This window comes from uncultured Tissierella sp. (assembly GCF_902479755.1).
Lineage (GTDB): Bacteria > Bacillota > Clostridia > Tissierellales > Tissierellaceae > Tissierella > Tissierella carlieri.
Genome location: NZ_CABSQO010000001.1, coordinates 1 through 57,671, shown reverse-complemented (window position 1 = coordinate 57,671; position 57,671 = coordinate 1). Strand labels below are relative to the sequence as shown.

Sequence of the window (57,671 nt, the reverse complement as noted above, 5' to 3'; positions counted from 1 at the left end):
GTAGAGAGTCTTGATGAATTACCAAATTCTGAAATAGGTGAGATTAGGCTATTTGACACCATACCTCAAGACTTAACCTATCCATTGATTCAGCCATATTTATTTAATAGAATAGAGGAGTTTTGTAAGAAATAGGGAGAAGATAATGCAAAACTATAAACTGTATAATAGGTAAAAAATCAAGAAGTATAATGGTTTAATAGATAATAAGAGAATAAATTGATTTAGGGGATGTTGATCTATGAAGGTTGTTATAATATATGGAAATGGTAGAAAGGGTAGCACATATAACTGTGTTCAGATAATAAAAAGAACTATAGGGCAATATGAAGATGTTAAATTTGAAGAGATATGGCTACCAAAGGATTTCCCAGAACTTTGTTGTGGATGCTTTAATTGCATTCTTAAGGGAGAACTCTTCTGTCCCCATAGTGAGTATGTATATCCCATAGTTAACTCTATTATTGAAGCAGATGGGATTATTATGGCATCACCAGCATATGGACTAGATGTATCTGGAGCAATGAAAACTTTGATAGATCATTTATGTTTTATGTGGATGCCTCATAGACCTCATAATGAAGTGTTTTCAAAGATAGGGTTTGTAGTTTCAACTGCAGCAGGAAGTGGCATGAAAAGGACAAATAAAACTATGAAGCTAGCTTTGAACTACATGGGTTTTAAGCGTGTATATGACTTTGGTAGTGCTGTTGCTGCATCTAGATGGGAAGACGTAAAAGGAAGTAAGAAACTGATTATTGAAAAAAAGCTTATCAAAAAATCTCACAAATATTATCAATCTCTAGTTGATAGGAAGAAGTTGAAATCTAGATTATCTACTAGATTGACTTTTATAGTAATGAGGAAGATGATATCTGGATATCAAGATGGAAATATTGATAAAGAGTATTGGAAAAGTATGGGCTGGTTTGATAACATTAAGCCAGTGTAGTTAGTGTTAGTATTATAAATGGTACTTTTTAAGGATTTCAATAGGTTATATTTGAATTTATAGTAGTAAGATAATACGATATGAATAAAATAATTTACTGGAGGAATAAAATGCTTCAAGATGATTTTTTATTAAAGCCATCAAAATATGTTATTGATAATTGGATATTAAATTTATTACCTGAGTATGATATATATTTTTTAAAAGAGTTGCCTAGTGATTTAGATTTAAATTTATGCTTACCAATGCCGGTGAATGAGTATTTTGATCACCCTGTTTATTCTCAATTAGAATATGTAAATGCTTATGAACTTTGGAGGATATCAAATAAAGCTAATTATGCCATTATAGATTTCAGTAATTGGTTTGATGATTTATCAAGAGCTAATCAAAAGCAGGTGTTACTTAATCAATATGAATTAAATAGAGGATTAGTTGTTTCTTTAGATTGGTTTTATATAGATAATAAACTTTTAGAAAATAATCTAATTAAAAATAAGGTAGTTATGAACAGAAATTTATGGGAGAGCTTATCTTATCAAGATAAGGAACGATTTATATATCATTATGCACAGGATTGGGAAGACTGGAATTGCAAAACAGTTAGTAATGAAATAGATATGGATATAGATTTAATCAGCATAGTTAATACCTTTACAATTAAAGAAGGAATCAATTGTTTAAGCACTGTATTATATTGTTTAACTCATCAAGAAAATATATTAAAACAATGGGTTCATGAAAAAACATTTTTAATAGCTTTAGAACAACTGGGATATAAAGAAACCAGAGATAACAAAATTGAAAGAAATACAGTAATTGTTTTTAAGGATGATGAAAAGATAATTCATGCTGCTTATATAGTATCAGAAGGCTTAGCAATTAATAAAAGTGGTCAATCTAAATTTAATCCCATAAAACTAGTAGATATAGATATATTGATAAAAGAGTGGAATCCATTAGATTATGTAATCTATAGAAGATAAAAGGTATATTGAATACTGGAGGGAATTACATGAAGGAAATTGAACATTGGTATGACGAAAAGTATGATGAATGGGAAAGGCTTGAGCGACATAAAATTGAATTTGACATTACTAGAAGATATATGGATGAATATATAATTGGAGAGAATTTAGATATATTTGATATTGGCGGTGGTCCTGGTAGATATTCTATATATTTGGCAGAAAGAGGACATAGGGTATCATTACTTGATTTATCAAAGCATAATATTGAAGTTGCGAAAGAAAAATCAGCAGAAAGAGGTATTTCACTAGAAGCTTATATACATGGAAATGCGCTAGAGCTACATAAGCATGAAGGTGCATATGATATTGTGCTATTAATGGGACCTTTATATCATTTGATTGAAGAATCAGATAGAAAGGCTGTTGTTAAGGAAGCAGTAAGATTATTGAAATCAAATGGAATTATATTTGCATCATTTATATCTAATTATGCACCTATACAAGATTATCTTAAAGGATTATGTCCAATAGAAAATATAGACGACATATTGATATACTTGGATAATGGTGAAAACCAAGGAGATAAAGGGTTTACAATAGCTTACTTCACTGACTATAAAGAGGCGAGGGATTTGATGAATAGCTTTGGACTAAGAGAAATAACATTCGCTGGTGTAGAGAATATCCTAGGATCTAAAGAAAAAGAGATTAATATGTTAGAAGAAAGTGAGTATAGAAAGTGGTTGGAAATTTGTTATCAGTTGAGTCGGGATGAAAATCTTATGGGTACTAGTGAACATTTCTTATATATTGGAAGAAAAAATGGATAAAGAGAAAACTACCTTTTGTAGGTAGTTTTAAGTATGGGAGTTATTAAGTAAAGAGGAGTGTTGGAGGAACCTTTTTTATTTTTCTTTACAATGATTATTATATTCCATAAATGTAAAAACAAAGTTATTCTAATGTTAAATGTATATGAAGATTTTCATGTTTAAGGGGTATGAGAAAGCCACCATGGAACTTGGGTGACTTTCAATATGATTAACTCTCCGATAAAGAAAAGAGTTGGTTTATTTTGATGTGTTTTTTAATAAATCCAAAGCTGACTGTGGTACATAGAATTTTCCATCTATTAAAACAGCTATTTCACCATTTAGGCTTATATCTTTATCATTTAATTTTGCTATACTTTGATTTGCTTTTATAACTAAGGTTTTTCCATTTTCATTTAAAGTTAATACATTACCATCTAATTTAGCACCTGTTCTATTTGTTACATCTACGAACAACTTTTGTGTAGCCTTTTCTAAATCAAGATTCATAGCATTAGCTATAAACTTAGCAACATCTGTATTTTCATTGACTCCAATGAGTGGTGTTTTATCAACTTTTTTTGGTGCGTAGATATATACAGGTACGTCTTCGCCAGTATGACCGCCAGTCGTATAACCAATATAAGCTTTTTGATTCATTATTTTTATAAGATTGGAAGATGTTGGATCATTTTTGAACTGTGTAATTAAATCATTTACCTTTGCATTATTATAAGTATCTCTATCTTTTGAAGTAATATCAGCTGGCGTATAGCCATCGGGGTTAATTCCATAAGCCTTTAGAACCTCGGAAATATTAGATTTGTCTTCTTTAAGTAATGACATAGCTCCTTCAGCAGTTTTTGTTGCTCCCTTTAAAGGAGATAAAATACTAAATGGTGCAGAGTCATATCCAATTAAGTCATAACTGCCTATAGAAATACCGCTATTTCCATGATCTGTTACTGCGATAACTATTGTATTTCCATCTTTTTTAGCAAAGTCTAAAGCCACTTTAAAGGCTTCGTCAAATGCTAAAACATCAGAAATAATACCTATGGTATCATTAGCATGAGCTGCCCAGTCTATTTTACTACCTTCTACCATTAAAAAGAATCCGTTTTTATTTTTATTAAGAACATCAATTGCTTTTTCTGTCATTTCTGATAGAGAAGGTTCTTCATCTATTTTTCTATCAATATCATAAGATAGGTTACTTGTTCCTCCAGTAATACTAGAAAAATTTCCCCAAAGTTTTTTTGCGTTTGATTTTTGCATTTCAGTTTTGTTACTTGCTATCTCGAATCCATTTGACTTTGCTATTGCTAGAATATCTAATTCTTTAGTATCTACCTTAGATGCTCCTGTACCTAGTAATACATCAATATCTTGATTTAAAATCTGCTCTGCAATTGTAGCGTAATTACTACGCTTCATTTCGTGGGAGCTAAATGCTGCTGGAGTAGCATGCATAAACTCAGATGTTGCAATGAGTCCTACAGCTTTTCCTTCCAGTTGTGCTGCTTCAAGTATAGTAGCCTTTGGTGTTTTATTTGCATCAATGCCTAAGGAACCATTGAGTGATTTATGACCTATTGCGTAGGCTGTTCCAGCAGGAGCTGAATCAGTGATAGGACCATGAGCCCATGTAGTAGTTATAAGTCCCGTAGCATATTGATCCATAACTAATTTATTAGACCCATCTTCGTTTCCATTGAGCATGTATCTGGCAATGGCTGTAGCTGATACACTCATGCCGTCAGGTATAAGTAGAATTACATTCTTAACATTGCTAGAACTTGAGTTAATAGCTGCTGAACTTATATTGGATAAGTTCAAAGACAACAACATTGCAATTAGTATAAATACTGCAATAAATTTGATTTGTAACTTTTTCATTAATTATCTCCTCCTAAAATTTGATTTACCAAAGATAATTCAATTTAATCCTTATCCTCTTGGATTCTAACATGTATCATTATAATTTATAAATGTAAAGATAAGGTTAGTCTAGTGTTAAATATAGATAAATATTTTTATGTTATAAATAAATTTTTTTTGTATTAGAAAAGATTCTATAAAAAGAAGGAATCTGATAAATTTTGTAGAATAAGTATTATGATAAATATAATTCACTATGAGACAGTTCTATATGATTAGAGAGGGTGGATGAAATGAAGCATATGAATGATGTTTTAGCTTCAACATTAATACAGATTTCTTTTGTTTTTATATTATCGTGGATTTATTATTTTTTGTTTTGCAGAGAAAAAAATGGTTTTTTCAATTGGATAGGGTTATATATACCTCGAACTAAAGATTGGATTAAAAGTAGTATTATGGTTTTCGTAATATCTCTACTAATAATGGTTGGACCACTTATTTTATTCCAGTACTTAGGATATATTACGCCAGAAATGACTTATGACAAGACAATAAGTGGACAAGGGTTTAGTATAAATATTTTAATCATAATATTTCTAAAAGCTATAATCCAAACGGCATTATCGGAAGAGATTTTTTTTAGAGGCCTTATTGGTAAAAGAGTTGCTAACAAGTTTGGATATCGAGCAGGAAATATTATTCAATCTTTAGTATTTGGTCTGCCACATGGGTTGCCATTTATGATTATTTATAAACAGTATATTGTTGGAATAGTTCTTATTATAACTGCTGGAATAGTAGGATATCTGCAGTTTTGGTTAAATGAAAAGAAAGCCGATGGAAGTCTAATACCTAGTATAACTATACACAGTATAATGAACATTATGTCCTTTGCATCCAAGGTACTGGGCTAGATATATCAATTTAAATTTATAAATCAAATAGATAGGACTGTATAGCTAATTATTTAAAGAAATATAAAAATATAGGGGTCACAAATTAATATTGATATGAAAAAATTCTATGGAGTAGTTGTTTATGAAGTGAATAGGGGTATCTTCAGAGTTAATATATAAAGCTTACTTTTAATAAGGAAGGGAAAAAGAAATGGATAAAAATGATATTGAAATAAGATTACTACAGATAACAGATTTATATTTAGATGCCTTGCAAGATTTTAATAGATATCAGATAACAAATCGCGTGATGTATAAGAAGAATGATGAATATATGTATAAAGATAATTATTTTATTGAATATTGGGATGAACTAAAAAAGGAACAAGTCATTCAATCATTGATTAAATGCATATGTACAGGAGGTATAGTTGTAGGGGCATTCAAAAATAATAAACTAATTGGATTTGCAAATGTAGAAAATAAATTCTTCGGGAAATATAGAGAGTATCTTGAGTTGCCGTATATTCATGTGTCTTATGAATTTCGAAATTATGGGATAGGTAGACAATTATTTCATCTATGCTGTGAAAAGGCAAGAGAAAAAGGGGCCAAGAAATTATATATTGGAGCTCACCCATCAGAGCAAACACAAATTTTTTATAAATCGATAGGATGTACATTGGCGGTGGAAGTAAATAAGGAAATATATGAAAGAGAACCCTTAGATATACAACTAGAATTTGTTTTATAATATAAATAAGTCTAGGAGGAATTCCTATGTTATTTCAAGAAGATAAACTCAACCGAATACTAGAAAATACTGTAGATAATAAAAGTATATTTGGAATATCGGTTAATATCGAATCAGGTGACAATGATCTTTCGTGGATTAATTCTGTTGGCAACTTAGGAAAAAATAGTCAGTATGCTATTGCAAGTATATCAAAGATGTATACTACAGCAACTATTTTAAGATTAGCATCAGAGGGGAAATTAGCGTTACAAGATAAAATTGCTAAATATCTGCCTATGGACATTATATCCAAATTACATGTTTATAAGGGAATTGAATATTCCAATGACATTACAATAGAACACCTTTTATCTCATACATCAGGTTTGCCAGATTACTATGAGGAGAAAGACGAAAATGGAGAGTCTGTAGTTGATAATATAATCATGGAAGATAAATTTTTTAGTATTGATGATATTATTAGCAATACTAAAAAATTGAAGCCGCATTTTAAACCAGGAGAGAAAGGAAAAGCATTTTATTCTGATGCTAATTTTGATATCCTCGGTATGATAATAGAAAAAACAACAAATAAGAAACTAAAAGATGTATTTTTAGAGTATATATTTGAACCTCTAGAATTGAATAATACTTATTTATATGAGCAAAATTGTAACAAAGAATTTGCACCTATTTATTATAAATCAAAGCCACTTCATGTACCACTTGCAATGGCTTCATTTTCTGCATCAGGAGGAATTATTTCAAATGTAGAAGAGAATATGAAGTTTATCAAAGCATTTTTTAAAGGGGGGTTATTTCCTGAGAAATATCTAGAAAATTTATATAGCTGGAATAGAATACAATGGTTTCCTTTAGAATATGGACTTGGATTGATGAGATGCAAGATGTCAAGAATCATGTCTCCAATAATTCCAGCTCCAGAAATAATAGGACATTCAGGTTCTACAGGCACTTTTTCTTTTTATTGTCGAGATAAGAATTTGTTTATAACAGGAGTATTTAATCAAATGATTAGGCAGCCTTTTCCACTGATTTATAGGCTAATTAATTGTTTTAAATAGTAGTGGCGTATATAAAAAACTGTAAATTTTAAATGGAGGGTAGATTGAGGATATGTCTTAGAAAATTGATATTAATAGCTTAAAGTAATAAAGAATAAAGTGTTAGAGGAGGATGGGGATGTCAAGTTTTGAAAAAGTAGAAACTAATAGATTGATATTAAGAGAATTTATAGAAACTGATATTCAAGGAGTTTACCAATATGCATCAGATCCAGATGTATCGAAATACGAGCCATGGGGTCCAAATTCATTAAAACAAACAGAAGAATTTGTGAGAATCTGTATAGAATATCAACATCAAAAAGATAGAGTAGATTTTGAATTAGCAGTAATAGAAAAAAGTAGTAATAAATTAATAGGGGCTTGTGGAATTCATATCTCAGACAAAGGAAATAGAGAAGGCTGGATTGGATATGTTATCAATAAGCTATATTGGCGAAAAGGATATGGAACAGAAATTGCAGAAAAATTATTAGATATTGGGTTTAATGAGTTTAAATTACATAGAATTTATGCCACTTGTCATCCTAATAATCTTGGCTCTGAAAAAGTATTACAAAAAATTGGGATGAAAAAAGAAGGATGCTTAAGAAATAATATGTGGTGTAAAGATAGCTGGAGAGATTCGCTACTCTATGCTATTTTGGAAGATGAATATAATCAAGAATAAGAAAATATCAATATACTGCTGATGATCATAGTTCCAATATATAAAAAGCTAGGGGTGAGGCTTTGAAGGTAGCATTTTTAGATAGAGATGGAACAATTATAGAAGATTATGAAGATAATTTATGGAGTAGTATAACTGAACCTGTTTTTATAAATGGATCAATAGATGCCCTTAAAGCTATAATGCAAAAGGGATATGAAATCATTATTATAACAAATCAATATTTAATAAATGAGAAAATCATTACCTTACAGCAATACAAAGAGATTACAGATAAGTTTATAAAAAGATTATTAGATAGTGGAATTGAAATACTGGACATATTCTACTGTCCACATTCTAAAGAAGAAAACTGTAACTGTATGAAACCCAAAGATGGAATGATAAAAATGGCATTAGAAAAATATCCAGAAATAGATCTAGAAAATTCTTTTATAGTTGGAGATTCCTTGTGTGATGTTCAATTAGGAGAAAGGTTAGGGATAAAGACATTTGGTATAAGATTAGACAAGTCTAAAGGAAAAACAATAAAAATAGATTCTATAAAAGATATAGTTAAATATTTATAAATATATTTCACAATAAAGTGGTTAGGAGAAATGATTAAAGGGGGATTATATGAAAGCTATAGACCATTTAAACAGATATGTTTCAAATGTAGATAAATTTATTGATTTTTATAGGGATGTTCTTGACTATGAATTAATCGATAAAGGTATAAAAGGAAATGGGAAGAACTATGCAATTCTTAAGGGTGATGGACATGAACTATTTATTTCTGAAAAAGATAATTTTATAGTAGAAACAGAGCAAAATTTCAGACATATTGGTTATTTTATTGAAAATGTAGATGAACTTTTGCAAAAGTTAAAATTAAAAGGATATGTAGATCAAGAGCAGGAAATTATAGTGAAACCATTTTCAAGGCAGTTTTATATAAAAGATCCAGATGGCTTTGAAATAGACTTAATTCAATGGACAGATAAGAATAAATTCTATCATTATTTAAAAGATAAAAATATAAAATAAGTATTGGCAGAAATTACATACATAATAAAAATAAGAAGATATCAAGAATCTTCTTAAGGTAAATGGAGTGTTAAGTTTATGAAATTATTAAGAAAAACAGTAATAGTAGTTTTAATGATATCTATACTAATCATATTACTTTTACCAAATAGGACACCGAAGATTGAGGGTGAAAATAGTGTAGCAATTATAGAAAAAATTAAATTAGGCGGATTAGAACAAGCTATCTTAGTAAGAGGAAAGGATATCTCTAATCCAGTTCTACTCTTTTTGCATGGAGGACCTGGTTATCCTCAGATATCATTTGCTCGTAAATATGAAAAAAAGCTAGAAAATAACTTCGTCGTTGTCAACTGGGACCAAAGAGGTTCTGGTATGTCTTACTCATCTAATATTCCAAAAGAGTCTATGAATAGAGATCAGTTTATAGAAGATACAAAAGAGCTTATTGACTATCTATGTGAAAAGTATGAAAAAGAAAAGATATATCTAGTAGGACATTCTTGGGGAACAGAACTTGGTTTGTATGTAGTAGATAAATATCCAGAAAAAGTAGCTGCCTTTATAAGTATTGGCCAAGTTGTTAATGGAATAGAAAGTGAAGTGATTTCATATGATTATGTTCTAGAAATGGCTAATAAGAATAAGGATCAAAAAGCCCTAGATGATTTAATGAGAATTGGAGAGCCGCCTTATAAGAATACTGTTAATGATACTGCAGCACAGAGAAAATGGCTATCTAAATATGGAGGAGTGGAAAGAAAAGTAGATACATTAAGAGATATTATTTTAGGCAGCATATTCTCATCTGAATATACTGGAATAGATGGAATAAAATTTACTTTAGGTAATAAATTTTCTGCGGATACAATGTGGGGTCATAATAAGGATTTAGATTTCATTAGAGATATCCCAGAAGTAAAAGTACCTATTTACTTTTGTGCAGGTAGATACGATTATAACACCCCCTCTGTGCTGATTGAAGAATACTATAATGAGATAATAGCACCTAAAAAAGAATTGATATGGTTTGAAGAGTCAGCACATTTTCCAAATTTTGAGGAATATGAAAAGTTTAATGAGCTAGTTATACGAATAAAAGATGAGACAGAAAAAGGAAGTTGATTATGGAAATGAAGATTATTTTTAGAGAATTAAAAGACAGTGATATGAATGAAGTATAATATAAAGGGGTGTTTATGAGTGAATAAAGAATTTACATTTGCACGTATCGGCTATGTTTATATACCAACTTCAAATATTGATGAATCTATAGAGTGGTATACTCGTAATTTAAGCTTTAAATTGATGGACAAGTTTATAGATCGTGGATCATTTTTAGCTGTGTTACATCATCCCTATAAGAATTCTATAGCATTATTATTAATAGAGACTGAAGATGATAAAAGAATGGAAATATTACGTAATGGGAAGCCGTTTCCTATTATGGCTATAAATTGTCCAGATATTGAATATACTTATAATTATTTGAAAGGTAATGGAGTTGTAGTTGAAGATATACAGATACTTGGGGATGGAGAGGCAAAATATTTTTATTTCAGAGATAACCAAAATAATTTCTTAGAAGCAGCATGGTCTATTTGGGATCCAAAAGATGAAATAAAAGAAGATTTGTCAAGTGAAGCAAATGAATACATATTTGAATCCCCTAGATTAGGATTTAGGATGTGGAATGAATCAGATAGAGCATTATTTGCGAAAATGAATGATAGTAAGGAAGTAATGAGATACTTTCCAAAGACTTTAGATTCTAAAGAAACAGATGACTTTCTTAATAGGGTACAAGAACATTTCAAGGAAAATGGATATGGATTATGGGCAGTAGAATTAAAAGATACTAAGGACTTTATAGGATTTATAGGATTATTAACTGCAACTTTTGAGGCAGATTTTACACCATGTGTTGAGATAGGTTGGAGACTAGATAATAAATACTGGAATAAGGGGTATGCAACAGAAGGAGCTAAGGCATGTTTAGAGTATGGATTTAATAAATTGAATTTAGATACCATATATTCTTTTACAGCACAAATAAACAAACCCTCTGAAAATGTTATGAAGAAAATAGGTCTAAAGAAAGTTGGAGAATTTAAGCATCCAAGGGTAGAAGACAGTAGCTTATTGAAACCTCATGTTCTATATAAAATAGACAAGGATGAATATGAAGGAATTTAAAGATAAAAACTTATAATAAAAGGGAGAGGTTTTATATGAATATTAAAAAGATACTATTGACAGGCATTATTAGTTTGACAAAACGATAAAATGAATGATGTTGTCATATTAAATGATATTCCTAATGCAACAGGGAGTTCACTATATAGATATAGGATTGGCAAATAAAGTGTATGACTGGAGGAGATACTAATAAATGGTTGATAAGGTATCTTTAAAAGATAGAGCTATTTATATTATATGTATAGTATTTTTAACTTTGGATTTAACCAGTTCTAATGTGATTTGGGCTAGCGAGATAGGCTATTACATACAAATAGTAGCTAGAATAATTGCATGTATTGGTTTTGCTATTATAGTTATATTGGATTTAGTAGATTCAAGTAGAAAATTAAAGAATAGGGAAAATTTATATAGTAAAAAACAAATTTTTAAAATAGTATCTTCGGTACTAATAGACTTTATAATACTTATTATTTTTGTCATGACCACTTATAAAAGAGCTGTCTCAAAATAAAATTTTGGACAGCTCTTTGTTAAAGATGACCATCCGTGTATATAAATAGTATTTACCCAAATAAAAAGAGTGAAACCTTGTAGAAAAGATATTAAATCTATGTGACTCTATATGGATATACTGACTTATTACAATATAATTATCAATAAGTTTTAATTATGGTTTTATATTTTAATAATGGGAAATGATATGTGTTTAATTAAATAGATATTATAATTTGGCTATCAAGAAGAAATTATAGAAGATATAATAAGATTATTAATGGTAAGCATTATACAAATAGGTATTATGTTACATTATTTATTTTACATACTGTTATAAAGGTGATAAGGTAAAAAAGATATATTTCTATATTATGACTACAAAATAAAATTAATAGGATACAGATAACATATTCTTGAGTTTTTAAAAAGGGAGAGAAATAGCAATGGAAAACATATTATTAGTTGAAGATGATTTGAATTTAATTGATGGTTTAGAGTATTCTTTTAGAAAAAATGGGTTTAATATTGATGTTGCAAGAACTGTAAAGGAAGCCCTTTTTCTATACGAAGATCAGAAATATGATCTTCTAGTTTTGGATTTAACTTTGCCAGATGGTACAGGATTCGAAATTTGTAAAAAAGTACGTCTTACCTCAACTGTTCCAATTATTTTTTTAACTGCTTCTGACGAAGAAGTGAATATTGTCATGGGATTAGATATAGGCGGAGACGATTATATCATAAAGCCGTTTAAATTAAACGAACTAATTTCTAGAATAAAAGCATTGTTACGTAGAGCGAACTCATTTCAAGGGGAGGCTAGTATAGTATCTTCTAATGATATTACTATTGAGTTTTTGAACAATCGTGCTTTGAAAAATGGGGAAGTATTGGATCTAACTGTAGCTGAATACAAACTACTTAGCTTACTTATGAAAAATTCAAATATAACTTTAACACGAGAGACCATACTTAATAAATTGTGGGATGGAGATGGTGATTTTATAGATGATAATACACTTTCTGTCTATATCCGTAGGCTACGCTGTAAAATTGAGAAGGATCCAAACTATCCTAAAATGATTCTCACTGTACGAGGTATTGGCTATAAATGGAATGTAGTCAGATAAGGAGGGTTTTGTATATGAAGTTACTCACGAATAAAGATATCCGCCAGCTCTTTCATCATATTATGGTTATTATAATATTAGCTTTATTTTTTTGTTTACTTCTTTCACAAATGGTTATTCATGATTTTAAAACAGAAGTGTTTACTTATAATTATAAGGTTGCAGGATATCTATTGAAACATGGAATAAATCCCTCCTATATTTCTTCTGCATTTGTAGGTTCAAAAACAGAAGAAGAAATTTTAGCAGGCAAAGATTTCTTGGACACATTAGGGTATGGAGTAGATATGAATAATAGGTTATTTTCAGATGGAAATATGCTTCTTCGGAAATATAAGATATATTTTATTTCATTTGTAGCAATGTTTGGAGCACTGATTATAAGTGTTTTTTTTCTATACTTTAAACGCCAGCATAATACTATTGAAAAAGCTAATACTGCAATGAATGCTTTTATGGCTGGTGATGCAACAATACGTATTGACAGCAATGAAGAGGGGAGTTTATATAAATTGTTTGCTTCTATCAATTCAATGACTACTTCTCTAAATGCACATTTTGAAAGGGAAAAAAATACTAAGAATTTTTTAAAAAATATGATTACAGATATATCTCATCAATTAAAAACACCTCTTGCTGCTTTGAAAATGTATAATGAAATTATTAAGGATGAAAGTGGAAATGAGGAAACCGTAAAAAAATTTATTACTAAAACAGAAAATGCTTTAGAACGGATGGAAATTTTAATTCAAAATCTTTTAAAAATTGCAAAACTGGATACAGGAGCTATTATACTTGATAAAAGGAAAGCAGATGTTTCCTTGCTTGTGCAAAAATTAGCTTATAGTTTTGAGACCAGAGGAAGTCAGGAACAAAAAAGTATTATATTGAATGGTCCTAATCATGTTGCTCTTTACTGCGATGTGAATTGGATAATGGAGGCAATAGGAAACATTGTCAAAAATGCACTGGATCATATGGAAGAAGGAGGAAAAGTTGAAATATCATGGGAGGAAACTCCTGTTCTTATAAAAATTACTATAAAAGATAATGGTAAGGGTATTCATCCTGAGGACATTCATCATATTTTTAAGCGTTTTTATCGAAGTCGTTTTTCACAGGATATTCAGGGTATTGGATTAGGATTATCTTTAGCAAAATCAATTGTAGAAGCTCACAATGGTACTATTACTGTAGATAGTACATTAGGGAAAGGTAGTCTTTTTACACTTGATTTTTTGAAACTTACAAATATGTAAGTTGGAATTCACCTTAAAGTAAGATATATATGATATTTTGGTGTTAGCAACTAGAAAGGTGGTATAAAGATGAATTTATTAGAGGTACAAAATTTATGTAAAACTTTCGGGAGTGGAGATACCAAAGTAGAAGCACTTAAAAATGTATCTTTTTCAGTATCAAAAGGTGAATTTGTTGCGGTAGTTGGAGAATCAGGCTCAGGTAAAAGTACACTTTTAAATGCAATTGGTGCACTAGATACACCAACTTCAGGAAAGGTGTTTATTGATGGAAAAGATATCTTCTCTATGAAAGAGGAAAAATTAACAATTTTTCGTCGTCGTAATATTGGCTTTATTTTTCAGGCTTATAATTTGATTCCAGAACTTAATGTGGAGCAGAATATTATTTTCCCTTTACTTTTGGACTATCAAAAACCAGATAATGCATATGTTGAAGAAATTTTAGATGTGCTGGGTTTACAGAGTAGAAGGAAACATTTACCTAGACAGCTTTCTGGTGGACAGCAGCAACGAGTTGCAATCGGAAGAGCATTGATTACTCATCCGATGTTGATTTTAGCAGATGAGCCTACTGGAAATCTAGATAGCAAAAACAGCAAAGATGTTATTTCACTGCTAAAAGCTGCTGCTTTACGATATCAGCAGACTATTTTGATGATTACTCATAATCAAAATATAGCTTCTGCTGCTGATCGAGTATTGAAGGTTTCAGACGGTGTGCTAACTGATCTGGGGGTGCAGAGAGAATGAAAAGCTATCTTAATTTAGTGGGAGAATACGCAAAGGTCCATAAGAAAAAGAATCGCATTACGATTACATGTATTGTAATTGCTGTATGTTTGGTTACAGCAATCTTTGGTATGGCTGATATGGAAGTTCGAACTAGAAAGATAAGTGCTATAAAAGAGTATGGTAATTTTCATATTAGTATTAAGAACATAGATGACGAAACTGCAAAATTGATTGATAATCGTGCAGATGTAGGGAATTCTGGATGGGTACAGAGAGTTCATGATGGTACGTTGAAAGGAAAGTCATTAGCGGTGATGGGGGGTGAAGAATCAATTTCCCGTGAGATGGGAATTGATATTGAGGAGGGGCGATTTCCCCAAAATATTAATGAAGCTTTATTTGATAGACAGGCTATGGAGCAGTTTGATTTCTCTTTAGGAGACACTGTTTCTGTAACTTTGTCAGATGAAAAAGTTAATAAATATATCATTGTTGGCGTTTATGGAGACTTTGCACAACTTAAGAGTCAAGATAGTCATGGGCTTTATTTATCAAATGAAGGAATACGAAAAATTGCGGATAATACAGACGGAAGTCGCTATTATGTTCAATTCAAAAAAGGTGTCAATATACGAAGAGCAATTGATGAAATTAAGGCAAACTTTCATTTAGTAGATGAACAGGTTTCTGAAAATACTGTTCTCCTTGCGTTAGTTGGGCAGAGTCATGATAGTTATATGATGAAACTTTATATGGTTGCAGCTGTGTTGTTTGTACTAGTGCTAACTGCAGGAGTTTTTATGATTGCAAGTAGTTTCAACATGAGCATTCTTGAACGTATTCAGTTCTTCGGAGTGTTACGATGTCTTGGAGCATCTAAAGCACAGATAAAAAGATTTGTATTGCTAGAGGGAATTAATTTTAGTCTCAAAGGGATTCCAATAGGATTGCTGTTAGGAATAGTCATTGTCTGGACGTCTTCAGGATTCTTAAAATATGTAAATCCTGTCTACTTTAAAGAGATGCCCTTATTTGCCATTAGTTGGCCTAGTTTGATTGCAGGCGTTATAGTGGGTTTTGTGACAGTGATACTCGCATCTCTTGCTCCATGTAAAAAGGCGGCTAAAGTTTCTCCGCTTAGTGCAGTAAGTGGAAACATTAATCAAAACAATGTATCACAGTCCAAAACAGCAGCCAAAACTAATCGTATATCTGTGGACATCGCTATGGGAATTCATCATGCTTTTGCTAGTAAAAAAAATATTTTATTAATGACGGGTTCTTTTGCTATAAGTATTATTTTATTTTTATCCTTTAGTGTAATGGTCAACTTTATGCATCAGGCTCTAAAATCTCTTAGACCTTATACTCCCGATATTTCTATTATTAGCATAGATAACACCCCATCATTGGATACAGGTTTGTTTGAACAGCTAAAGAAAGATTCTAATATAAAGCGCGTTTATGGTCGTATGTTTGCGTATGATATACCTACAGCAAGTAAGCATGGCAATGATAAAATTAATCTGATTTCCTATGAAGAAAATCAATTCAATTGGGCAAAAAAACAGCTAGTACAGGGAAGTATTGATGAGGTGGTAAAAGGAACAGATAGTGTGCTCATTGTTTATTCAGAAGATTTGACTTGGAAACTAGGAGATTCAATTACCTTAAAATTTTCTTCAGGAGAGAAAGAGATTAAGATTGGTGGGATATTATCTGATAGTCCATTTGATAGTAATCAGGGAACACAAAACATAATCTGCTCAGAAAAGCTATTTCAAGAGCTGACTGGGGAAGAAGGATATACAATTATTGATATGCAGCTTAAAAAGGGTGTAGATAATAATGCAGTCTCCCAGATACGTAGTCTAGCAACAGCGTCTCAAATGAAGTTCTCAGATATGAGACAAAGTAATGAAGAAACTAAGGCGATGTTTTATTCTTTTGCAATCTTTATTTATGGATTTTTACTCCTTATTGCCTCCATCACAATATTTAATATCATAAACAGTATAAATATGAGTGTTGCAGGAAGAATGAATCAGTATGGCGTAATGCGAGCAGTAGGAATGTCTGGAAAACAACTGAATCGTTTGGTACTTGCCGAAGCCAGCACTTATGCAGTTTGTGGAAGTATGACAGGATGTATTCTGGGGTTACCTTTACATCAACTTATTTTTCATTCTATGATTACATCACGTTGGGGTATTGAGTGGCAAATTCCTTTTGCTGTACTTGGTGTAATCATTATGATTACTGTTTTATCTACAATTTTGTCTGTTATTAAACCAGTAAAGAAAATTAGAAAAATGGATATTGTAAATGTTGTAAATGCACAATAAAATGATTTTTTCAAAAGAGTTTAATATTAATAGACAATTATAATTGTCTATTAATATTAAATCATTGAAAAAACCCCATGTTTTATATAAAATAAATAAGAAAGAATATCAAAGAATCTAGTGATAAAAATTTATAATAAAGGGGAGAGATTTTATGGCAACATGGGGGGCGCATATTAGAATAGCTGAAACTATTCTAAATGTGGATAGGAGTTTAGATGAAAAATATTTTCTTGTAGGTAATGTAGGACCAGATTGTGGTGAGCCTAATGAGGATTGGAGTGAATTTTTCCCTTCTAAATCAGTTAGCCATTGGATTAATAAAGATGAAGTTATTGAAGCAGAAAAATTTTACGATGAATATCTAAACAAAGAAATAGAAGATAATAAGTTATATTCCTTTTTATTAGGCTACTATGTACACTTATTAACGGATATTGAGTGGGGAAACATGGTAGATGAAAAGAAAAAAATAGATGCCGAGTATAAGAAATTAGAAACGGATAAAAAATTTATATGGACCATTAAGAAAGATTGGTATGATTTAGACCATCTATATTTTAGGAAAAACCCTAATAGCATATTTCATAGGATATTTAAAAACATAGAATCATTCCCTGATTATCTTGATTATTATCCTGCTGGAGCAATAGAGAGACAATTAAGATATATTAGTGGATTTTATACTAAGTATAATGGTAATCCAGAAAGAGAATATATATACTTGACGGAAAAGGAAATGGATGATTTTGTAAGTGGAAAATCCAATTGTATTATAGAATTGTTAAAAGAAAATAGGAAATAATCTTATAAACCTCTTACTGAATTTAAAATCTTAGGTCAGTAAGAGGCTATTTTTATGCTGTAAAAGATTATATAAAAAGAAGGGATTTAGCAAACTTTGTAGAATAAGTATAATATAGACTTTGTAAGGAGGAAATTTACAATATGAAGGAATATATAGTTAAAAAATTTTGGGCTCTAATGAGTGATGGAATGTTTGATGAAGTGGGAGAATTAATGGAAGAAGATGCATATGTATGGTTACCAAATACTAGAGAAGTTTTTAAAGGTAAGGATAAATATATCAATTTCAATAAAAAATATCCAGGTCGTTGGATAATAACCTTAGATAAAATTTTCTCTAAAGATGAGATAGTTGTTTCTGCTGTAAAAGTAGAAGCAGAAGATAAATCAAGCAGCTTTTATGCCACTTCTTTTTTTACTGTTAAAGATAGCTTAATTAGTGAAATAGTAGAATATTGGGGAGATAATGGTGAGCCACCACAATGGAGAGTTGAAGAAACGTTATCAGAAAGATATTAATAATTTTAGGTTTTACTAATTATGGAGGAAGTCATATGGAAAAATTAATAGATTTATCATGCATAATTGAGGATAATATGCCTGTTTATCCAGGAGATAGCATGACAGGATTAAAACAAGTAAAAAATTTACAAGAGGATTTCTATAACAATCATAGGCTAGATATTAGTATGCATTCAGGTACGCACATAGATTCACCAATGCATTTAACTGAAAGCAAAGAATACATATATGAAATGCCATTAGAATCATTTATTGGTATAGGATGCATTATTGATGTAAGAAATCAACCTATTATAAAAGAAAAACTAGAGTATAAGGAATTGATAGAAGAAAATAGTATTGTTTTGCTTTACACAGGTTGGGATCAAGAATATGGAAAGAACTCCTATTATGAAAGTCATCCAGCTATAGATATTAGCTTTGCCAAGTTATTGATAGATAAGAATATTAAGATGCTAGGGATAGATATGCCTTCTCCAGACAGATATCCTTTTGAAACACACAAATTGCTTTTTAAAAATAAGATATGTATAATGGAGAATCTAAGAAATCTCGATAAATTACTTGGTATTCCAAGCTTTGAAGTTATAGCTTTTCCATTAAAGATTAGGACAGATAGCTCGATGACGAGAGCTGTTGCAAGAGTATTGTAGAGTAAATTTATAAGATTTAAAGCGATATAGATAAAGTTGTATTTGTTTTTGTAAAAAGGGAAGGTGTTTATGCTATGAAAAAGAAGAAGTATAGAATATTGAAGGAATTAGTTGGTGGAGGAATAATTGGATTTATACTGGGATTTTCAATTCTATTCATAAGAGATTATATTCATATTCCAGAAGGTTTCGTCAAGCTGCCTTTTTATATAAATATATTAATATTTATTTTTACATTTTTTTTAGCGGTAACCTTACATGAATTTGGACATGCATTAAGCTTTATTAGCAATGGAATTAAAATGAGAGCAATATTTTTTACAATATTTGCATTAATTAAAGAGGATAATAAATGGAAATTTAAACTAACATCTATGAAAACTGTTGGTGGTATTGCAATCCCTGATATTATATCAGTAAAGGATGAAAAAGATTTCCAGTCAAAACAAAAAGCTTTTGCGAAAGCAGTAATAATGGGACCTATAAGTTCTTTAATAGTTTGGATTGTACTAACATTTATTAGTATAGTAATGATTAAATTTACATCAAGTATATATATTCGGGCAGGATTGCTAAGTTTAATTTTATCCTTAAGTGGTATCACCATATTCCTATTAGCCACTAGCTTTATAAAAAAAGACTTGGTAATAGGTGACTTTCCTGCATATAAAATTATTAAGAGTGATAGTTTTTTTTGTGGAATTCAATTTTATGGCTATGGATATTTATCTTCACAGCCAGAAAAGTCTAGAGATGAAAATACATATCTAAGAGAATACATTCTAGAGGAATTAGAAGAAAAATATAAAAATAAAGATAGTCATTGGTTTACACTTAGTATTATAGACACAATAATTGTAGAATATCTTGCAGGATATTTAGAGAAATTACCCATGATTATAGAAAATTATATTAGTTTTATTTTAGAAAATCCTGATATACTTTCGAAAATACGTTCATCTGTAATGCTTGAGATATTATATTTTCACATTATTATGTTGCTTCATAGAGATGAATATACTAGAGAAAAATCCTTTGAGTTATATAAAAATTTAAAGAATACCATAGAACCTAATACGCCTAAGAGAAAATATTTATTTAAGCAAATAGAGCAAATTTTAGGGATTAGAGATAATAAGGATTATCTAATGGATAGAAAAAATATTATAACATCAGATGTGCATCAGATATATAAATATTTCCATGGCTATTATATAGATGAAATAAGGATTAATGAAATGATATAGATAAATTGAATTTATAGAGGAAATTTAGAATAATGAGTTATATAGGATTATCAAATAAAAATATATAATTTATGAAAAGTAGCAGTTCAGCTATGTGTCCAACAATTGAGGAGGTATAAAATATGAGAAAACTTTTTAACTTGAGGAATATAATAGCATTTATATTAGGGATAATTAGTTACTTCATAATATCTTCGCTATTCCATAAATGAAATAAATAATTGATTAAAGGAGAGATATTATGAACTCAAATTTGACAAAGACTAAGAGTGAAATTATAACATTCTTATTGATTAACTTTGCAATTACATTCATTATGGGGATAATAATGTTCTTGGTCTATAATCGTATTGATAATGATATTAAATCGGGGTTTGCTGGAGCTCAGATGATGTATCCAGCCTTAGCTGTCATTGCCGTTAAAGTTTATTATGGAAAGGATAAAATTTCTAGTGGATTAATGGAGTTCTTTATATCTTATATCATTATTAGTATTTTATATATTATTATTTTACTCATAGGAATTTTTGCTTTTCCCAGCCATGTAAGCGGAACTTTAGATATAATCATAATAATATATAGTATAATGGCTTTAATTCTAATTGGAAATAATGAGAATAATTGCTTTGAAGAAATTAATATGAGCTCTACAGGCAGTTTTAAGAAGGTCATACTATTTTGTTTACTATTTCTTGGACTAAAATTAACTAGAGTTTTGCTAGTAGCATTTTTTTATAGACAATTATTAGAAGCATTAAAAATAATTTTTAGTGCTAAATATATATTTAAACTTATTATTGGTATACCAATGACTATAGTTTTAAGTTTTATACCATTCTTTGGAGAAGAATTGGGATGGAGACAATTTTTGCAACCAAGACTTCAAGCTTTACTTGGTAGAAGACTTGGAGTTATTATACTTGGATTTATTTGGGGGATATGGCATTTACCTCTTTGTATTATGCTTTATAGCCCAAGCACTCCTATTTACTGCATAATAGCTCATGTTTTGTTTTGTATATTGAGTGGAATCTTCATTGGATTTGTTTATATGAAAACAGGGAATTTATGGTCAGCTATAATTATCCATTTGATTAACAATAGCATGGGCTTTAGTGATGGTGCTAGTTATGAAACGACAATTAAGTTAACAGAGTTAATAATAGTTTTTATTTCTAATGTTATTATATTCTTACCATTTCTATTTACGAAAGAGTATAAAGATGAATCTATTTTAGAAAATACAAATGATAAAGTAATATAGTTGAGCATCCTAATTATTTAGATTAAGAGACTAAGTTGTTAATAACGGAAAATGTTAAAAAATCTAGATACTACTAAAATACATACTTATAATATGAATATCTTAAAGACTAATTGTATAATTCTAATTGGAGGAAATTATGAGAAAAATATTAAAGTTCATAGGAATAATCATTGGGTTAGTTATTATATTTATAATAATTAGCTATATTAATCATAGAATTCAATTATCCAAAGAAGATGAGTTATTCGTCCCAAATGGAGAGATGGTGGAAGTAAACGGACATCAGATGCATGTGTATACAGAAGGGCAAGGAGATATGACATTAGTATTTATGCCTGGTGGTGGTACATGCTCTCCTGTTTTAGATTTTAAATCACTATATTCTTTGCTGGATGATAAATATAGAATCGTAGTAGTAGAAAAAGCAGGATATGGATTTAGTGATGTAGTGGATATAGATAGAGATATTAATAATATTTTATCTGAAACGAGAGAGGCACTTTTGAAAGCTGAAATAAGTGGACCATATATCTTGTGTGCACATTCAATGTCAGGAATTGAAGCTCTATACTGGGCTCAGACATATCCAGCTGAAGTATCAGCAATTATAGGACTTGATATGGCAGTCCCAGAATCTTATAAAGAATATAATATCAATATGCCTATAATAAAATTATCTGCTTTTGCAGCTAATGCAGGAATTACAAGATGGATTCCTAGAGTATGGCAAAGTGATGCTATAAAATATGGATCATTGACAGATGAAGAAAAAGAATTATATAAAGCTATTTTTTATCGAAGAACAGCAACAAAAACAATGTTAAATGAAGTGCAAGAAATCAAGGCAAGTGCAGGTATAGTAGGAGAAAATGGAGTTCTCGATGTTCCTATACTAATGTTTTCATCCAATGGAGAAGGAACTGGTTGGAATGAGGATGAATGGAGAACCTTTCAGAAAAATTATATAGAAAATATTCAAGATGGGAAGATAGTTAACTTAGACTGTTCTCATTATGTTCATGATATTGAGTATGAAAAAATAGCAGATGAAATTGAAAAATTTATTGAGAATTTGAATTAAAATAAATTATTTCAAAGGAGAAAATCATGTATGCAAATCGGCATAAATAAGTTATTATTAACTATACTTTTAATCATTATTATATATCTTATTGCAGTAATATATTTATCTAGAAAAAGGCAAAGCTACTTAGGAATAATTTTACCTGGATTTTTTGCATGTGTGGCAGTATATAATTATTTAAAACCTATATTAGTACCTAATCCTAGACCAACAATGAAAGAGGCTATGTTTATGACCTTCTTTGGTACTTTGTCTATACTTGGATTTATTGTGTTTTTAGTAGTTAAATATATCTATAGAGGAAATAGAACTTAAAATTGATATAGATTTATATTAATAGAATGTTAGATTATGTTGATTCAGTAGAGAAGCTGATGCCTATAATTAAGAGCTTACTTACTCATGAATATTCACATGCATGTCTTCATAGTGATTATCCAACTCCAGATGGGAAGTCTAGTTTTATATCTAAACTGCAATATATATGTTTTGATGAAGGATTTGCTCATTTTTTATCTTTTCATGAGAATGTTAAAAAGATTGATTGGTTGGATAATGAGAAGTTGCAAAAAAAGGGAGATGCATATAATATTTTAAGACAAGCTGTTTCTTCAAGTATTGATGAACATTCAGAATTACTAATGAAATCTAATTCTGGAGCATACTGGGATAAGTTTGGAGCCATATCAGGAATGTTTGCTATTGCAGGGACCTTTGCACAAAGCGATTATAGCTATGATAATATAATCAAAATTTATGAAGATGGATATAAAAATTTTTTAAAAGAAATTTTTGACAAATAAAATGTATAGAAACTATATTTGATGAATGATTAGTAATTGAAGTATAAACTAGAAGATAGATAGAGGAGAATACAAAAATGGATATTCAACAGTACCCTAAAGATTTAAGATTACTTCTCGATGGAATGTTGTATGAAGCAGATAATATTGGTCGTTCAACTGCTGGAGTCTATAGATATTACAATGATAAATTATCATATTATCTAAAAGTTCAACCTACCTTTAATGAACTTGAGAAAGAGCATGAGATTATGGAGTGGCTGCAACATAAGCTACCAGTTCCTAGAAAGATATACTTTAAATCATATGGTGGTTTTGACTATTTACTTATGACAGAAATAGAAGGGGAAATGATTTGTTCAGATTACTTTCTTAATAATCCAGAGGAAGCAGTTAGGTTGTTAGCTGATGGAATAAAGATGTTACAATCTATTTCAATTGAAGACTGTCCATTTGATAATAGTCTAGAAACAAAGTTAAAGGAAGCATTATATAATATAGAAAATAATTTAGTTGATATATCTGATTGGGAAGAAAATAATAGATTCGATACTCCAATGGAACTACTTGAATATTTAAGGAATAATCAACCTAAAGAATTTACACCAGCATTTACTCATGGAGACTATTGTCTTCCTAATATTTTCTCTAAAGATAATAAAATAAGTGGTTTTATCGATTTAGGCAGAAGTGGGATAGCTGATATATATCAAGATATAGCTTTATGTGTTAGATCACTAAAACATAATTTTGGAACAGATGATTACATCGATTTATTTTTTAAGCATCTAGGCATACAACCTGATTGGGAAAAAGTTGAATACTATATTCTTCTTGATGAGCTCTTTTAATATTTGAGAATAAGTTAAATCAATTACACTATACCTATGGTTACTGATATTAAGATATGTTAAAACAGAAAAAGTAGTGAAAATTTCACTGCTTTTTTTAGCTTGTTTTGCAAAGTGTACTTGACATAATTTGCAAAGCATACTATACTAAAATTGCAAAGTAAACATTGCGGAGAGGTGATTTTTTGAAGACAAGAATTCAAGAACTACGAAAGCAGCATAGACTATCGCAGGAAGAATTAGCTAATGCAGTCGGTGTAACAAGGCAAACAATTACTTCCTTAGAGTGTGAAAAATATACAGCATCCTTAGTTCTTGCTTATAAAATCGCAAAATATTTTGGACTGACCATTGAGGAAGTATTTGATTTTTCAGAAGTGGAGGAAATATAATATGGAAAAATTTAAGGATAAAATTCGTATTAGAGCATTATGGATGTCAGCGATTGTGATCGGTTTAGCAGTTAGCTATCTTGTGTTGTTTTTAAACCAAGATAAATTACCTAAAATGCCTAATTTCATCATGAGTTTCCATGCAGGAGCTTTATGCGGACTTGAACTTCTGCTAATGTTAGATATATTTAAAAATGTAAGAGCTATGAGGGATGAGAGAGCATTAAAAAAATTATATATCGAGGAAAATGATGAACGTGCAATTATGATAATGCAAAAGACAGGTGCTATGGGAATTACAATATGTATTATAGGGCTAGGGGTTGGAACTATAATATCTGGTTTTTTCAATGAGATTGTATTTTTTTCATTATTGGGAGCTACATTATTTACAGCATTAGTTAAAGGATTCTTTAAAATTTATTTTCATTATAAATTCTGAGTGAGGTGATTAAAAATGAAGAATAATCAAATGAATGGGTATATAATTTGGGGATTACTAATTAATAGTATTGTATTAGGGTCAAAACAATTCATAGAAATGCCAGAAGGTATTTATTGTTTTGGAATGGGAGTAGGCATTGCATTAGTACTATTTGGTCTATATTCGATGAATCATGATACAACAAAAATAAAAAGTTTCAAAAGAAACTTAATAAAAAAGTTTATAAAATCAATATAATTATTAATTATGTAGTAATATGGGCTTCAATATACTCAAATGAGAAAATATAATATTTTGAGAGGACATTATGAATAGAGATAAAATAAAGATACTAAAGTTAGTTTGTTACTTGTTTGGATTCTTTTGGATATATAATGCTATGACTGGTTTTTATAGTTTTTATATTACTGAATTGCAAATGTGTGATAAAGAAATTTTCCTAATCAAAATAGCAGCTTTTGTTATAGGAGTTATCCTTTCATTAGTTGCATCAGGAGGTTTCACAATATTGTTTTGGTATTCATATAGATTGAAATACATGGATGAAAGGATATGTGATAATATTGCAAAGAAAATCATCGCATTTCTTTTCTCCACAGGTGTATTTAAAGCCGCATTTGGCTTTTCAATATTTATATTATCATTATTCTTTACAATTATTGTTTTGATTAGATATTTAGAAAAGGAATCCAGTGCTATAAATTATTCTCATTGATAAGAAATCTAGTAACATTATAAGAATAAATTCAAAATAAAAATTAATTAGCAGGCTCTATTGTTTGAGTCTTAAAGGAGGATTAAAATGGAATTTAGAAAAACCGTCGAATCAGATATTGACAGTATTATGAATATTTTTAATCAAGCAAAGGCATATATGAAGGAACAAGGAATTGAACAATGGAATAATAATTATCCTAATTATGAAGTAGTAAAAAATGATATAAAAAATGGAGTAAGCTATGTATTAGTAAAAGATAATAATATTGTTGGTACTGTAGTAGCTATTTTTGGAGAAGAAAAAAACTACAAGAATATTTATGATGGCAAATGGATAAGCAATGAAGAGTATGTAGTTATTCATAGAATAGCTATTGATTCTGATTATAAAGGATTAGGAATAGCATCCATTATTTTCAAGAACATAGAGGAGCTTTGCTTAAATAGAAGCATAAATAGCATTAGGGTGGATACCCATGAAGATAATTTATCAATGCAAAGGTTACTGTCTAAAAATGGTTTCCAGTATTGTGGTGTGATTTACTTAGAGGATAAAAGTAAGAGAATTGCATTTGAAAAAATATTATAATAAACAACTCTTGACAGATATAAATCATACTGTTAATATGTAATTGTAATAAATAATAATGAATATGTTGCTCATATAGGTCTCATAATATGGTTGAGACGTTTCTACAAAATGACCGAAAATCATTTAGCTATGGGCGAAAGTGTACCTAGGGTTCCGAAGACTTTGTCTTGCTGGACCGAGCGGTACAGATACTGTATGGACAGTATTACACCGAAGGGATAAAAGCCCAGTCGGGTAGGTTTCGCTTTGCCTACCCGGCTGGGCTTAATTTAATTTTTTGAGGAGGGTTAAATTTGGATTTTAAAAGAATTTTTATCGAGAAGAAGGAAGAGTTTAATACTGAAGGTCAGTTATTACTAAAAGATTTTAGAGATTATTTGGAAGTACAAGGGTTGTCAAAGGTAAGGACGGTAAATGTATATGATTTAATCAATGTAACCGAAGAAGAAAAAGAGCTTATAGTAAAAGAAATCCTCTTTGAAGAAATTTTAGATAACAAATATGAAAATAACCTTCCAATCAAAGCGAACGAAAGATTATTTAGAATTGAATATCTAAAGGGTCAATATAATCAAAGAGAAGATTCAGCTAACCAAATGATTAGAATCTTAACTAAAAATGAAGAAATAATTGCACAAAATTCAAAAATAATAATTTTAGAAAATGTAACAGAAGAAGAATTAGCTAAAATAAAGAAATATTATATAAATCCAATAGAGATGAAGGAAATTGCATTTAATAGCTTTATCTTTGAAAAAGAAACTGAAGCAACAGAAGAAATAGAAATAATAGATGATTTTATAAAGATGACAGAAAATCAACTTATATCTTTTAAATCAAAATATGGAATAGGTATGGATATAGAAGACATTTTATTCTGCCAAAAGTATTTTAAAGATGAAGATAGGAATCCAACTATTACTGAGTTAAAGCTAATAGACACTTATTGGTCAGATCACTGTAGACATACTACCTTCATGACAGAGATTACAGATATATCTATGGATGCAGGAAAGTATAAAGAAGTATTCCAAAAATCATTAGATGAATATATAAAATCTAGAGAATTTGTTTATGAAAACAAAGAAAGACCAATTTGCTTAATGGATTTGGCTACTATCAATATGAAGGAAACTAAGAAAAAGGGCTTACTAGATGATAAGGAAGAATCAGATGAGGTTAATGCAGCCAGCATTGAAATAGATGTAGACGTTAATGGTACAACTGAGAGATGGTTGCTGATGTTTAAAAATGAAACTCATAATCATCCTACAGAGATGGAACCATTTGGTGGTGCATCAACTTGCCTCGGTGGAGCAATAAGAGACCCATTATCAGGCAGAGCTTACGTATATCAGGCTATGAGGATCACAGGGGCAGCAGATCCAAGACAAAAATATGAAGATACTTTGTCTGGAAAATTACCTCAAAGGAAGATTACTCAGACTGCGAAGACAGGATATAGTTCCTATGGATATCAAATAGGTGCTGCAACAGGATATGTTAAAGAAATATATGACAAGGGTTATATGGCCAAGAGAATGGAATTAGGAGCATTAGTTGCAGCTGCTCCAAAGGAAGCTGTATATAGAGGAAATTCTGAGCCGGGAGATTTGATTGTCCTAGTAGGTGGTAAAACAGGTAGAGATGGATTAGGTGGAGCAGTTGGTTCATCTAAGGAACATACAGAGGAATCCCTACACACATCAGGTGCAGAAGTGCAGAAGGGAAATCCAGCAGTAGAAAGGAAAATAGTTCGTTTATTTAGGAATGAAGAAGTATCTAAGATGATTAAAAAATGTAATGATTTTGGTGCTGGGGGAGTTTCAGTAGCAATAGGAGAATTGGCAGATGGACTTTTTATTGAATTAGATAAAGTACCACTAAAATATCCTGGTCTTGATGGCACAGAGATTGCATTATCTGAGTCACAAGAGAGGATGGCCGTAGTTATTGCACCTGAAAATCTAGATAGATTTATGTCCTTTGTTAAAGCGGAGGATTCAGAAGGCACAGTAGTAGCTAAGGTTACAGAAGAAAAAACTCTTAAAATGGTATGGAGAGGAAAAACTATTGTCGATATCAAGAGGAGTTTCTTAGACACCAATGGTATAAGAAAGAAGAATAAAGTTAATATAGAACAACCTATTGGAGAATTATATTTAGATAAAATGCCATCTCATGTAGAAGGAAAAAATACCATAGATGCATTTGTAGAAAATATAAAGGATTTAAACATCTGTAGCCAAAAAGGCTTAGTAGAAGGATTTGATCATACTGTAGGGTCAAGTACGGTATTGATGCCTTTAGGTGGGAAATATGGACTTACTCCGGCAGAAGGAATGGTTGCGAAGATTCCTGTACAGGAAGGAGAGACAAATACTTGCTCTTTAATGAGCTATGGTTATGAACCAAAACTTTCAAAATGGAGTCCATTCCATGGAGGCTATTATGCTGTTATAGAATCCGTAGCAAAGATTGTAGCTATGGGTGGAGATTATAAAAAAATAAGATTAACCTTCCAAGAATACTTTGAAAGAATCGGAAATGATCCAACTAAATGGGGTAAACCATTTTCTGCACTACTTGGCGCATTTTTAGTACAAAAAGAATTAGATACTCCAAGCATAGGCGGAAAGGATAGTATGAGTGGTACTTTTGAAGATATTCATGTTCCGCCAACCCTAGTTAGTTTTGCAGTAACTACAGATAAAGTAGAGAATATTATATCTCCAGAATTTAAAAATACTGGTTCAACTGTGGCTTTAATAAAATTGGATATAGATGAAGATGGTATGATTGATTTCAGCCAACTAAAGTCAAATTACTCCACAATTAAAAAATTAATAGATAAAGGTGAAATAATTTCAGCTTCCACAGTTAAATTTGGCGGAGTTGCAAGATCTATTGCTGAAATGGCTATGGGCAATAAAATAGGATTTAGATTTAATGAAGTAAGCAAAGAAGATTTGTTTAAGCCACTATACGGCTCAATAATAATTGAATTGAAGGATGAAGCAGTATTAGGAAACATTAATTATAGAGTCCTTGGAACTACAATAGAAGCAGAGCATATAGGAATAGATAAAGAAATCATTCAATTAGATTCTTTGATCAAATCCTTCCAAGAGCCATTGGAAGAAGTATTTCCAATATATAGAGACAAAGAAAATGAAGAAGATATTAAATTTGAAAAAGGAAATATAATTACAAGAAAAGCTAGTATAGCAAAACCAAGAGTTTTAATACCAATATTTGCAGGAACCCATGGAGAATATACTATGGCTAGATGCTTTGAACAAGCTGGTGGTGAAGTAGATACCTTTGTGTTTAAGACTTTAACTTTCAGAGACATAGAAGAATCATACAAGGAATTAGCAGAGAAAATCAAAGGATGTCAAATAATAGGATTACCAAATGGTTCATTATTAGGTGATGAACCAGAAACTGGTGGAAAGCTAATGAAATTGATACTAAGTAATTCCTATGTAATGGAAGAAATCAATAATCATATATACAAGAGAGATGGATTAATCCTTGGAGTAGGTGCTGGATTCTTAGGATTGATGAAACTAGGACTTATAGCTCCTTCAACAAATATTACCTATAACAAGAATGGAGAATTTATCTCAAGATTAGCCAATATTAAGGTAAGTTCAAATTTATCACCTTGGTTTAATGATATGACAGTGGGAGATGTATATACTTTACCAGTAGCTACAAAAGAAGGAAGAGTAATAGGGGAGAATATAGATGATCTAATAGCTAAGGGACAAATTTCAACTCAATTTATAGATGAGAATCCAACAGGATCTGTATATTGTATAGAATCTATGACCAGTTCTGATGGAAGGATACTTGGTACTATTTCCTCTATAGATAGAGTAGGAAATGGATTATATAAGAATTCAAACATAATAGGAGAACATAAGATATTTGAATCAGGTATAAAATACTTTAAATAGGGGGAGTAGAAAATGAAAGTTAGTATATTAATGGGAAGCATATCAGATAAACCTATATCAGAGAAAGTAACTAAAATTTTTGATAAATTTGGAGTGGATTATGAGGTCAGAGTAATATCAGCTCATAGAACTCCATATAAGGCTGTCGAATTTGCTGAAAATGCTGAGAAAAACAATACAGAAGTTATTATTGCCATAGCTGGAAAAGCAGCCCATCTAGCTGGAGTATTAGCAGGAGTAACCCCTCTTCCTGTAATAGGAATCCCTGCTAAATCCTCCACTATGGATGGATTGGATTCACTTCTTTCTGTGGTACAAATGCCAAAGGGTGTTCCAGTAGCTACTGTAGCCATAGATGGAGGAGAAAACGGAGGACTTCTAGCTGTTCAGATGCTTTCTATAAAATATCCTGAATTAAGGGAAAAATTCAAGGAATATAAAAAAGAGATGGCAGAAGAAGTAGAAAAAATTGATTATGACCTAACCCAACAAGCGTAGCGAGTTGTAGGTAGGTCAAACGCAATGAGCACCAAATTCATGCGACCGTTAGAGAGCAAATGAATTTGAGTTGCGAAACTGTGGCAAATGACCTAACACAGCGAAAGTAGTGAGCTGATGTAGGTCAAACGCAACGAACGCCAAATTCATGCGAATGACAATGAGCAAATGAATTTGTGCAGTGAGACTGCGGGAAATGACCTAACCCAACAAGCGTAGCGAGCAAATAAATTTGAGTTGCGAAACTGCGCATAGAAACTAACTAGAGAGAAGGTGCAATCTTGAGTGGAGTTGTAGGAATTTATAGCAAAAAAAGAAATGATGTATCAAAAATAATATACTATGGTTTATATGCACTACAACATAGAGGTCAAGTAAGTACAGGTATTGCAGTAAATAACAATGGCTTTGTTGATTATTTTAAGGATTTAGGATTAGTACATGAAGTCTTTCCAAGGGAAACTATGGAAAGACTTCGAGGAAATATTGGCATAGGACATGTTAGATATGCTGCAGTAGGGGATACAACTACTGTAAATGCACAGCCCTTAGTTGTAGGATATAAGAGAGGTGCACTAGCATTGGCTCATGACGGAGCTGTAGTAAACTTTGAAAAGTTACGAGATGAGTTAGAAGATAATGGTACAATTTTTCAATCTCAATTAGATACAGAAGTCATAGCCAACCTAATAGCAAGATATCACAAGGACAATGTGGAAGATGCTATAATAAAGGCCTTAGATGCAATAAGGGGAACCTATGGGCTTGTTATGATGACAACGGATAAATTAATAGGTGCAAGGGACCCTTATGGAGTGAAATCTCTTTCTTTGGGTAAGTTTGGAGAAGATTATATATTAGCATCAGAAACTTGCGCCTTTGATACTATAGGAGCTGAATTTATAAGAGATATAGAGCCAGGAGAGATTGTTGTTATAGATGAAAGCGGATTAAAGTCCATAAGGAAGGAGCCTAAAGGTAAGAACCCATGTTTATTCGAGATAATATATTTTGCGAGACCAGACAGTAAATTAGACGGAAAGAGTATTTACCTATCAAGGATAGAGGCTGGAAAACAGTTAGCCAGAGAAGCAGCCGTAGATGCGGATATTGTTATAGGTGCTCCCGACTCTGGTACGATATCAGCCATAGGATATGCAGAGGAATCAGGAATTCCTTATGCTGAAGGCTTAATAAAAAATAGATATGTAGGTAGAACCTTTATAGAACCAACTCAAGATTTAAGGGAACAGGGAGTTAGAATTAAGCTTAACGTATTAAAGGAAAATGTTGAAGGCAAAAGGGTAATATTGGTAGATGACTCTATAGTGAGAGGAACTACCATAAAAAGAACTATCGAAATGATAAGGAATGCAGGAGCTAAAGAAATACATGTTAGAATATCTTCGCCGCCAGTTCTTTATTCATGTCATTTATGGATGGATTCGCCAAATAGAAAAAATTTAATAGCAGCCCAAATGTCAAAGGAAGAAATAAAGGAATTAGTAGGGGTAGATTCATTAGAATATTTATCTCTCAAAGGATTGTTAAAAGCAGCAGATGGAGAAGAGTTTTGTACAGGATGCTTGAATAACAGCTATCCTATATCTAATGATATTGAATAGTTGGATATAGAGGATTAGAACAAATGCACAGTTCACAATGCACAATGCACAATTAGAGAAACGACCGCTGGTCGCCAGAAAAAGACCCCATAGCTAGACCGCGACAATTGTGAACTTAAGTAGGGAACCAAAATCATGGTTTTTGATTTTGTGTTCATCACTTAGCTACTGATATTTGCCCCGCAGGGTATAATTCAGTAGTCCTTTAGGGTTTGTTTATCTAGTGAATTGTGAATCGTGAATTGAAAATAGGAGGGTGTAAAGTGAGCTTAACTTATAAGGATGCAGGTGTAGATAAAGAAGCAGGATATAAAGAGGTACAGCTTATAAAGGGAATGATAAAGAAAACTCATATCCCAGGGGTTTTATCAGATATAGGTGGATTTGCAGGCTTGTTTCAATTAGATACTAAGTCCTATGAAGAACCAGTTTTAGTATCAGGAACGGATGGAGTAGGTACTAAGCTAAGACTTGCTTTTATGATGGATAAACATAATACCATAGGAGAAGATTGTGTAGCTATGTGTGCTAATGATATTCTTTGTCAAGGAGCTAAGCCCTTATTTTTCTTAGATTATATAGCCACAGGAAAACTTATTCCTGAAAAGATGGCAAATATTGTAGAAGGTGTATCTAATGGTTGCATCAAAGCAGGTTGTGCCCTAATTGGTGGAGAAACTGCTGAAATGCCTGGATTTTATAAAGAAGATGAATATGATGTTGCGGGATTTTGTGTAGGAGTAGTAGACAAGAAGAAGATAATAAACGGATCTGCAATAGAAGAAGGCGACTATATCATAGGATTACCATCTAGTGGAGTTCATAGCAATGGTTTTTCTTTAGTTAGAAAAATAATATTTGAAAAAGAAAAGATGGATGTAAACCAATATATAGAAGAACTAGGATGCACCATAGGTGAGGAACTTATAAGACCAACTAGAATATATACAAATCCAGTATATAGCTTGGTACAGAAATTTAATATTAAAGGTCTTAGCCATATAACTGGTGGAGGATTTTATGAAAATATTCCAAGAATGCTGCCAGAAGGACTAACAGCTCATATAGACACTGCTAAAATAAATACTCCAACTATATTTAACCTTTTACAAAAATGGGGTGGTATAGCTAAGGATGAGATGTACGGTACTTTTAATATGGGAATAGGTATGGTTCTTGCGGTAGATAAAAATGAACTAGATGATATTACAAAATATTTAAAAGAGCAGAAAGAAGAATTTATATTACTTGGTGAAGTTAAAAAAGGTACTGAGGGAGTAGTATTATGTCACCAGTAAAGATAGGTGCTTTAATTTCTGGTGGAGGTACTAATCTACAATCTATAATAGATAATATTAAAAATGGAAATATAGATGGAGAAATAAAATTAATTATTTCCAACAGAAAAGAAGCTTATGGCTTAACTAGGGGAAAAGATGCAGGAATAGAGAGCATTTATTTAGATAGAAAGTTATTTAATAGTGAAGAAGAATATAATCTAGAATTAATAAAAGAGTTTAAAGCAAAAAATGTAGAATTAATTGTCTTAGCAGGATATTTAAAGGTACTATCTCAAGAATTTATAGAGGAATTTAATCGAAGAATAATAAATATCCATCCTTCCTTAATACCTAGTTTTTGCGGAAAAGGATATTATGGTGAAAAGGTACATCAAGAGGTTTTAGACTATGGTGTAAAGATAACAGGGGCTACAGTTCATTTTGTAGATGAGGGAACAGATACGGGCCCTATAATACTTCAGGAAATTGTATATGTTAATAGTGAAGATACGGTGGATACCTTAAAAGAAAAAGTACTAGAGATAGAACATAAGCTTTTGGTACAGGCAGTGAAATTATATTGTGAAGGTAGTTTAATCATTGAAGGAAGAAAAGTGATTATAAAACAGAGGTGAGATGATGAAAAGGGCATTAATCAGTGTTTTTTATAAAGAAGGTATTGTTGAATTTGCCTCAGAAATAGAGAAACTAGGCTGGGAAATAATATCGACTGGAGGAACCTATAGAATTTTAAAAGAAGCTGGAATAAAAGTAATGGAAGTTGAAGATGTAACTAATTTCCCCGAAATACTAGATGGAAGGGTAAAGACTTTAAACCCTTATATTCATGGCGGACTTTTGTACAGAAGAGATGATGATAATCATGTAAAAACAATTGAAGATATGAAAATAAATCCTATTGATATAGTAATTAATAATCTCTATCCTTTTGAAGAGACAATAAATAAATCAGGTGTAACTCACGAGGAGATCATTGAAAATATAGATATTGGTGGTCCATCTATGATTAGAGCGGCAGCTAAAAACTATAAAGATGTAACAGTAATAGTAGATCCTTCCGATTATGAAATTGTACTAAGAGAGCTAAAGGAGAATAATGAAACTACCTTCAAAACAAGGCAATATTTAGCAAGAAAGGTTTTCAACTATACAGCTTATTATGACACATTAATATCAAATTATTTTAATGAAATAGAAGAGGTTATATTCCCAGAGAGATTAACTTTGGCCTATAAATCCAAGGAAGAGTTAAGGTATGGAGAAAATCCGCATCAAAGAGCAGCATTTTACAGGGAAGTAGGGAAGAAAGAAGGAACTCTAGCAGGAGCAATACAGCTTCATGGAAAGGAACTTTCCTTCAACAATATTAATGATGGAAATGGTTGTATTGAAGCACTAAAAGAATTTGATGAACCTACTGTAGTGGCTGTAAAGCATGCTAATCCTTGTGGTATTGGAAGTGGAGAAGACATACTAGAAGCTTATGAAAAAGCATATGAATGTGATAAGGTATCTATATTCGGAGGAATAATAGCAGCTAATAGAGAAATAAATGAGAAGGTTGCAGAAAAAATAAATGAAATTTTTATAGAAATAGTAATGGCTCCATCTTTCACTGAAAAAGCATTAGAAATACTCACTCAAAAGAAAAATATAAGAATCCTACAGATAAACAATATTACAGACAGGGAATATAAAGAATTAGATATAAAGAAAGTATTAGGTGGACTACTAATACAAGATAAAGATAATATTTTATTAAATGAAGAATTAAAGGTAGTAACCAGGAATCAGCCTACTAAGGAAGAGATGGAAGATTTATTATTTGCTTGGAAAGCTGCAAAGAGTGTAAAATCCAACGGAGTAGTCATAGTTAAGGATAAAGCAACCATAGGTATTGGTCTTGGGGAAGTAAATAGGGTATGGGCAGTGCAGAATGCAATAGAAAGAGCAGGGGAAAAGGTCAAAGGAGCAGTCTTAGCATCTGATGGATTCTTTCCATTTAAAGACTCCATAGAATTATTAGCTAAGGCAGGAATTACAGCAATAATTCAACCGGGGGGTTCACTAAAGGATAATGAAGTAATAGAAGAAGCAGATAAGAATGGTATTGCTATGATAATCACTGGTATAAGACATTTCAAACATTAATGCCTAGGAGGTAAGAAAATGAAAGTATTAGTTATAGGCAGTGGTGGTAGAGAACATGCATTATGTTGGAAAATAGCTAAGAGTCAGAAAGTAAGTAAGATTTATTGTGCACCTGGAAATGGTGGAACTGCTGATATAGCTGAAAATATAGCTATAAATGTTGATGAAATAGATAAGTTAGTTCAATTCGCTATGGAAAATCATATAGATTTAACTGTAGTAGGGCCGGAATTACCCTTAGTACTAGGTATAGTAGATAAATTCCAAGAAAAAGGATTGAAAATTTTTGGAGTTAACAAGGAATGTGCTGAGCTTGAAGGTAGTAAGGATTTTTCTAAAGGATTTATGGAGAAATATAATATTTCTACTGCTAAATATAAGACATATACTAATTTAAATGAAGCAATAGAAGGACTTAGGGAATTCACTTATCCATTAGTTATAAAGGCAGATGGACTATGTGCCGGGAAAGGTGTAGTTATTTGCCAGAGTGAAGATGAAGCAATGAATACATTAAAAGATATTTTAGGAGAAAAAGTATTTGGATCTGAGGGAGAAAAGGTTGTTATAGAAGAATTTTTAGATGGTATAGAAGCTTCTCTTCTTTGTATAGTTACTAAGGATAAAATAATTCCAATGGAATCTGCTAAAGACTATAAAAAAATATATGAGAACGATGAAGGACCAAATACAGGAGGAGTTGGTTGTTTCTCTCCTAGTCCGCTTTTTGATGATGAGTTAAATAAAAAAATTGAAAAAAATATACTTAATAACATAAGAGTCGGATTAGATTCAGAAAAAATGGATTTTAGAGGAATATTATTTATTGGTCTGATGATAGTAGGTGATGAGCCTAAGGTTTTAGAATTTAATGTAAGATTTGGTGATCCTGAAACAGAAGTATTAATCCCAAGGCTTGAATCAGATATAATAGATATATTTCAAAATACAATAGATGGAACATTAGAAAAATCAGATTTAATATGGAAAGAGAAGGCTTGTGTTACTGTAGTCATTACATCTAAGGGGTATCCTAATGAATATGAAAAAGGATTTATAATTACTGGAGTAGATGAGCTAGATAAGGATATTATACTTTTTCATAATGGAACAAAGAAAATAGATAGAAGTTTAATTACAAATGGAGGAAGAGTTTTATCTGTTACTAGTTTAGGACATACTATTGAAGAAGCTAGAAAAAAAATCTATTCAAATGTAGATAAAATTAAATTTAATGGTATGAATTATAGGAAGGATATTGGGAAAACTACAATTGTCAATTAATTAACTCATAGAGCAGGATAAAACCTGCTTTTTTTGTTGAAAAAGATTTCCAAAATCTTATTGTTCTGTTATAATACTATATAGTAATTGTAGTTTAAGTATTCATTAGTAATAGGCTAAAAAATTAGAAAATTGGAATAAAAGTGATTGACCATATTAAAAAGGGTATATATTAATTCGGGTATAATTTACTTAGGTAATTTAAATAATAGTTAGTACAAAAATAAACACAAGGAGGATTAAGTATGAAAACAGATGTTCAAATTGCTCAAGAGGCAACAATGTTACCTATATCTGAGGTAGCAGCGAAGTTAGGGATAGACGAAGAAAAACTTATACATTATGGAAAGTATAAGGCAAAGGTATCTTTAGGACTTTTAGAGGAATTAAAAGACAAGCCAGACGGAAAACTAGTTTTAGTTACAGCAATTAATCCTACTCCAGCAGGCGAAGGTAAGACTACTACAAATATAGGTCTTTCAATGGGATTAAATAAAATAGGTAAAACTGCAATAACAGCACTTAGAGAACCTTCACTTGGACCTAGCTTTGGAGTTAAAGGCGGTGCTGCTGGTGGTGGATATTCTCAAGTAGTACCTATGGAAGATATCAATCTTCATTTTACAGGTGACTTCCACGCAATAACTACAGCTCACAATTTAATTTCAGCTTTATTAGATAACCACATTCATCAAGGAAACGTATTAAACATTGACCCAAGAAGAGTAGTTTGGAAAAGAGTTCTTGATATGAATGACAGAGCATTAAGAGATATTGTAATCGGATTAGGCGGAAAACCAAATGGAATGCCAAGAGAAGATGGATTTGATATAACAGTTGCTTCAGAGATAATGGCAATCTTCTGTTTATCAAAAGACTTAGAAGACTTCAAGGCTAGAGTTGGAGAAATTATCGTAGCATATAAATATGACGGAAGTCCAGTATTTGCAAAAGACTTACAAGCTCAAGGTGCTGTAGCATTACTTATGAAAGATGCAGTTAATCCTAACCTTGTTCAAACATTAGAAAACACACCAGCATTAATTCATGGTGGACCATTTGCAAATATAGCTCATGGATGTAACTCAATGCTAGCTACAAAATTAGCTTTAAAAATGGCAGAATACACAGTAACAGAAGCAGGCTTTGGTGCAGACTTAGGTGCAGAAAAATTCTTCGATATCAAATGTAGATTCGGTGGATTAAAACCAGATGCTGCCGTTATAGTAGCTACAGTAAGAGCGTTAAAATACAATGGTGGAGTTAAGAAAGATGAACTAGGTAATGAGAACTTAGAAGCATTAGCTAAAGGGTTTGAAAACTTAGAGAAACATATAGAAAATATCAATAAATTTGGAGTACCAGCGGTAGTAGCTATTAACAAATTCCCAACAGACACAGAAGCTGAGCTTAACTATGTACTTGAAAGATGTAAATCATTAGGTGCAGAAGCTGTTCTTTCAGAAGTTTGGGGTAAAGGTGGCGAAGGCGGAGTAGCAATGGCTGAAGCTGTAGTAAGAGTATGTGAAACAAAAGAGTCTAACTTTAAACCTTTATATGATGTAGAAGATTCAATCAAGACTAAGATTGAAAAGATAGCTAAGGAAGTTTATGGTGCAGATGGAGTTGACTTCACTAAGGCTTGCGAGAAAACAATAGCTAATATAGAAAAATTAGGATTTGACAAGATGCCAATCTGTATGGCAAAAACTCAATATTCACTTTCAGATGACCCGACTTTACTTGGCAGACCTAGAGGATTTAGCATTACTGTTAGAGACATAAAAGTATCTAGAGGTGCTGGTTTCTTAGTAGCCCTAACAGGAGAAATTATGACAATGCCAGGATTACCAAAAGTTCCAGCTGCAAATAATATTGATATATTACCAAGTGGAGAAATAGTAGGATTGTTCTAGATAATGGCTGGGCAAAGTCCCAGCTATTATTATCACTTTACACTTGAATACGTTAGTATGAAACTATAATTTATTAGGAGGGCAGGATATGGAATTTAATTCAAAGATAAAATCCAATCAGGTAGATGGATTTTTTGAAGCGATTTTACTTTTAGAAAATATGGAAGAGTGTTATAGGTTTTTTGAAGACATATGCACTATAAAGGAGATTCAAGCAATAGCACAAAGGCTCGAGGTTGCGAAATTACTTAAAGCTAATAAAACTTACAATGAAATAGAAGCTGAGACAGGTGCTAGTACTGCAACGATAAGTAGAATAAATAGGGCTTTGAACTATGGTTCAGAAGGATACAATATTGTATTAAAAAAATTAGGCATAATAGAAGAATAAGAAAAGCCTCTAAGGAAAAGTTAGAAACTTTTCTTGGCCACTGCATAAGCGACTTGCATGAAATCAAAGATTTCGATAATTTGCTTAAAACTCAATTAGGTCAAGTTCTTGATATTAGGTATTAAAGCAGAACTTTCCTATTGGTTATAAGAAACAGGGACTAAGAGTCCCTTATTCCTTTTAGAGTGTAAAAATAAATTAGATCAATAGTAATATATAATCTCAGTGGAGGTGTGTATATTGGGGAAACTCATTAATATTGATAAATTAGAAATAGGAATGCTCTTGGACAAGGACGTAGTAGATATAAAAACAGGTGCAGTATTGATACCAGAGAACACCGCTATAACAAAGGCTTTCATTGATAAACTAAATATTCATGGAATACATTTTGTATTTGTTAGAGAGGAAGAAATACCTGAAGGAATTCGCAATGATGGATTTGCTAGAGAATATTCCAAGGTAGAAAATAGACTGGATAATATATTCAATGAGATTAAAGAGGGTAAAGAATTAAAATCAGATAAGGTAATTTCTGAGATGAATAGCTTTGTTAAGGAAATAGCCTCAGAAAGAGATATACTTACTCAGATGAGATTGCTTCGAAAGACAGATGACTATACATTTAATCATAGTTTAGGTGTAAGCATATTAGCTATAACTTTGGGAAAATGGCTAAATTATCCTCAAGATAAAATTATGGATTTATCTATAGTTGGGCTTTTTCATGACATTGGAAAGTTGAAGATCTCGGATGAAATATTGAAGAAACCGGGTATATTGAGTGCAGAAGAGTATGAAGAAATGAAAAAACATCCTCTTTATAGTTATGAAATGCTATTAGAGACTAACAGATTTAATGAAGATATTTTACAGGGTATATTGCAGCATCACGAAAAAATCAATGGGACAGGCTATCCTTATGGTGCTAAAGGAGATAGTATACATGAATATGCAAAAATAATGGCTGTATGCGATATATATCATGCTATTACATCTAATAGAGTGTATAAAGATAAGGATTCGCCACTACGAGCCGCAGATTATCTTAGACGTGAAAGTTTCACCTCATTAGACCCTAATATTACTCAAGTCTTTTTAAAGAATATATCTAGATTTTATGTTGGAAATAAGGTCTTACTAAGTGATGGTTCAACAGGAATAATAGTCTATATACACCCTCAAAATGAAACTAAGCCTATAGTGCAGGTAGGTAATAAATTTATAGATTTTCTTCAGCCACAAGATACTGAGATACTAGATATTATAATATAATATTTAAGAGCATGAGCCACATCAAAGCTATTGATTTTTAACATTAAGTGTAAGCTATTGTTGTAATATATCAAATTATGGGGTATATAATTAAATATTATAATTATTATGAAGTTAGAAAGTAGGGATTAAAAATGATGTGGAAAGATAAATATAAAGTTGGTGTAGAATTAATTGATGAGCAGCACAAAGAACTCTTTAAACGTTTATCAGAATTTATACAAATTGTTCAAAGTAAAAGTGATTGGAATGAAAGATTAGATAAGGTAAAAGAAACAATGGAATTTATGCAAGAATACGTAATATTCCATTTTGATGATGAAGAAGCGTATCAAGAAAAAATTAATTATCCAGATATTGAAATACATAAAGAAGCACATAGAAAATTTAAAGAAGTAATCAATGATTATGTTAAAATCTTTGAACAAGGAGGATTTACTGAGGAAAAAATACAAGAATTCAGTGCTAAACTTATGACATGGCTAATCATGCATGTGGGAAAAATGGATCAAAAAATTGGAGAATATGCAAATGAAAAAGGAGGACAAGCACAATGAAGGCAGAATACTTAAACTCCTTTTATAAGGCAACTCAGGATGTATTTAGATTAATGCTTGACACAGATGTAGAGAAGGGACAGTTAAAGGCTATAGAGGGCATGGTTTGCAGCAAAGATGCCAATGTTATTCTTGGAGTCACAGGAGATTTGAAAGGCACGATTCTTTTTAGTTTTACTAGTGATATGACTTTAGAGATGGTTAGAATAATGTCAGGAATGGAAATGCATGAAATAGACAACTTTGTATCTTCAGCTTTGGGTGAAGTTGCAAATATTATTGGAGGCAATGCAGTAACAAATTTAACTGAATATAATTACATATGTGATATTGCTCCACCACAAATAATCATAGGCGAATATAAGTCTATTTCTATGGCAAATAAATTAGCACTTCTTCTACCATTAAAAACCCATATTGGTGAATTTGATATTAATGTGTTTTTAGCAGAAAATTAATTATAATATGAAAATAGCTAAGATTATAATCTTAGCTATTTTCTATTATCTTTAATTCAAAGGATTATCTGGTAAAAAATTTTCAAAAATAAACAAATCAAAATACTTAAGATAATTGTCTAATTCTATTTTTGAAGGAATAGTATAAGCAATAGTGGTGACTTTATAAAGTCTTTTACACAAAATAAAAGATAAGTTATCATGATATTTGTAGTTATATGAAATAAAGTGAGGCCTGGTAATAAAGTTAAACATTAAGTTCTGTAATAAAAAAGAAAATATTTTACTTTGTTTAATTTCGCTCTTTAAATAATTTGTAGAAAGCTGTCCTCTAACAACCTGTGGTCTATTCTTTTTATACCAAAGTACAGCTAAAGGATTGAAAGATTCCACACAATATCCCCCACTATAATTATCTAAATAAGATGCAACTATACTACAAATTGAAAGATAATTAAATCTGGATTTTATTTCCACTATTAGAGGTACTTGTCCATTAACCAAATCAATTACTTCCTTTAAATGAGGAATCTTTTCCTTTGAATCAAATAAGGTAAGTCCTCTTAATTCTTGAAAAGTCAATTCATTTACATTTTTATCTATGCCACAGACTCTTTTTAAATTAAAATCATGAAATACAACTGGAACACGATCTTTTGATAACTGTATATCAAACTCAATTCCAAATCCATGATTTATTGCCAGCTGAAATGCAGCCATAGAATTTTCAGGTGCAATAAACTTTTCTTTATGAAAGCCTCTATGAGCATAATATCTTTTATAAAATAAGCTTAAGTCAGGTCTATTTAGTGTTTCTGGCATAATAGCAAGAAGGTAAAGAATAATTACCATTAAAATGATACCAAGAATATAGAAAAACATTAAATAACCTCCTATAAACTAATCTTCTACATCAAAATGTTCCAATGTGCTTTTTCTCTTTGGTGGCTTAGAATCACCATGACGAACCATCAACATTGTGCCCAAGGATAACAAAGAAAATACAAATGAATAAGGGAATAGTGTCCTATAAGAGATATTTTCTAATAGAAATCCAGATAATATTGGAGTAAAAACCTGTGCAGACATAGAGAATATATAATATAAGCCAGTATATTTTCCTACATCAGCACTACGAGCCATCTCCACAACCATTGGATATGAATTCACATTAATAGCCGCCCATCCAATACCTGTAAATGCAAATACCACATTGATTAAGGGAGAGTAAGTCTTAAACCAAAATCCAAAGAAATAAGAAATACTCATAATTACAATACCACCAATAATAGTTTTCTTTCTACCTATATTACTAGATATGATTCCTATAGGGATATAAGATAGAATTGCAGCACCTGTTGCAACCATAAGGGCATTTGCGAAACCACCACCTTGTAAGTCCCAAACCGTTATTGCATATCTAGAAAAAGCTGTAGTGACAGCATTATATGCTGTAAACCATAAAAATATTGATGCAAATATAAAATTTAGGCTTCGCCTTACATTTTTATCCATAGTTATGCTTTCATTTAGATTATCTAAATTGGATTCTTCATCTTCAGTACAATCAGTACTTGATACTTCTTTAGCTAATTTATTCTCTCTAATGGTAATTACAAGAATACCAACTGCAACTACCATTAGAATAGCAACGGATAAAAAGATATTTGTATAATTAGGTGAAGATTCTTTTGGAATCAATATACTAATCATTGCAAGAGTAAAAATGGCCCCTACTGCACCCATGAGATTAATTATGGAATTTGCCTTACTTCTAAGAGGCTTAGGTGTGATGTCAGGCATTAGAGCAACTGCAGGTGAACGATAGATACTCATAGAAAGAAGTACCACACCTAAAGATATAAAAAACAATATGAAATTTTGATTATTATCTGCAATAGGAATCATCATCATAGAGATAACTGCTATGACTGTACCTATAACGATAAAAGGAGTTCTTCTTCCAAATCTAGTCCTTATTCTATCGGATAAAGCACCGAAAATAGGAAGTAAAAATAAAGCTAAGATATTGTCAACAGCCATTATGGTGCCTGTCATAGTTTCCCCAACTTTAAAGGTGTTTTGTAAAATAAGTGGTATAATATTATCATATAATTGCCAAAATGCAGAAATAGATAAAAATGCTAGTCCTACAAAAAAGGTCCGTTTGTAATTTAACTTCATAAAGTTCCTCCTTAAATCTTTAAATTTACTCTTATTATAGCATTGGGAATCTACATAAACAATGAATATTATTATTAGAAGATCAAAGTTGAATTATGGAATGAAATTTCATTGTATAATAATTATTGTTAATATATAATTATATTTAGGGATATAATGGAGAATAAGGATAAAGGGAGGTTTGTGCTGATGACTACTGATGAATTTCAAAGATTAGTGTTGGAGAAGTTAGAAAGTCTAGAAAAGGGACAAAAGAACCTAGAAGAAAGGCAGAAGAACTTAGAAGTAGGCCAGAAAGGTCTAGAAGAAAGACAAAAGAATCTAGAATTAGGGCAAAAATGTCTAGAAGAGGGACAAAAGAGCTTAGGATTAGGACAAAGAGGTCTAGAAGATGGACAAAAACAAATTCTTATAAAATTAGAAGCAGTAATAGAACAAACTGCTGATTTAACAGAGTTTAAACATGAAGTAAAACAAGAACTTGCAGATATAAAATCTAATATATCAAGAATAGAGATAAACACTGCAGAAAATTGGAGAGATATTGCAAGACTCAAATCAGCTAGATAATATAATTGAAAGAACTCGTGATGGGTTCTTTTTTCTTTGAAAATAGGATAAATTAGCCCACATTTTAATCTATCCATTTTCATAAGATAATCTCTTTAATATTGACGAAATAGGTATTTCGGATGAAAGAAGTAGATAGAAAACTTTGGAATAGACTTATCAAGGCAAAATCTAGTAAATTAGATTATCCATGGAATAAAGGTTTAACTAAAACATCTATATGCTAGAATAAATACAAATTTTCTACCAAAGAAGATGACACGAAATAGATTATATCATTGAGAGATGTGGTCTATTTAACGCTTACGTAAGTAATTTAGACGTGAGTATGTAATTAAAGAATTGGATTAAGATAGAAGCTAGTTAGGATTTATAAATGTAAATTTGACTAGTTTGTGTTTATTTGACAAAATATATCGAAGTTTGTCGAGAAGATAGTGAATTCAATGGGTTGACAGCTTTTTTGTAGTAGGATATAATGACCATAACTTAACAAGTGGAAATAATTGTTAGTATGATTTTTGTAGTTCTATAGGGAAAGTGGATAAATATATATAGTTTATGTATATATAAGAATAAATGAGGAGGAGAAAAATGAATAGTGATAATTATACCTTTGGAAAGTCTGTTGGGAGCTGGCACGCTGATAGAGCACAGACAGTCACATTCGTAGTTACTGATGATTGTAACTTGAGGTGCAAGTACTGTTATATAACTCACAAAAAATCTGATAATAAGATGGATTTTGATACTGCTAAAGCTTTTATTGATCGTCTACTTACAACTGATGAGATGAGATATTCAGAAGCTGTAATCTTAGAATTTATTGGTGGAGAACCATTAATAGAAGCCAATCTTATTGATAGAATAGCAGATTATTTTAAGCTAAGAGCATTTGAATTAGATCATGATTGGTATTGGAACTATAGAATAAGCATTTGTACTAATGGAGTTAATTACTCCTCGCTTGAAGTTCAAAGACTCATTAAGAAAAATCTTAATAAAATGTCCATAACTATATCAGTAGATGGAACTAAGGAAAAACATGATATGCAAAGAATTTTTCCTGATGGTTCAGGTTCCTTTGATAAAATAAATGACAATATTGATTTATGGTTAAGGCAATTTAGAGGGGCAACGAAGGTAACTTTTGCAAGTGATGATTTGCCTTTATTATATGACAGTGTTTTATCTTTATGGAATAGAGGCATAAAAGAAGTCAATGCTAATGTTGTTTTTGAAAATGTATGGAAAAAGGGTGATGATAAGGTTTTAGAGGAGCAATTAAAAAATTTGGCAGACTACGTAATAGACAATAAATTATATGACAAAGGCTATCACTGTTCTTTCTTTGATGAAACAATAGGATATCCTTATGACGAAGAAGATATGGATAAGACTTATTGCGGAGCTGGAAAGATGATTGCATTGTCACCAAATGGGAATATCTACCCTTGCATCAGGTACTATGGGTACTCATTAAATAATCATGAAGAATGGTCAGTAGGTGATATAAAGAATGGAATAGACATGGAAAAGGTTAGACCTTTTGTACTATCTACTAATCGGATTCAAAGTGATTCTGAGTGCTTAAATTGTGATATAGCTACAGGCTGTGGTTTTTGCCAAGGCTTTAATTATGATGAAGCTCCAGTACCTACTAATTTTTACCGTGCTAAATATATATGTAATATGCATAAGGCTAGAGTCAGAGCGAATAATTACTTTTTTTCTAAGTTATATAATGTGCATGGAATAGAAAGAGAAAATAATAAGATAAATAAAAAGTCATTTTACTTTTTATTGTCAGACGACTACATAACTTATTGTTGCCATGAAAATCAAAATCAAAATGATAATGAAATGAGTGATAGTGTAATTCTTGAAGGTTTAAATTACGCACAAGAAAATTTTATGATGCCAATATTTGTTCATGGAAAAAGTGGAAAAACTTTGAGAACAAAAGAAGAATATATAGGTTATGACATATTGCATATAGTTCCTATAAAGTATTATAATCTAGCACAAAAACAAGAATTTAGACGAATTTTACCAGTATATGATATGGAGAATGTTTGGAATGAAAAAATATTTATTGACAATATAATATTAAATGTAAGAGAAGATGAAATAAAAAAATTAAATGAAGCAATTGATGAGTTAATCAAATTTTCGAATAGGATTAATATAAATATAACAGAATTAGATAGGCATTTTAATGAAGAAGAATATAGACAGCAGATGGAAATGATAAGTGATAAAATTATAAAAATATGGGAAAATGAAGGGAGGTTCAAGGAGATAAACATATTAACAGATATTTTGTTTTTGGACAAACATGATAATTGTCAGGCAGGAGAAAATACATTCGTATTATCTCCATTAGGTAAAATATATACTTGTTGTGCTGATTTTTCAAATATTGAAGATGGTTTTATTGGAGAAGTTACAGAAGGAATTATAAAGGAATATGGCAGTTACTTATATGGGATTGAGAATAATAATCTTTGTAGAATCTGTGATGCATATCAATGTAGGGATTGCGTTTATATTAATAAAAAAAATACAAAAGAGTATAATGTTTCACCATCATTTCAGTGTAGGAAAAGTCATATAGAGAGAGTAGTTTCTTTAGATTTAAAAAGTAAGTTTAAGAATTGTTCAATAATACCTAGTAAAAATACATTGGAAATAAAAGAAAATGATTATTTAGATCCAATATCAAAGTTTTTTAAAAACAATAGTGAGTTCGCAGGTTATTATAAATATCAGGTTTAAACATCAAGATTTAAAACTAAAGAAAAGTTTGGGAAAAAGGGATATTAACAAGGTGATAGGTCCATTAGGACTTCACAAATATAATTAGAAAGGGAGAGAATCTATGTCATACAATAGTAAGATTAGACAAAATATAATTAGCAATCCTATTACACCAATGGATTCATGTGGGAAAGGTTGTACAGGAAGTTGTAATACAAGATGTGGGGATAGTTGTCAAAGTCGTTGTGCAACAGATTGTACTGGCGACTGTTCAGGAACATGTGATGATAGTTGCATAAGCACATGTGGTGGTGGTTGCTCAAACAGTTGTGCTCATGGTTGTGCTAGGACTTGTGCAAGTGGAAGTGGCCCAATAACAAATAATAATTTGCTGTAATTACCAAAGAAAGTTTAGTCGACTTGATTTTCAAGTCGACTAAACTACATATAATTAGATTTAAAAAAATTAGTTAAAGGAATGAGATATGGTGGAAAATAACAAAAAAAGAGCAATTTTATTATCAATATTACTATTGATTATACTTGTAACGGGTGTATTTATTATCATTAGAAACAAAGATAATAATAAAGAAAATAAATATGGCAACGGAGATGAAACATTTCAAGAAAGCAAAGATAATGAAAAAAAAGAAACTGATAAATTTTATTATGTTGAAGAGTTTGCAGATGAATCAATATTTGAAGGGAATGGTTATGATAAAATATTTAAATACAATGGGAAAATAGTCAGATTTAAAGGTGATTCTTTACAAGACATAAAGTCTAAAGAAAATATTTATGAGATTCCGGATAATATTACGTTGAGGGGTGGATATTGGCTCATCAATGAAGATGAAATTTGGAATATAAAATATGATAGTAATATTAAGCAAATAATAGCTAGCTCTTTTGATAATAAGGGAAATAAAAAAGGGAATATAGAATTAAAGGATTTTAAAGGAAAGATTGTTGATGATTCATATATAATGGTTGAACACATGAGAGTTAGTGATGATTATATATATCTATCTGCTCAGACTAATACGCAACCAACTCTACATATATTCACAAAAGAGGGAGAGCTGAAATATTCATATGAAAGTGTAAGTAGCTTTGATGTAGATAATAAGGGGAGATGTATATTTACCACACAAGGTTCTACATCTTTGCCATATGGATTTTACATGGTTGATTCAGAAAAAGGAACTGAAATATTTAGAAATATATCTTATAGATTAAATCCTATACGTTTTTCGGAAGATGGAGAATTTATATATGGATTTGACAAAAATTTAAATGTATTCCATGCTAAAGATGGAAGTTTCAAAGAATCAATATTTGAATTTGGAAAAGATTCCACATATTTGTTAGATGATTACGATATAAAGGACTTTATGGTGGAAAAAGATGGAGATATCTATTATTCTTTAAAAACTAAGGTGATGAGGGATACCGTCATTGAATTAAGTGATATAAAAAGCTCCTATTATTTATATACAAAACAAGAAGGAGAAAGACCGAAAAGAGAGACAACGGTCATTATAACTGATTCATATAGAAATGATTTTATGGACGAAGCTATTAAACGATATGAACTTAAATATCCAGATGAACATATTGAATATAACTATACCTATAACAATGAAAATGAGTTTGGTGAAAATGCTGAAGAATGTGTATCTAAATTGACTTTGGACATTATCCAAGGAAATATAGGAGATATTGTTCATACGGGAGGAGTAGGAATTGAAATCCATAATATTTTAGCAACAGATGCCTTTATGAATTTAACAGATTTAATAGAGAAGGATAAAAGTTACAAAGATTTAAACAAGGATGTATTAAATGCTCTTAAGATTAATAACGCTATAAGGGGATTACCTATTAATTATATGTTTTATCAATATGAATTAAATGAAGATTTAGAAAAGCAATTAGGACTTAATATAGATTTTACCAATATATCTTGGTCAGAAGTATTAGACATTGTAAAGATAATAGAAGAAAAAGCTCCAGATAGACATTTATTTACATTAGAAATGGAAGGAAAAAGTCCTTGGGATGTTTTCGAGGAATATCTGCTTATAGCTAATATGCCAGACCTTATTAATCTAGAAACTAAAGAAGTAAATTTAAATCAGCAGTGGTTTAAAGACCTTTTGATAAAGTTTAAAGACTGCAGTAAGAGTAAAAATTTTGTACTTGGTAACGCGGAATACAATTTGACTGATAGACTTCATGGTTCATTACTAGCTTTAACATTTAACAGAAGTATTTATCATGCTGATAGATTATTTCATTTTAATGAATATAATAAGACAAATAGTAGCAGAGTGATACCAAGTTTTATTGGAGAAAAAAATGATAATAGGACTGGCTATAGTATGATGATGTACTCGATAAATAACCGTTCCGAAAGGAAAGAAAATGCATGGAAGTTTTTAAGCTTTTTACTGGAAGAAGATATTCAGTTTATTTCATCACGAGATAGAACAGGAATACCTATTAGTAAAAAAGGCGTTGATAGAATGATAGCAGATGCCATATATATGCATCGTCTTTCAGGTAGCAATATAGACGGATATAATAATGCTATGCTAGAAAACTCTCATAAAATCAACTATCTATACGATATGGGTTACCTTAGACTAGGTATTTCAGAACCGATAGGATTATATATGAATGGAGAAATAACACTTGATGAAGCATTGAAAAGGGCGGAAGAAAATGTAATGATTAGGCTAAATGAATAGGGGAATTAGAGTAATAAGAAAGGTATAAATGAAAATCAAATAGATTTGGAAATTAAATGGTGAAGAGTTTAAAGAAATTGAAGATTTATTTGAAAAGAAAATAGCACTTAAAAATCTTACTAAAATAGTTGATGCAGATAATCAGAAGCTTTATGATAAGTTAATAAAGTATTATGGTAAAACAGTTCACCAATTTAATTTTTGGTGGGATAATATGGTTAAGAAGTATAATTGGGAAATGAATAATTAATAAGGGGGAGATTATAATGTCATACCAAAGTAAATGTTTTAAAAATAATTTAGAAAACTTAATATCAACTAAGGATTATACAAATTGTTCATCATCTTGTACAGCAACTTGCAAATACAGTTGTGGATATGCTTGTGGATTTGCATGTGTAGGTACATGTAGCGATGCATGTACTATGAATTGTGCAGAAACATGTGCAAGAGGGGCAGGTCCTATTGCAAATAATAATTTGTTCTAATTGTTGGAAAAAGTTCATTGGAATTGTCTAAGCAAACTGATAAGCTTTCGCTTTACTATTAGTAAAATAAAACAAATCTATAAATAGAAAGCTTTCATAAAATCGATTATCTATACAATATGGGTTACCTTAGACTAAGTATTTCAGAACCGATAGGATTATATATGAATGGAGAAATAACACTTTTTTATGAAGCATTAAAAAGGGCGGCAGAAAATGTAATGATTAGGCTAAATGAGTAGAATAATTAGAGTGAGAAGAAAGGAATGACAAAATGAAAGCTAAAGAGGTTTGGAAACTAAATGATGGGGAGTTTAAAGAAATAGAAGATTTATTTGAAAAGAAAATAGCACTTGAAAATCTTACTAAAATAGTTGAGGCAGACAATCAGAAACTCTATGATAAGTTAATAAAAGATTATGGAAAAACAGTTCATGAGTTTAATTCTTGGTGGGATAATATGGCTAAGAAGTATAGGTGGGAAGGCAAGAATTGGTGGTTGGATTTTGAAACAAGAAAGATAATGACTAATATAATTGAGGCATAGACAATATATTTTACTTATTAATAAAAATTTGCCTAACTTAAATTTAAGTTAGGCAAATTTAATATATTTATCACTATTTAAATGATATTTAGGATGTGATTCTAACATGGATATAAATAAAACAGATAAAGAAAAACTGAAATGGTTTTTTAAAAGGTATATTTATACAGGTAAAAAGTATTTGGTTTTAATTATAGTATTGATATTTATCGGGTCTTTAGTTGCAAACATAAGCCCTTATTTATATGGCAAAATGCTGGACAGTATTACATTGGGGGATATGGATTTATTATTTAAAATTATTATTCTTTATTTCTTTATAACATTATTTACTAATTTATTAAGTATATTGGAGGGATATATAGGACAAGTTGTTAATTTTAAACTATCTAAAAATGCTCAAATAGAATTGTTCGATAAAATGATAAGAATGAGAACTTTAGCGTATAACAAATATGAAACAGGAGAATTTATCTCTCGACTAAATGGAGATACCGACAGCATAGTTTCATTTGGAATCAACTTAATTACAAGTATACTGCATATAATTGTTAATATTGCAGTTTCTCTATACTTTGTAATAACTATTTCTATTCGCCTATCTTCTGTTGCAATATTTTATATACCTGCAACTTTTCTAGTTACATATATCGCTAGAAAATATTTTAAAGAGCTGGCAGAAAGAGGAAAAAAATTTAGTGATGAATATTTTAGCTTCCAAAATGAAATTTTTTCAAATAATACGGGGATCAAAAGCTTTCGGTTAGAAGATAAAATTAATAACAAATATAAAAGCTATATTAATAAAGAATTTAAGCTTTTACGGAGATCCATACATTTGGGAAATATTATACAATTAGCCCATAGTTTGATTACAGTGATTTCTTCCCTTTATGTAATATATTTATCTGCCCTATTAATAAAGGATGGAATTTTAACAATTGGTTTGATGGTATCTTTTAATACTTATATAAATAAATTATTTTCTGCCATATCACAAGTATTTAATATAAATATTAGTCTTCAAGAAGTAGCAGTATCTTTAAATAGGATTATTGAAGTAATGAGTGAGGATTCAGAGGTTGGTAATAAAGCAATATATGAAAAAGAAGAAAAGCCTGTTTTGGAATGTGTAGATATCGCATTTACCTATGACCATGAAAAAGAAAATGTTTTAAATAACATGGATATTTCTATTGACAGATTTGGTTTATATAGTATTGTAGGTTCAAATGGCTGCGGTAAGAGTACATTTGCAAAATTATTAATTAGATTATATGATGTAGAAAAAGGAAGTATTTGTATAAATGAGAAAAACTATTCTGAACTTCCCTATGATTCTATAAGGAGTTATATTACATATGTTCAAAAAGAGGAATTTTTCTTTAATGATACAATTATAAATAATATAAGATTGGCTGATGAGTCTTTAAAAGAGGAAGATATAAAGGATATGTGCAAGAAGGTTGGTTTAGATGAATTTATAAAAGCTTTGCCTGAAGGATATAGAACAATTATAGGAGAAGGAGGCTCTACACTATCAAGCGGACAAAAGCAAAAATTAAGTATAGTTCGAGCATTACTTAGAGATACACCAATATATATATTTGATGAAATCACAGCAAATCTTGATGGTAAGGCTGAGAAAGATATTATAAGAATCATGAAAGAATACAGTAAAAAATCTATTATATTACTTATTAGTCATAAAATATCATCTATCATGGAGAGTGATAAGATATTTGTTTTTGGAGACGGAAAGATTATAGATAGTGGAGAGCATGACTATTTGTCGGAGAATAACCATATATACCAAGAGTTATTTGAAAATAGAAATGTCAATATGCCATTAAAGGGAGCTGAGGAAATTGGAGGATAGAAAATCTGGATTATATTTTATTTTGCCAGGATTATTGGGAGTTCTCATATTTTATATCATACCTTTTTTCTTAAGTCTATACTATACATTTACGAAGGGAATTTCAGATATTCAATTTGTTGGACTATCCAACTTTAGAGAACTTTTTAATAATCCAGCTTTCCTATTAGCTGCAAAGAATACTCTAAAATTTATTATTATAGGAGTTCCCATAGTTACTATGCTTTCTCTGTCTTTAAGTATTATGATGTCAGAGAAATTATATAGATTTCCTAGATGGGCAATGTTATCTCCTATGATAGTTCCAGTTGCTTCAGCTCTTATGGGCTGGCAAGTTGTTTTAGGAAATAATGGTATAGTAAATGAGATATTAGTTTTTTTTAACAATCAATCAGTTTCCTTTTTTGGAGAAGACAACGCTATGAAAACCTTAATATTAATCTATATAATTAAAAATACAGGATATATGCTAATCATCTTTACAGGAGCAATTACATCTTTAGAAAAAGAATATAAAGAAGCATTTCTGTTGGATTCAAATTCTAATTTAATATATGCAGCTAAAATAGTAGTTCCCCTTATAGCTCCCATTATATTCTTTGTAGTAATCTTAAGCATAATCAACTCCTTTTCAATGTTTCGTGAAGTTTATGCATTATATGGGAATACACCGCCAAATACAGCTTATCTGCTGCAAAACTTTATGAACAATAATTTTTATAAATTAAATTATCAAAGATTAAGTACTGCTGCGTTTATAGTAGTTGTTGGGATTTCATTGCTTATAATAGGATTTTTAAAATTTCAAGATAAATATTTAAATCATTAGGAGGGGGAATATGGCTAAAAAAATATTTAAAAATATGTTTATCTATTCTTTTTCATTGATATGTATTCTCCCTATTTTGATTATGATAATTTATTCCTTTAAAAGCATAGATGGAAATTTTTCACTAGTACAATATGGGAAAGCATTGTTTCAAACGGAAGATTTCTTTATAGGATTTTGGAACTCTATAATATATACATTTGTGATTATAGGTATTAATATACCTTTCGCACTATTAAGTGCATATGGCTTTACTAGATTTAAGTTTAAAAGCAAAAATATTTTATATTGGTTATATATAGTGCTGATGCTTATGCCCTTTCAAGCAACTATAGTTGCCCAATATATTACTTTAGAAACATTGAATATAATAGACAAGCCTATAGCTGTAATAATTCCCAATATATTTTCCACATTTGGAACCATATTGATGGCCCAATATATGAGAGGAATAAACAATGAAATATATGATGCAGGAAAGATAGATGGATTAAATGAGTTTAGTCTTTTTTTACGAATAGCAGCACCTCTATGTAAATCAATAATTTCTGCATTGACTATATTACTCTTCATAAATTATTGGTCTATGGTTGAACAGCCATTAGTATTTATTAAAGATACTATTGATATGCCCTTAGCAGTCACCTTAAATGCTAGCAAAAGATTTAGAAATATATCTTTTACTTGTGGAATTTTATTCAGTATACTGCCTATTCTCCTATATCAATTTTCCTATGAAGATTTAGTTCATGGCATAGGTATTACAAGTTTTATCAAAATAGATGAAGAGTATAATAAAGAAAGGAAAGGGAAAGGCAAGGAGAATATTTTAAAAATAATTAAAATTTTTATGATTATTATGTTAGTATTTACTTTACTTACTCAAAAGATCACTTATATTATGATGCCTGCCGTAGAAGTAGTTGGAATAAAAAGTGGAGATATGAAATCCGACCCTAGTGATTATACAAGCCCATCTTTAGGATATTATACAAATATTATACCAATTTCTTGTATTTATGGAGGAGGACAGAATAAATATATATACACAGTAATGAAGGAAAAATCCAGAAGAGAGAGGCTAGAAGCAGTAAAAATGACAGTTACTGTAATTGCAGACAATGGAATAGAAGCAGCAATTCAAGGTGGGTTCTCTCCCGAAACTCAGATTATTGAAAGATCTACAAAACCGATTATAGATGGAATAATCGTAAGAGTATTGGATAATAGAGGTGCTGATTATGAGGAATAAAAAGGAAATTGTATTGGTATTAGGGTTGATAGTTATACTTGCTTTTATGTTCTTCTTTCAGAAAAGTTTAATTGATGAGTTTTCTTTGATCCCGCAACGAGTGGAGTTATCATTTGATAAGGACAGTGAGGCTCTACCTTTTATTTTGTCAGAAGAACAATATATCAATGAAAGTTATAAATATGTTTTATATATAGAAAAGGACACGGTATTAAATGAAAAGTCTTTAACAGCTATGGGAATCGATAAAAATTATTATGAGTTGGAATCAATGGAATTTATATATGGAGAAAATATTTTTCTTAATGAAAATCAGATTATAATAAGTGATAGATTAGCCAAAGAAAGGTATGGAGGAGTTAATCCAATAGGGAAGATGATAGAAATAGAAGGCGAGAGTTATGAAATTATAGATATTTATAAAATCAATGGAAGTAATATGCTTATAAGAGATAAAAAGGATATAGTATATATAGATTATGAATATGCAAAAAACAACCTAGATAATTATATTTCTATTATTTCTATACAAAAACCTGCAAGTATTGAAGACGAGTTTTATAAAGATAAGTTTATAGACTATTTAAAGTTTAGAATTCCAGAGATAAATAAAGAAGCATTAAACATAATGGATTATTCCGATACCAATAGAGTTCTCATGGAGTGGCATAGAGGAACTAAGCTATTTATAGTTTCTTTATTGTTTATATTAATAGCAATAATCTTTCTAAGAAGAATAAAAATGATAAACAGGTGTGTAAAGAAAGAACTTGAGATATATTATCTAAAGGAGATTATATATCTAAGGATAAGTGAAATTCTTGAAGAAGCTATTAAATTAGTATTATTAATATTTGGTGGAATATTTTTATTACAATGGGTTATAAAATTTCAATTCAATATCCCTGGAAAATACTTACCAATTAATGATATTTTTGATTTTGAATTTTATCAAACACTAACTGATTCTATAAAAATAAATCTAAGTAGTTATGGATATTTTTATGATATGACTTTGAATAAAGTAAAATTACTTACTTTGGCATTTTTCATATTAGGCATAATTACATTTGTACTTATAATAAGAATGATCAATAATGAAGTACTGGGAGGAAGAGATAAATATGGGAGAAGTAGTATTTAAAAATATAAAAAAAGTATATCCAGGAAATGTACTTGCAGTAAAGGATTTTAATCTTGAGATAGAAGATAAGGAATTTATTGTATTGGTTGGTCCTTCTGGTTGTGGAAAATCGACAGTTCTTAGAATGGTGGCAGGTCTTGAAGACATTACTAATGGGGATTTAGTTATAGATGGAAAAAAAGTTAATAAAGTTGCATCAAAGGATAGAGATATAGCTATGGTATTTCAAAATTATGCCCTTTATCCTCATATGACAGTGTATGAAAATATGGCAATGGGTTTAAAGCTTAGGAAAATACCAAAGGAAGAAATTGATTTAAAGATTAGATTTGTAGCGAAATTAATTAAAATTGAAGAATTACTAGACAGAAAACCGAAGGCATTATCCGGAGGACAGCAACAGAGAGTAGCCTTAGGAAGGGCTATTGTAAGGAATCCTAATGTGTTTTTAATGGATGAACCATTATCAAATCTAGATTCTAAATTAAGAGTACAGATGAGAACAGAAATAATAAAACTCCATAAAGAACTTGCTACAACCTTTATATATGTAACTCATGATCAGACAGAAGCGATGACTATGGGAACAAAGATCGTAGTGATGAAGGATGGATTAATTCAGCAAGTTGCAAGCCCGATGGAGATTTATGATAATCCTATAAATACTTTTGTTGCAGGTTTTATAGGAACACCTCAAATGAATTTTATAGATGTAAAAATATCAATAGACGATGAAAATGCTTATATGAAGTTTGGAAATGAAAAACTAAAACTTAAGATTTCAAAGCTTTTATTAAATATGAAGGAACAACAAAATGAGATGATTTTAGGGATTAGACCTGAATATATTCATATTGAACCAATTAAAAACTGCCAAGAGCTTGTAGGTATAGTAGATATCGTTGAACATATGGGAGCAGAAACTCATATTCATATTCAAATTAGTGATGAGAAACTAATTGCAAGGGTACCTTATGAAGTGAATAAAAACGTAGGAGATAAAATTAAAATTTTTATAGATGAGACTAAACTATATCTATTTGATAAAACTGACCATAAGCTGATAGGGAAGCTATATTAAATATCCATAAGACAAATTAAAAAAACAATCTAGAAATAGCCTATGATTTTCAATATGAGTTATATCAAAATGATTTTTTTAATCATTTTGATATAACTCATATTTTTATGCTTGCATAAAAATATTTTATAATTAATCATACTTAAATATAATTAATCATACTTAAATATAATTAATCATAC

At 30.4% G+C, this 57,671-nt stretch carries 58 protein-coding genes and 1 riboswitch (1 of these 59 running past the window's edge); of the genes, 55 read left to right on the top strand and 3 right to left on the bottom strand.

The features are described from left to right. The 4 genes from RDK80_RS00285 to RDK80_RS00270 all read left to right on the top strand — a co-directional run. Positions 1-135 carry the final stretch of an NUDIX domain-containing protein gene (locus RDK80_RS00285; protein ID WP_094899786.1) on the top strand. 288 nt of this gene lie to the left of the window's left edge, so only the last 135 of its 423 coding nucleotides appear in the window; its start codon lies off the left edge, out of view; the stop codon is at positions 133-135. A 106-nt stretch (positions 136-241) separates the two neighbouring features. Further along, positions 242-952 carry a flavodoxin family protein gene (locus RDK80_RS00280; protein WP_094899787.1) on the top strand — a complete coding sequence of 237 codons (711 nt, stop codon included), beginning with the start codon at positions 242-244 and terminating at the stop codon, positions 950-952. Positions 953-1,062: 110 nt separating this feature from the next. Further along, a complete protein-coding gene (locus RDK80_RS00275; RefSeq protein WP_308523101.1) occupies positions 1,063-1,938 on the top strand; it encodes a hypothetical protein in 876 nt (291 codons plus the stop codon). 29 nt (positions 1,939-1,967) lie between these two features. Further along, positions 1,968-2,753, top strand: a complete 786-nt coding sequence (locus tag RDK80_RS00270; RefSeq protein ID WP_308523100.1) for a class I SAM-dependent methyltransferase — start codon at positions 1,968-1,970, stop codon at positions 2,751-2,753. Positions 2,754-2,993: 240 nt separating this feature from the next. Here the strand turns inward: RDK80_RS00270 and RDK80_RS00265 are convergent, their stop codons facing one another. Beyond that, positions 2,994-4,634: an alkaline phosphatase gene (locus RDK80_RS00265; protein WP_308523099.1), complete on the bottom strand. Its 1,641-nt coding sequence runs from the start codon at positions 4,632-4,634 to the stop codon at positions 2,994-2,996. A gap of 275 nt (positions 4,635-4,909) precedes the next feature. Between RDK80_RS00265 and RDK80_RS00260 the strand changes: the two genes are divergently transcribed. The 39 genes from RDK80_RS00260 (at position 4,910) to RDK80_RS00070 (ending at position 42,002) form a co-directional block, all read left to right on the top strand. After that, a complete protein-coding gene (locus RDK80_RS00260) occupies positions 4,910-5,533 on the top strand; it encodes a CPBP family intramembrane glutamic endopeptidase (RefSeq protein WP_308523098.1) in 624 nt (207 codons plus the stop codon). A 193-nt stretch (positions 5,534-5,726) separates the two neighbouring features. Beyond that, positions 5,727-6,269, top strand: coding sequence for a GNAT family N-acetyltransferase (locus tag RDK80_RS00255; protein WP_308523097.1), 543 nt, complete (start codon positions 5,727-5,729; stop codon positions 6,267-6,269). Positions 6,270-6,295: 26 nt separating this feature from the next. Next, positions 6,296-7,336 carry a serine hydrolase domain-containing protein gene (locus RDK80_RS00250; RefSeq protein WP_308523096.1) on the top strand — a complete coding sequence of 347 codons (1,041 nt, stop codon included), beginning with the start codon at positions 6,296-6,298 and terminating at the stop codon, positions 7,334-7,336. 118 nt (positions 7,337-7,454) lie between these two features. After that, complete coding sequence (locus RDK80_RS00245; protein WP_308523095.1) at positions 7,455-8,006, top strand: GNAT family protein; 552 nt, start codon at positions 7,455-7,457, stop codon at positions 8,004-8,006. 62 nt (positions 8,007-8,068) lie between these two features. Further along, complete coding sequence (locus tag RDK80_RS00240) at positions 8,069-8,575, top strand: HAD-IIIA family hydrolase (RefSeq protein ID WP_094899796.1); 507 nt, start codon at positions 8,069-8,071, stop codon at positions 8,573-8,575. A gap of 49 nt (positions 8,576-8,624) precedes the next feature. Continuing rightward, complete coding sequence (locus RDK80_RS00235; protein WP_094899797.1) at positions 8,625-9,035, top strand: VOC family protein; 411 nt, start codon at positions 8,625-8,627, stop codon at positions 9,033-9,035. Positions 9,036-9,113: 78 nt separating this feature from the next. Next, positions 9,114-10,160 (top strand): alpha/beta hydrolase, encoded by a 1,047-nt coding sequence (locus RDK80_RS00230; RefSeq protein WP_308523094.1) that lies wholly within the window; start codon positions 9,114-9,116, stop codon positions 10,158-10,160. A 78-nt stretch (positions 10,161-10,238) separates the two neighbouring features. Continuing rightward, positions 10,239-11,231 carry a GNAT family N-acetyltransferase gene (locus RDK80_RS00225; RefSeq protein WP_308523093.1) on the top strand — a complete coding sequence of 331 codons (993 nt, stop codon included), beginning with the start codon at positions 10,239-10,241 and terminating at the stop codon, positions 11,229-11,231. 196 nt (positions 11,232-11,427) lie between these two features. Next, a complete protein-coding gene (locus RDK80_RS00220; protein ID WP_094899799.1) occupies positions 11,428-11,748 on the top strand; it encodes a hypothetical protein in 321 nt (106 codons plus the stop codon). Positions 11,749-12,175: 427 nt separating this feature from the next. Then, positions 12,176-12,862, top strand: coding sequence for a response regulator transcription factor (locus tag RDK80_RS00215; RefSeq protein ID WP_308523092.1), 687 nt, complete (start codon positions 12,176-12,178; stop codon positions 12,860-12,862). A gap of 14 nt (positions 12,863-12,876) precedes the next feature. Continuing rightward, entirely contained in the window at positions 12,877-14,121 is a 1,245-nt protein-coding gene (locus RDK80_RS00210; protein ID WP_158220024.1) for a sensor histidine kinase KdpD, read from the top strand. Positions 14,122-14,190: 69 nt separating this feature from the next. Beyond that, the gene (locus RDK80_RS00205; RefSeq protein ID WP_256312696.1) at positions 14,191-14,874 is read left to right on the top strand and encodes an ABC transporter ATP-binding protein; all 684 of its coding nucleotides are present in this window, start codon (positions 14,191-14,193) and stop codon (positions 14,872-14,874) included. Continuing rightward, complete coding sequence (locus tag RDK80_RS00200) at positions 14,871-17,201, top strand: FtsX-like permease family protein (RefSeq protein ID WP_308523091.1); 2,331 nt, start codon at positions 14,871-14,873, stop codon at positions 17,199-17,201. The genes RDK80_RS00205 and RDK80_RS00200 overlap by 4 nt, the downstream gene beginning before the upstream one ends. Before the next feature lie 154 nt (positions 17,202-17,355). After that, entirely contained in the window at positions 17,356-18,006 is a 651-nt protein-coding gene (locus tag RDK80_RS00195) for a zinc dependent phospholipase C family protein (RefSeq protein WP_308523090.1), read from the top strand. A 143-nt stretch (positions 18,007-18,149) separates the two neighbouring features. Next, on the top strand, positions 18,150-18,527 hold the full coding sequence (locus RDK80_RS00190) for a nuclear transport factor 2 family protein (protein WP_094899805.1): 378 nt from the start codon (positions 18,150-18,152) through the stop codon (positions 18,525-18,527). A 35-nt stretch (positions 18,528-18,562) separates the two neighbouring features. Next, positions 18,563-19,183, top strand: coding sequence for a cyclase family protein (locus RDK80_RS00185; protein WP_308523089.1), 621 nt, complete (start codon positions 18,563-18,565; stop codon positions 19,181-19,183). Positions 19,184-19,257: 74 nt separating this feature from the next. After that, on the top strand, positions 19,258-20,430 hold the full coding sequence (locus tag RDK80_RS00180) for a M50 family metallopeptidase (RefSeq protein ID WP_308523088.1): 1,173 nt from the start codon (positions 19,258-19,260) through the stop codon (positions 20,428-20,430). A 241-nt stretch (positions 20,431-20,671) separates the two neighbouring features. Continuing rightward, positions 20,672-21,694, top strand: a complete 1,023-nt coding sequence (locus tag RDK80_RS00175; RefSeq protein ID WP_308523087.1) for a CPBP family intramembrane glutamic endopeptidase — start codon at positions 20,672-20,674, stop codon at positions 21,692-21,694. Positions 21,695-21,833: 139 nt separating this feature from the next. After that, a complete protein-coding gene (locus tag RDK80_RS00170; protein WP_308523086.1) occupies positions 21,834-22,778 on the top strand; it encodes an alpha/beta hydrolase in 945 nt (314 codons plus the stop codon). Between the two features lie 30 nt (positions 22,779-22,808). Continuing rightward, positions 22,809-23,096 carry a hypothetical protein gene (locus RDK80_RS00165; RefSeq protein ID WP_308523085.1) on the top strand — a complete coding sequence of 96 codons (288 nt, stop codon included), beginning with the start codon at positions 22,809-22,811 and terminating at the stop codon, positions 23,094-23,096. A gap of 59 nt (positions 23,097-23,155) precedes the next feature. Then, positions 23,156-23,584: a hypothetical protein gene (locus tag RDK80_RS00160; RefSeq protein WP_308523084.1), complete on the top strand. Its 429-nt coding sequence runs from the start codon at positions 23,156-23,158 to the stop codon at positions 23,582-23,584. Between the two features lie 77 nt (positions 23,585-23,661). Continuing rightward, the gene (locus RDK80_RS00155) at positions 23,662-24,435 is read left to right on the top strand and encodes an APH(3') family aminoglycoside O-phosphotransferase (protein WP_308523083.1); all 774 of its coding nucleotides are present in this window, start codon (positions 23,662-23,664) and stop codon (positions 24,433-24,435) included. A 185-nt stretch (positions 24,436-24,620) separates the two neighbouring features. Then, entirely contained in the window at positions 24,621-24,827 is a 207-nt protein-coding gene (locus RDK80_RS00150; protein ID WP_094899813.1) for a helix-turn-helix transcriptional regulator, read from the top strand. Position 24,828: 1 nt separating this feature from the next. Further along, on the top strand, positions 24,829-25,269 hold the full coding sequence (locus tag RDK80_RS00145; protein WP_094899814.1) for a hypothetical protein: 441 nt from the start codon (positions 24,829-24,831) through the stop codon (positions 25,267-25,269). Between the two features lie 15 nt (positions 25,270-25,284). Beyond that, complete coding sequence (locus tag RDK80_RS00140) at positions 25,285-25,509, top strand: hypothetical protein (RefSeq protein WP_094899815.1); 225 nt, start codon at positions 25,285-25,287, stop codon at positions 25,507-25,509. Positions 25,510-25,579: 70 nt separating this feature from the next. Then, complete coding sequence (locus tag RDK80_RS00135; RefSeq protein WP_308523082.1) at positions 25,580-25,987, top strand: hypothetical protein; 408 nt, start codon at positions 25,580-25,582, stop codon at positions 25,985-25,987. Between the two features lie 87 nt (positions 25,988-26,074). Continuing rightward, positions 26,075-26,578, top strand: coding sequence for a GNAT family N-acetyltransferase (locus RDK80_RS00130; RefSeq protein ID WP_094899817.1), 504 nt, complete (start codon positions 26,075-26,077; stop codon positions 26,576-26,578). Positions 26,579-26,629: 51 nt separating this feature from the next. Further along, a riboswitch (purine riboswitch) is annotated at positions 26,630-26,731 on the top strand. 143 nt (positions 26,732-26,874) lie between these two features. Further along, a complete protein-coding gene (locus RDK80_RS00125) occupies positions 26,875-30,546 on the top strand; it encodes a phosphoribosylformylglycinamidine synthase (RefSeq protein ID WP_308523081.1) in 3,672 nt (1,223 codons plus the stop codon). A gap of 12 nt (positions 30,547-30,558) precedes the next feature. Next, entirely contained in the window at positions 30,559-31,044 is a 486-nt protein-coding gene (gene purE / locus RDK80_RS00120; protein ID WP_308523080.1) for a 5-(carboxyamino)imidazole ribonucleotide mutase, read from the top strand. A 281-nt stretch (positions 31,045-31,325) separates the two neighbouring features. Beyond that, positions 31,326-32,669 carry an amidophosphoribosyltransferase gene (purF, locus tag RDK80_RS00115; protein WP_308523079.1) on the top strand — a complete coding sequence of 448 codons (1,344 nt, stop codon included), beginning with the start codon at positions 31,326-31,328 and terminating at the stop codon, positions 32,667-32,669. Between the two features lie 263 nt (positions 32,670-32,932). After that, entirely contained in the window at positions 32,933-33,967 is a 1,035-nt protein-coding gene (gene purM / locus RDK80_RS00110; RefSeq protein WP_094899820.1) for a phosphoribosylformylglycinamidine cyclo-ligase, read from the top strand. Then, a complete protein-coding gene (purN, locus tag RDK80_RS00105) occupies positions 33,955-34,584 on the top strand; it encodes a phosphoribosylglycinamide formyltransferase (RefSeq protein ID WP_308523078.1) in 630 nt (209 codons plus the stop codon). Before purM ends, purN begins: the two co-directional genes overlap by 13 nt. Positions 34,585-34,588: 4 nt before the next feature. After that, positions 34,589-36,121, top strand: coding sequence for a bifunctional phosphoribosylaminoimidazolecarboxamide formyltransferase/IMP cyclohydrolase (gene purH, locus RDK80_RS00100; RefSeq protein ID WP_201259686.1), 1,533 nt, complete (start codon positions 34,589-34,591; stop codon positions 36,119-36,121). 18 nt (positions 36,122-36,139) lie between these two features. Then, a complete protein-coding gene (gene purD / locus RDK80_RS00095) occupies positions 36,140-37,405 on the top strand; it encodes a phosphoribosylamine--glycine ligase (RefSeq protein ID WP_094899823.1) in 1,266 nt (421 codons plus the stop codon). A gap of 245 nt (positions 37,406-37,650) precedes the next feature. Beyond that, positions 37,651-39,321: a formate--tetrahydrofolate ligase gene (locus tag RDK80_RS00090; RefSeq protein WP_094899824.1), complete on the top strand. Its 1,671-nt coding sequence runs from the start codon at positions 37,651-37,653 to the stop codon at positions 39,319-39,321. A gap of 88 nt (positions 39,322-39,409) precedes the next feature. After that, positions 39,410-39,712, top strand: a complete 303-nt coding sequence (locus tag RDK80_RS00085; RefSeq protein ID WP_094899825.1) for a YerC/YecD family TrpR-related protein — start codon at positions 39,410-39,412, stop codon at positions 39,710-39,712. Between the two features lie 240 nt (positions 39,713-39,952). Beyond that, positions 39,953-40,987 carry an HD-GYP domain-containing protein gene (locus RDK80_RS00080; RefSeq protein WP_308523077.1) on the top strand — a complete coding sequence of 345 codons (1,035 nt, stop codon included), beginning with the start codon at positions 39,953-39,955 and terminating at the stop codon, positions 40,985-40,987. Positions 40,988-41,121: 134 nt separating this feature from the next. Beyond that, entirely contained in the window at positions 41,122-41,544 is a 423-nt protein-coding gene (locus RDK80_RS00075) for a bacteriohemerythrin (protein ID WP_094899827.1), read from the top strand. Continuing rightward, entirely contained in the window at positions 41,541-42,002 is a 462-nt protein-coding gene (locus tag RDK80_RS00070) for a chemotaxis protein CheX (protein WP_094899828.1), read from the top strand. The genes RDK80_RS00075 and RDK80_RS00070 overlap by 4 nt, the downstream gene beginning before the upstream one ends. A 51-nt stretch (positions 42,003-42,053) precedes the next feature. Here RDK80_RS00070 and RDK80_RS00065 read toward each other — a convergent pair whose 3' ends face one another. Together RDK80_RS00065 and RDK80_RS00060 are read right to left on the bottom strand one after the other, a co-directional pair. Beyond that, positions 42,054-42,884, bottom strand: a complete 831-nt coding sequence (locus RDK80_RS00065; RefSeq protein ID WP_308523076.1) for a glycerophosphodiester phosphodiesterase family protein — start codon at positions 42,882-42,884, stop codon at positions 42,054-42,056. A gap of 18 nt (positions 42,885-42,902) precedes the next feature. Next, positions 42,903-44,186 (bottom strand): MFS transporter, encoded by a 1,284-nt coding sequence (locus tag RDK80_RS00060; protein ID WP_308523075.1) that lies wholly within the window; start codon positions 44,184-44,186, stop codon positions 42,903-42,905. A 189-nt stretch (positions 44,187-44,375) separates the two neighbouring features. Between RDK80_RS00060 and RDK80_RS00055 the strand changes: the two genes are divergently transcribed. The 12 genes from RDK80_RS00055 (at position 44,376) to RDK80_RS00005 (ending at position 57,489) form a co-directional block, all read left to right on the top strand. Continuing rightward, positions 44,376-44,756, top strand: a complete 381-nt coding sequence (locus RDK80_RS00055; protein ID WP_308523074.1) for a hypothetical protein — start codon at positions 44,376-44,378, stop codon at positions 44,754-44,756. Positions 44,757-45,350: 594 nt separating this feature from the next. Further along, positions 45,351-47,534 carry a radical SAM peptide maturase, CXXX-repeat target family gene (locus tag RDK80_RS00050; protein WP_308523073.1) on the top strand — a complete coding sequence of 728 codons (2,184 nt, stop codon included), beginning with the start codon at positions 45,351-45,353 and terminating at the stop codon, positions 47,532-47,534. Positions 47,535-47,637: 103 nt separating this feature from the next. After that, complete coding sequence (locus RDK80_RS00045) at positions 47,638-47,913, top strand: hypothetical protein (protein WP_216554227.1); 276 nt, start codon at positions 47,638-47,640, stop codon at positions 47,911-47,913. Positions 47,914-48,004: 91 nt separating this feature from the next. After that, positions 48,005-50,269 carry an ABC transporter substrate-binding protein gene (locus tag RDK80_RS00040; protein WP_216554229.1) on the top strand — a complete coding sequence of 755 codons (2,265 nt, stop codon included), beginning with the start codon at positions 48,005-48,007 and terminating at the stop codon, positions 50,267-50,269. A 43-nt stretch (positions 50,270-50,312) separates the two neighbouring features. Next, entirely contained in the window at positions 50,313-50,519 is a 207-nt protein-coding gene (locus RDK80_RS20060) for a CXXX repeat peptide modification system protein (RefSeq protein ID WP_374041660.1), read from the top strand. Positions 50,520-50,535: 16 nt separating this feature from the next. Continuing rightward, a complete protein-coding gene (locus tag RDK80_RS00035; protein ID WP_216554231.1) occupies positions 50,536-50,757 on the top strand; it encodes a hypothetical protein in 222 nt (73 codons plus the stop codon). A gap of 274 nt (positions 50,758-51,031) precedes the next feature. Beyond that, positions 51,032-51,304, top strand: a complete 273-nt coding sequence (locus RDK80_RS00030; protein ID WP_216554233.1) for a CXXX repeat peptide modification system protein — start codon at positions 51,032-51,034, stop codon at positions 51,302-51,304. Between the two features lie 106 nt (positions 51,305-51,410). Next, positions 51,411-53,183, top strand: coding sequence for an ABC transporter ATP-binding protein (locus RDK80_RS00025; RefSeq protein WP_216554235.1), 1,773 nt, complete (start codon positions 51,411-51,413; stop codon positions 53,181-53,183). Continuing rightward, a complete protein-coding gene (locus RDK80_RS00020; protein WP_308523072.1) occupies positions 53,173-54,012 on the top strand; it encodes a sugar ABC transporter permease in 840 nt (279 codons plus the stop codon). The genes RDK80_RS00025 and RDK80_RS00020 overlap by 11 nt, the downstream gene beginning before the upstream one ends. Before the next feature lie 10 nt (positions 54,013-54,022). Continuing rightward, positions 54,023-55,264, top strand: coding sequence for a carbohydrate ABC transporter permease (locus tag RDK80_RS00015; protein WP_308523071.1), 1,242 nt, complete (start codon positions 54,023-54,025; stop codon positions 55,262-55,264). After that, a complete protein-coding gene (locus tag RDK80_RS00010) occupies positions 55,254-56,408 on the top strand; it encodes an ABC transporter permease (protein WP_308523070.1) in 1,155 nt (384 codons plus the stop codon). Before RDK80_RS00015 ends, RDK80_RS00010 begins: the two co-directional genes overlap by 11 nt. Then, on the top strand, positions 56,389-57,489 hold the full coding sequence (locus tag RDK80_RS00005) for a sn-glycerol-3-phosphate ABC transporter ATP-binding protein UgpC (protein WP_308523069.1): 1,101 nt from the start codon (positions 56,389-56,391) through the stop codon (positions 57,487-57,489). The genes RDK80_RS00010 and RDK80_RS00005 overlap by 20 nt, the downstream gene beginning before the upstream one ends. Positions 57,490-57,671 lie beyond the last annotated feature (182 nt).

What these genes read in the sequence shown, in the direction of transcription:
- RDK80_RS00280 (WP_094899787.1), top strand. Translation starts at nt 242, where the DNA reads ATGAAGGTTGTTATAATATATGGAAATGGTAGAAAGGGTAGCACATAT.
- RDK80_RS00275 (WP_308523101.1), top strand. Translation starts at nt 1,063, where the DNA reads ATGCTTCAAGATGATTTTTTATTAAAGCCATCAAAATATGTTATTGAT.
- RDK80_RS00270 (WP_308523100.1), top strand. Translation starts at nt 1,968, where the DNA reads ATGAAGGAAATTGAACATTGGTATGACGAAAAGTATGATGAATGGGAA.
- RDK80_RS00265 (WP_308523099.1), bottom strand. Translation starts at nt 4,634, where the DNA reads ATGAAAAAGTTACAAATCAAATTTATTGCAGTATTTATACTAATTGCA.
- RDK80_RS00260 (WP_308523098.1), top strand. Translation starts at nt 4,910, where the DNA reads ATGAAGCATATGAATGATGTTTTAGCTTCAACATTAATACAGATTTCT.
- RDK80_RS00255 (WP_308523097.1), top strand. Translation starts at nt 5,727, where the DNA reads ATGGATAAAAATGATATTGAAATAAGATTACTACAGATAACAGATTTA.
- RDK80_RS00250 (WP_308523096.1), top strand. Translation starts at nt 6,296, where the DNA reads ATGTTATTTCAAGAAGATAAACTCAACCGAATACTAGAAAATACTGTA.
- RDK80_RS00245 (WP_308523095.1), top strand. Translation starts at nt 7,455, where the DNA reads ATGTCAAGTTTTGAAAAAGTAGAAACTAATAGATTGATATTAAGAGAA.
- RDK80_RS00235 (WP_094899797.1), top strand. Translation starts at nt 8,625, where the DNA reads ATGAAAGCTATAGACCATTTAAACAGATATGTTTCAAATGTAGATAAA.
- RDK80_RS00230 (WP_308523094.1), top strand. Translation starts at nt 9,114, where the DNA reads ATGAAATTATTAAGAAAAACAGTAATAGTAGTTTTAATGATATCTATA.
- RDK80_RS00220 (WP_094899799.1), top strand. Translation starts at nt 11,428, where the DNA reads ATGGTTGATAAGGTATCTTTAAAAGATAGAGCTATTTATATTATATGT.
- RDK80_RS00215 (WP_308523092.1), top strand. Translation starts at nt 12,176, where the DNA reads ATGGAAAACATATTATTAGTTGAAGATGATTTGAATTTAATTGATGGT.
- RDK80_RS00210 (WP_158220024.1), top strand. Translation starts at nt 12,877, where the DNA reads ATGAAGTTACTCACGAATAAAGATATCCGCCAGCTCTTTCATCATATT.
- RDK80_RS00205 (WP_256312696.1), top strand. Translation starts at nt 14,191, where the DNA reads ATGAATTTATTAGAGGTACAAAATTTATGTAAAACTTTCGGGAGTGGA.
- RDK80_RS00200 (WP_308523091.1), top strand. Translation starts at nt 14,871, where the DNA reads ATGAAAAGCTATCTTAATTTAGTGGGAGAATACGCAAAGGTCCATAAG.
- RDK80_RS00195 (WP_308523090.1), top strand. Translation starts at nt 17,356, where the DNA reads ATGGCAACATGGGGGGCGCATATTAGAATAGCTGAAACTATTCTAAAT.
- RDK80_RS00190 (WP_094899805.1), top strand. Translation starts at nt 18,150, where the DNA reads ATGAAGGAATATATAGTTAAAAAATTTTGGGCTCTAATGAGTGATGGA.
- RDK80_RS00185 (WP_308523089.1), top strand. Translation starts at nt 18,563, where the DNA reads ATGGAAAAATTAATAGATTTATCATGCATAATTGAGGATAATATGCCT.
- RDK80_RS00180 (WP_308523088.1), top strand. Translation starts at nt 19,258, where the DNA reads ATGAAAAAGAAGAAGTATAGAATATTGAAGGAATTAGTTGGTGGAGGA.
- RDK80_RS00175 (WP_308523087.1), top strand. Translation starts at nt 20,672, where the DNA reads ATGAACTCAAATTTGACAAAGACTAAGAGTGAAATTATAACATTCTTA.
- RDK80_RS00170 (WP_308523086.1), top strand. Translation starts at nt 21,834, where the DNA reads ATGAGAAAAATATTAAAGTTCATAGGAATAATCATTGGGTTAGTTATT.
- RDK80_RS00165 (WP_308523085.1), top strand. Translation starts at nt 22,809, where the DNA reads ATGCAAATCGGCATAAATAAGTTATTATTAACTATACTTTTAATCATT.
- RDK80_RS00160 (WP_308523084.1), top strand. Translation starts at nt 23,156, where the DNA reads ATGCCTATAATTAAGAGCTTACTTACTCATGAATATTCACATGCATGT.
- RDK80_RS00155 (WP_308523083.1), top strand. Translation starts at nt 23,662, where the DNA reads ATGGATATTCAACAGTACCCTAAAGATTTAAGATTACTTCTCGATGGA.
- RDK80_RS00145 (WP_094899814.1), top strand. Translation starts at nt 24,829, where the DNA reads ATGGAAAAATTTAAGGATAAAATTCGTATTAGAGCATTATGGATGTCA.
- RDK80_RS00140 (WP_094899815.1), top strand. Translation starts at nt 25,285, where the DNA reads ATGAAGAATAATCAAATGAATGGGTATATAATTTGGGGATTACTAATT.
- RDK80_RS00135 (WP_308523082.1), top strand. Translation starts at nt 25,580, where the DNA reads ATGAATAGAGATAAAATAAAGATACTAAAGTTAGTTTGTTACTTGTTT.
- RDK80_RS00130 (WP_094899817.1), top strand. Translation starts at nt 26,075, where the DNA reads ATGGAATTTAGAAAAACCGTCGAATCAGATATTGACAGTATTATGAAT.
- purE (WP_308523080.1), top strand. Translation starts at nt 30,559, where the DNA reads ATGAAAGTTAGTATATTAATGGGAAGCATATCAGATAAACCTATATCA.
- purN (WP_308523078.1), top strand. Translation starts at nt 33,955, where the DNA reads ATGTCACCAGTAAAGATAGGTGCTTTAATTTCTGGTGGAGGTACTAAT.
- purH (WP_201259686.1), top strand. Translation starts at nt 34,589, where the DNA reads ATGAAAAGGGCATTAATCAGTGTTTTTTATAAAGAAGGTATTGTTGAA.
- purD (WP_094899823.1), top strand. Translation starts at nt 36,140, where the DNA reads ATGAAAGTATTAGTTATAGGCAGTGGTGGTAGAGAACATGCATTATGT.
- RDK80_RS00090 (WP_094899824.1), top strand. Translation starts at nt 37,651, where the DNA reads ATGAAAACAGATGTTCAAATTGCTCAAGAGGCAACAATGTTACCTATA.
- RDK80_RS00085 (WP_094899825.1), top strand. Translation starts at nt 39,410, where the DNA reads ATGGAATTTAATTCAAAGATAAAATCCAATCAGGTAGATGGATTTTTT.
- RDK80_RS00075 (WP_094899827.1), top strand. Translation starts at nt 41,122, where the DNA reads ATGATGTGGAAAGATAAATATAAAGTTGGTGTAGAATTAATTGATGAG.
- RDK80_RS00070 (WP_094899828.1), top strand. Translation starts at nt 41,541, where the DNA reads ATGAAGGCAGAATACTTAAACTCCTTTTATAAGGCAACTCAGGATGTA.
- RDK80_RS00065 (WP_308523076.1), bottom strand. Translation starts at nt 42,884, where the DNA reads ATGTTTTTCTATATTCTTGGTATCATTTTAATGGTAATTATTCTTTAC.
- RDK80_RS00060 (WP_308523075.1), bottom strand. Translation starts at nt 44,186, where the DNA reads ATGAAGTTAAATTACAAACGGACCTTTTTTGTAGGACTAGCATTTTTA.
- RDK80_RS00055 (WP_308523074.1), top strand. Translation starts at nt 44,376, where the DNA reads ATGACTACTGATGAATTTCAAAGATTAGTGTTGGAGAAGTTAGAAAGT.
- RDK80_RS00050 (WP_308523073.1), top strand. Translation starts at nt 45,351, where the DNA reads ATGAATAGTGATAATTATACCTTTGGAAAGTCTGTTGGGAGCTGGCAC.
- RDK80_RS00045 (WP_216554227.1), top strand. Translation starts at nt 47,638, where the DNA reads ATGTCATACAATAGTAAGATTAGACAAAATATAATTAGCAATCCTATT.
- RDK80_RS00035 (WP_216554231.1), top strand. Translation starts at nt 50,536, where the DNA reads ATGTCATACCAAAGTAAATGTTTTAAAAATAATTTAGAAAACTTAATA.
- RDK80_RS00030 (WP_216554233.1), top strand. Translation starts at nt 51,032, where the DNA reads ATGAAAGCTAAAGAGGTTTGGAAACTAAATGATGGGGAGTTTAAAGAA.
- RDK80_RS00025 (WP_216554235.1), top strand. Translation starts at nt 51,411, where the DNA reads ATGGATATAAATAAAACAGATAAAGAAAAACTGAAATGGTTTTTTAAA.
- RDK80_RS00015 (WP_308523071.1), top strand. Translation starts at nt 54,023, where the DNA reads ATGGCTAAAAAAATATTTAAAAATATGTTTATCTATTCTTTTTCATTG.
- RDK80_RS00010 (WP_308523070.1), top strand. Translation starts at nt 55,254, where the DNA reads ATGAGGAATAAAAAGGAAATTGTATTGGTATTAGGGTTGATAGTTATA.
- RDK80_RS00005 (WP_308523069.1), top strand. Translation starts at nt 56,389, where the DNA reads ATGGGAGAAGTAGTATTTAAAAATATAAAAAAAGTATATCCAGGAAAT.